Genomic DNA, 55,484 nt, shown 5'->3' with positions numbered 1-55,484 from the left:
CCGCTGTGCGCGGTTCCTGGCCGAGGGCCTGATCGTGTACGGCGCGTCGAGCGCCGGGATGAACCCGCACGAGGCGCTGGCGGCGCTCGACCCGGGCCGGTACCACCGGTCCGGGCCACCGGTGGGCCACCCGGAACGGCTGATGGCCGACGTGCCGCTCACCTCGGTCGAGTACGAACTCTGGTCCCGCCTGCCCTGGTGACGGCTCACCTCGTCGCCGGGCCGCGACGGCGTCCGTCGCGGCCCGGGCGTGGACGGTCTACCGCGAGCGGCCCGGGCTTCCGGCGGCGCCGAACGCGGTCAGGAAGCGGTCGCGGAAGGCGTCCATCTTCCACAGCGGGGCATCGGCGCCCGGTGTCAGGCCCTCGTCCCAGTTCCAGTCGGCGATCTTGTCGAACACGGCCGGGTCCTTGGCCACGATGGTGATCGGCACGTCGTGGCCGGCGCCCTCGCCGCTGACCTTCGCGTTGGGCTGGTGGTCGCCGAACAGGACGAGGACCAGGTCGTCGTCGCCGTAGGTCCGGGCCCAGGAGAGCAGGCTGCCGATGGAATAGGTGATCGTCTTCGCGTACCGCTCCTGGATCGGTACGGCGGCGTTCGCCGGCTGCTTGCCCGCCTTCGCCATGGGGCCGTAGAGCTTGCCGTCGCCGAGGGTGTCCCAGCCGACGAGCTGAGGTGCCGTGGGCCAGGGCGTGTGGCTCGAGGTGAGGGTGATCTCCGCCATCATGGGGCCCTGCCGGTCCGCGTACGCGAGTTTCTGGAAGGCGCCGAGGGCGAACTGGTCCGGGACCCGCGACCAGCCGAAGCGGGGGCCGCGGTACCCGAGGGTGCGTGCGTCCCAGACCCGGTCGTACCCGTAGAAGTCCGCTTCCGGCCACGGCTTGGTGTTGCCCGGTTCGATGCCGACGGTGTCCCAGCCCGCCTTCTGGAAGGCCTTGGCGATGGTCAGCCGGTCACCCGAGACGAGCTGACGGTACCGGTCCGGGTTGTCGATCCAGAGTCCCGACTGGAACGTGGCGTGGGCCAGCCAGCTGCTGCCGCCGTACGTGGACGAGGTGAGGAACGCGCTGCGCGCGGCGAACCCGTCCGCGGTGAGCTGTCGTTCGTCGGCGTCCAGGGCCGGTCCGACGATCGAGGCCATCGGCGGATCCTCCAGCGCCGTGCGCCCGTAACTCTCCACCACCCCGATCACCACGTCGTGGCCCCGCAGTCCGCTGAGGAGCTGGTCGTCCGGGACGTTGCGGAACGCGTCGGACCGGGTCAGCTCCCCGAACCTCGCCCGGTCGGCGAGCGCCGCGGGCACCCCCAGCACGGTGTTGCGGGCGAGGACGGCGACGTTGTCCGACGAGCGCGGGACGCCGGGGAAGGCATGCCCGCCGACCAGGGCGAGGACAGCCCAGACCGGTACGAGTGCGGCCACCGCCCGGCGGGCCGGCCGGCGATGCTGTGCGGTGACCTCGGCCAGGTGCCGGACCGACGCGGCGATCGCGGTCACGACGGCGACGCTCAGCGCGACGACCCCGATCACGGCCCCGATGGCGGCCGCCCGCCCGGACGTCTCGACCAGGTAGTTGTAGCCGTCGCCGAGCAGGGACCAGTCCAGCACCGGGTTGAAGGGCCGGCCGAGGACCTCACGGAAGCCCATGTTGGCCCCCTTGAGGATGCTGAGCACACCCAGGGCCGAACCGAGCAGGGTCGCGACCCCCCGCCGGGCCCGGTCCGGCGTGGCCAGCAGGATGGCTGCCCCCAGGATGCCCTCCAGCGGGAGACGGAGCAGCGAACCGGCCGCGTGGTGGAACGAGGTGAGCGCGTCCGGTTTGTCCGGCACGGCCAGCACGGCGAAGACCAGCAGGCCCGCGACAGCGGTACGGGTCCGGAGCAGGATCCTGTGCCGGCCTCGCACCGGCGCCGGGTCCGGCACGGGCGAGCGACGACGGCGCACATTGAGCGACAAACCGGCGATCCTTCGAACGGGCGGGCAGGGCTGGCGGCCCGCGTACGACCTCCGTCCCTCCTTACGGATCATCCGGCCGGTTCGTTCACCTCCGCTGCTGGTGCGCTGCGGTTTTGAACTTTCCGCGGCCGGCGCCCGTGTTGGTGATCGTGACGCCCCGGCACGGGGTGCGGAGCGGGCTTCAGGAGGAATGGTGACGGTTCTCGCGCGGCGAGAGGCATCTGGGCGTTTTCACCCGCTTCACCCGCCGATGGCGGGGGCCCTGGTGCAGATGGCTGTGCTGGTGCTGGTGGCGATGCTGGTCGGCCTCGGCCCGGTCGGCTCGCTCGTCGGCCTGGGATTCACCGCGGTCACCTGGGTTCTGCTCTCCCGGTCCCTCGGTCGCTCCGGCGGTCACCGCTGGGGGCCGGCGGACACCATCACGTACGGCCGGTTGATCCTGACCGGTGGGGTCGCCGCCCTGGTCGCGGACGCCGCCACCGGGTCCGTACACCATGTGGTCCTGACCGGCCTGGCCGCGGTGTCGCTGATGTTCGATGCCGCCGACGGCCAGGTCGCCCGGCGCACCGGCGCCACCTCGCGGTTCGGGGCGCGCTTCGACATGGAGGCCGACTCCGTGCTGGCCCTGGTGCTCAGCGTGTACATCGCCATCCACCTCGGCTGGTGGGCTGTCCTGATGGGCCTGTTCCGGTACGCCTTCATCGTGGCCGGCTGGGCGTTGCCCTGGCTGAACGCCCCGCTGCCGCCCCGGATGTCGCGCAAGGTCGTGGCCGCTTCCCAGGGCGTCGTCCTGGTGGTCGTCAGCGCGGGCCTGCTGCCCACCGCCGTGGCACAGATCTGCGTCGCGGTCTCGCTGATCTCGCTCTGCTGGTCGTTCGCCGTCGACATCCGCTGGCTGTGGCTTCAGGAATCGTCGCGGCGCCGGTTGCCGGCGCCGAGCCGGGCGTTCGCCGGAGCGGGTCACAGCGAGCCGGTCCTCGCCGATCCGGTGAGCGACCTGCTGGTGGTCAAGCCCGCCACCACGTGATTCACCGGGTACGGGAGGCGGGTCGCCCACCTCCCGTACCGGTCACGGTCATGGCCGGCAGTAGATGTCGCCGGCGTTGGCCTCATGCGGCAGCCCCTGGATGTGGGCCGCCATCTCCTCGCGCGGCAACCACTCGCCGAATGCCATCGTCATCGACTCGCCCATGGAGACGTTGAAGGTGGTGAACCCCAGTGCCGCCACCTGGTCGAGGCAGCGCAGCGCCACCGCCCGCTCGATCGTCGTGAACTCGAACGACAGGGCCGGCAGGCCCCGGCTCAGGCCGGCCAGCACCGAGGACTCGAAACCCTCGACGTCGATCTTGGTGAACGCGGGGGTGCCGTACCGCCGGATGAGGTCGTCGAGGCTCAGGGAAGCGACCTCGATCTGCTCGTCCCACACCTGGTCCGTCCAGCCCTGCGCCCCGTCGGCGGCCTTGACGAACGCGGCGGACGCGGTGGAAACGGTCGGGTTCTCCGAGTTGACGTAGAACTGCGCGGTCCCCTCGGAAGCGCCGCAGACCGCCTCCACGAGAATTACCTCGTCGTCGCCGGCATAGATTTCCCGGATGGCTCGAATGCAGAGCGGCTGCGGTTCCACCGCGACGACCCGGGCGCCGAGCCGGCGAAAGCTGCCGATCCGGTCACCGACGTGAGCGCCGATGTCGAAGACCAGGTCACCCGGCTTGACGAACGGCGCGTAAAGAGCGTCCATCGCCGCGTCCTGAGACGCATTTCCATAGTAGAAGCCGAGTGACCGGTGAATCGCGGCGGCGGCAGGATCGGCCTTGAGTAATGCGACGGCATCCTGGTTGATTCCCATGCCGAATGGTACATCGACAATGGCAAGAATGGTCCGGCCGGCCGACCGGGGGGCCGGGACGCTTCGCCGGCCGTCCGCGGTGGACCGGCTGACATGTGTCAGGGCTGCGGTGCGGGCAGCGGGCGCTTACGGTGGGGACATGTCGACGATCCTGAACCGCCGCGACCTCGATTTCCTGCTGTACGAATGGCTCGACGTCGAGTCGCTGACCGCCGACCCGCGGTTCGCCGACCACAGCCGGGAGATCTTCGACGCGGTGCTCGACCTGTCGCAGCGGATCGCCGAGCGGGAGTTCGCCCCGCACAACCGGCGCAGCGACCTGGAGGAACCGACGTTCGACGGTACCTCGGTCACCGTCATTCCCGAGGTGGGCAAGGCGCTGCGGTCCTTCGCCGAGGCCGGGTTGCTGTCGGCGACGTTCCCCGCGTCGGTCGGGGGCATGGAGCTGCCGCAGGTGGTGGGGCGGGCCTGTTTCGCGTGGTTCCAGGCGGCGAACGTGGCCACGTCGGCCTATTCGCTGCTGACGATGGGCAATGCCGCACTGCTGCTGGAGTACGGATCCCCGGCGCAGATCGACACCTATGTGCGCCCGATGCTCGAGGGCCGCTACACCGGGACGATGTGCCTCTCCGAGCCCCAGGCCGGTTCGTCGCTCAGCGACGTGACGACGCGGGCCGAGCGGCAGGACGACGGCACGTACGCGGTCACCGGGTCGAAGATGTGGATCTCGGCCGGGGACCACGAGCTCAGCGAGACGATCGTGCACCTGGTGCTGGCCCGCGTGGTGGGTGCCCCGGCGGGCGCCAAGGGGCTGTCGCTGTTCATCGTGCCGAAGCATCTCGCCTCCGGCGCCCGGAACGCCGTGACGCTGGCCGGGCTCAACCACAAGATGGGCTTCCGGGGTACGACCAACGCGGTGCTCGCCTTCGACGGTGCGACCGGTGAACTGGTGGGCGACGAGGGCCAGGGCCTGGCACAGATGTTCCACATGATGAACGAGGCGCGGATCGGGGTCGGGGCGGGCGCGGTCGCGCTCGGCTACACCGGGTATCTGCACGCGCTCGCGTACGCCCGGGAACGGCAGCAGGGCCGGCCGCCCGCCGGCAAGGACCCCGCGGCACCGCCCGTACCCATCGTGCGCCACCCCGACGTGCGGCGGATGCTGCTGGCGTCGAAGAGTTACGCCGAGGGTGGCATGGCACTGATCCTGTACGCCGCCAAGCTGGTCGACGTCGGTGAGACGGTGCTGCTCGACGTGCTCACCCCGATCGTCAAGGCGTGGCCGTCGCAGTGGTGCCTGCGCGCCAACGACCTCGCCATCCAGGTGCACGGTGGCTACGGATACACCCGGGAATACCCGGTCGAGCAGTTCTACCGCGACAACCGTCTCAACCCCATCCACGAGGGTACGGACGGTATCCAGGCCCTGGACCTCCTCGGGCGCAAGGTCCTGCTGAACGACGGGCTGCGCGTGCTCGTGTCGGCCATCTCCGCCACGGCGACGTCCTCGTCCTCGCCGTACGCGCCGCGCCTGCTCGCCGCCGCGGAACGCCTGGCCGCGGTCACCGCGAGACTGTGGGCGTCCGGTGACGCGGACAAGGCGCTGGCGAACGCGTCGACCTACCTGGACGCGGCCGGGCACATCGTGATCGCCTGGATGTGGCTGTCCCAGCTCGACGCGGCCGGGGACGAACAAGGCGCGTTCTACGACGGCAAGCGCCTGGCCGCCCGGTACTTCTTCGACCACGAGCTGCCCCGCGTCGGGCCGTGGCTGGACCTGCTGGAATCCGGCGACACCCTCCTGCTGGACCTGGACGACTCTGTCCTCTGAGCCCGGCCGGCACCCCGTCGGTGCGGACGCTGACGTCGGCGGGGTGCGTGACGGGCGCGGTGAGTAGTACAGGATGCCGTAACCGACGGTCTGGGTGATCGCGAAGGCGGCGAGTATCTGCCGGCCGCGGGTCAGCTGCAGCAGCCGTCGGTCTGGCTGTCCTGAGGGCGGCCACCGATGGAGACCAGGGCGAGCGGTGCCGTCGCCGGGCCCCGGTCGGCCGGCGCGCCACAGCACCCGCCACCCGTCGCGATGGTGTCGTCGTCGACCGGATTGCTGGTGCACACACCGGTCTCGGGCAGATCGAGCTGGACGGCACGGGCGGCGACCCAGTCACCGGCCAGGGCCGCGACCACGGAGCGGGCCTGTTCGTAGCCGGTGGCGAGCAGGAACGTCGGCGCCCGGCCGTAGGACTTGACCCCGATGGCGTAGAAGCCGGGCTCCGGGTGGGTGAGCTCGTCGACACCATGGGGCGGGACCGTTCCGCAGGAGTGCTCGTTCGGGTCGATGACCGGAGCCAGCAGCCGGGTCGAACCGAGGACCGGGTCGAGGTCCAGGCGTAGTTCGCTGCCGATCGAGTGGTCCGGCCGGAACCCGGTCGCGGACACGATCCGGTCCACGACGATGCTCCGGACCCCGTCGGAGACCTCGACGCCGTCCGGGCCGGCGGTGAGGCTGTGGACGCCGAAGCCGGTGAGCAGGTGGATGGCGCCGTTGTCGACGTGGGCGCGCAGCCGGGAACCGAGCGCGCCGCGTGCGGGCAGGGCGTCGGCGGCTTCGCCGCCGTAGGCGCGGGCCGGGCCGGCAGCGCGGATCGCCCAGGTCACGGTGGTGCCGGGTGCCTGCTCGGCGAGTTCGGCCAGACTCAGCAGGGTGTTCGCGGCGGAGTGCCCGGCTCCGACGACCAGGGTGCGGCGGCCGGCGAACCGGTTCCGGTCGCGGCCCAGGACGTCAGGCAGAGCCGATTGCACGTACGCGGAGGCGTCGTTCTCGCCGTGGGCGGGGATGCCCGAGGCGCCGAGCGCGTTGGGGGTGCCCCACGTGCCGGAGGCGTCGATGACCGCGGCGGCGAGGATGTCCTCGCCGTTCGCGAGGCGCACGAGGAACGGGGTGGTGTCGCGGCCCACGGTCCGGACCCGGTCCAGGCCGAGGCGGGTGATCGCCACGACCCGGGCGCGGTGACGCACGTGCGGCTTGATCGCGGGAAGGTCGGCCAGGGGTTGCAGGTAGTCCTCGGCGAGCTGGGCGCCGGTGGGCAGCTCGCCGTCGTCGGGGCGCACCCAGCCGGCGTCGATGAGCAGCCGGGCCGCGGCGGCGTCGACGGTGAACCGCCACGGGGAGAACAGCCGGACGTGACCCCACTGCCGGACGGCGGCCGCGGGCTGGTCCCCGGCCTCGAGGACGACGAAGGTGAGGCGGCGTTCGGTCAGATGCGCGGCGGCGGCGAGACCGACCGGGCCGGCACCGACGACCACGACGGGCAGTGACGGGCCGGTGCAGCAGCCGGCGTCCGGGTTCGCACTCATCGATCGGATCTCCTCGAATGGTCGGATACCTAGACTTCAGTCGAACCGCTGCGGTCAGCTTGTAATGGGTTTAGACAACTGTCAAGCTACACGCATGTCTGTTCTTCCGGTCGTGGCTCCTGCGGGTTCGTCGTGCTGCCCGCCACTACAGGTGGAGGCCCTGGCCACGCAGGCCGCGGGCCAGTTGGCGCCGATGTTCAAAGCGCTCGGTGACCCGGTCCGGTTACGGCTGCTGTCGCTGATCGCTTCGGCCGCCGAGGTGTGTGTCTGTGATCTGACCGATGCTTTCGAGGTCACCGGGGCCACGATCTCGCACCACCTGCGGGTCCTGCGTGAGGCGGGCCTGGTCGAGGTCGAGCGTCGCGGCACCTGGGCCTACTACCGGGCCAGGCGAGCAGCGCTCGACCTGCTCGGTGGGTTGCTGACCGGGCAGGCCCAGCCGCCGGACGGGCCTGCCCCGGTCACCGCCGTTAATCAGGGTGAACTGATATCAGCTCAACCTGATGTGATGCGGCTGCTCGGTGACCCGCTCCGGGCGCAGATCGTCCGCATCCTCGCCGACGGTCCGGCGACCACCTCGCATCTGGTCGCCGACACCGGCGCGAAGCAGCCCAACGTCTCCGGGCACCTCAGACAACTGCGCGAAGCCGGCGTGGTCGTGCCCGAGCCGCGGGGACGCTTCACCTACTACCGGCTCGTACCGGAATCCCTGCATGGTGCCGCCCTGCACCTCGCCGACCTGGCCGCCGACGCGCGGGCGCACTCCGGCACCTTCCGGGACTGCTGACTCATGACCCGTGCTGCCACGACCGGCGACACCTCGCCGGCGGTTGTCGGGCGTCTGTCGCGCCTCGACCGGTTCCTGCCCGTGTGGATCGGCCTGGCGATGGTCGCCGGTCTCCTGCTCGGCAGGCTCATCCCCGGCCTCGACAGTGCCCTCGAGGCCGTGAAGATCACCGGAATCTCCCTGCCGATCGCGCTGGGCCTGCTCATCATGATGTACCCGGTCCTCGCGAAGGTCCGCTACGACCGCCTGGACACCGTCACCGGCGACAAGCGGCTGTTGATCTCGTCGCTGGTCGTCAACTGGATCATCGGCCCAGCCATCATGTTCGCCCTGGCCTGGATCTTCCTCGCCGGCCACGCCGAGTACCGCACCGGCCTGATCATCATCGGGCTGGCCCGCTGCATCGCCATGGTCATCATCTGGAACGACCTGGCCTGCGGTGACCGCGAAGCCGCCGCCGTCCTGGTGGCCCTCAACTCCGTCTTTCAGGTCATCGCGTTCGGCGTGCTCGGCTGGTTCTACCTGACGGTCCTGCCCGGATGGCTCGACCTGTCCGGCGCCGAACTGCGGGTGTCCGGCTGGGACATCGCCCGCAATGTGCTGATCTTCCTCGGCGTCCCGCTGCTCGCCGGCTTCCTCACCCGCCGCTTCGGAGAGAAGGCCAAGGGCCGCACCTGGTACGAGGAGCGCTTCCTGCCGAGGATCGGCCCGATTGCTCTGTACGGGCTGCTCTTCACCATCGTGATCCTGTTCGCGCTGCAGGGCGACGCCATCACGAACAAGCCGTGGGACGTCGCGCTGATCGCGGTGCCGCTGCTGGTCTACTTCGCGATCATGTGGGGTGGCTCCTACGTCCTGGGCAGGGCCATCGGGCTCAGCTACGAGCGCACCACCACCCTCGCGTTCACCGCCGCGGGCAACAACTTCGAGCTCGCCATCGCCGTGGCCATCGGCACGTTCGGTGTCACCAGCGGCCAGGCGCTCGCCGGGGTCGTCGGCCCGCTCATCGAGGTCCCGGTCCTGGTCGCCCTGGTGTATGTCAGCCTGGCGCTGCGCCGCAGGTTCTTCGCCGGCCCGGTATCCCATCACCTGAACCACCGGTAGGAGAGACCTCATGTCTGACAAACCCAGCGTCCTGTTCGTATGCGTCCACAACGCCGGCCGCTCCCAGATGGCCGCTGGCTGGCTGCGCCACCTCGCCGGTGACGCCGTCGAGGTCCGTTCCGCGGGCTCCGAACCCGCCGACCGGATCAACCCCGCGGCGGTCGAGGCCATGCGGGAGGTCGGTATCGACATCACCGGCCAGACCCCGAGGATCCTCGAGTACGACACCGTGCAGTCCTGCGACGTCATCGTCACCATGGGCTGTGGCGACGCCTGCCCCTATTTCCCCGGCAAACGCTACGAGGACTGGAAGCTCGAGGACCCGGCCGGTAAGGGCGTCGAGTCGGTGCGCCCCATCCGTGACGAGATCAAGACCCGGATCGAAGCGCTGCTCGGCGGCCTCATGGTCTGATCAGAGGGCGAGCAGGACCCGGCGGCGGTTGTCGCGGTCGACCTGCTCGTGTGCTGCCGCGGCCCGATCGAGGGGGAGCGGTGGCGCGACGGGGATGACGATGGCGCCCGCCCGGGCGGCGGCGGTGAGATCGGTGGCCGCCTGCCGTTTCGCCTCGACCGGGAAGTCGTCGCTGCCGAACAGGCGCAGTGTGACGTTGTCGAACAACAGCGGCCAGAACGGGAACTCGGGACGGTCGCGCCCGGTCGCGTACGCGGCGATGACGCTGTTGTTGTGCACCACGGCGGCGTCCAGGTCGGCGTTGCCGGCGAAGTCGACCTCGATGACGCGGTCGACGCCGCCGGGGGCGAGGTCGCGGATCGCGCCGGCCGGGTCCTCGCCGTCGAGCGCGACCACGTCGCCGTGCGCCGACGAGAGGTCTGTCGTGCGCCGTACCGTGCCGATGACCCGTGCGCCCGCCCGGTCGGCGAGCTGCGCGGCGATCGATCCCACTGCACCGAGGACCCCGTGCACGAGCACGGTGGTGCCGGTGACCGGGCCGTCGGCGAAGACCGTGCGGTGCGCGGTGATACCGGGGATGCCCAGGGCCGCGCCCACCTCGTCGTCGACCTCGTCGGGCAGGTCGACCGCCAGTTCGCCGGGCACGGTCGTGAACCCGGCGGCGGTGCCGGACGGCCGGTAGGACTGGGCGCCGTACACCCAGACCCGGCGGCCCACGCGAGTCCTGCTGACGCCGTCGCCGACCCGGTCGACGACACCCGCGCCGTCGCTGTGCGGGATCACCCGCGGGTAGGGCATCGTCGATCCCAGCCAGCCGCGGCGCTTCTTGGTGTCGCCGGGGCTGATGCCGGAGAAGCGCAGTCGTACCCGCACCTCACCGGGACCCGGCTCCGGGTCGGGCAGCTCACCCACCCGGAGCACGTCCGCGGCGGGGCCTTGCCGGTCGTACCACACAGCACGCATGGTCAGTCCTCGAGGATCTCGCGCAGCCACGCGCGTTCGGCCCGGCTGTGAGCCCTGGCGATGGTGAACAGCCCCTGCCGGTACGGGTCGGTCATGTCCTTCTCACGTAACGGCTGGTCGCCGTCGTAGAAGAAGCTGCCCGGCTGCTCCAGGAAGTCGAGCCGCCGGCGGAGAACGGCGTCGCGGCTCGTCCGGTCGGGCAGCAGGCGCAGGAAGGCGAGCAGCACGGTGAAGTTCGTGAAGTCGGCGATCTCCGGGTCGGTGGGCTCGCGCAGCCGCCGCAGCAGCTCGGCCCGGCCGGTCCCGGTCAGGCTCAGCACGTTGCGATGGGCTGCTGCCCGTCCCGGCTCGGCGCGGCGGTCCAGGTGGCCGGCCCGGACGAGCCGATTGATCGCGGGGTACAGGCTTCCGTCGCTGACGGGGCGGGCGTAGCCGGCCAGGTGGGTGAGCCTGCGGCGTAGCTCGTAGCCGTGCGCCGTCCCATCGGCCACGAACCCGAGGATCGCCAGTTCCAACATGGCCGAGATATTAGCTCTGAACGAGGTATTCGACAGCGGTCTTGGTGTCGGCGACGGTGGCGATGTTGGTCAGTGCGTAGTTCAGGGCGGCGTGCTGCCACTCCTCGCTCAGGCTGGAGGTGGCGTCGGAGACGACGGTGACCTCGTAGCCGTGGTCGGCGGCCTCGCGCACGCTGTGCTCGACGGCCATGTTCGTCCAGGCACCGGCCACGACGAGCTTCGTGACGCCGAGGTTATGCAGCATGATGTCGAGGCTGGTCCCGCCGAACGCGTTCATCCGGATCCGGTCCAGCACGATCTCACCGTCGCGGGGCGTGAGCTCGTCGACGATCGCGGCACCCCAGCTACCGATCTTGAAGGTGTCCGGCGCGAGCATCCGGAAGATCGGGGCGTTGGCGCCGCCCAGGCCCGCGACCGGATGCACGACGATCCGGGTGTGGAACACCGGCGTACCGGCGGAGCGTGCGGCCCCGAGCAGGGTGCCGACGTTCGCGATCACGTGCTGTGAGGCGGCGTGCTCGGCCGCGCCGAGCGACGCGTACGCCCCTTCGGGGTGCACGGTGTCGTTCTGCATGTCGATGATCAGCAGGGCGGTGGTCACGTGAATCTCCTGTCCTTGTACATCGATTCGAGGTATTCACGCTAACTCCGGCTCAGCGGAGCTATGTCGCCTTTGCGCCTGTACGGGCGTTGTGCGGCAAGCAACGTGGGAGACGTCATGTGTTGAAGCTTCAATGGGGAGCCCGGTGGCCAAGCACCGGCCGCCGTGACCCCGGCGGTGAAGGGCGTAGGCTCCCGGGTCACCGGTTCTTCCATGGGAGCCCTCGTCGGGGGAGTCATGGCCGCCGGGCGGCTCAAGGAGTTCACGGACTGGGCGGTCGGCCTCAAGCAGCGTGACGTTCCCGACCTCGACGTTCGACAACGTGATCGGTAACGCGCTCAGGTACACCCGGCCCGGGCCGGTCCCGTACGTCGAGATCTCCGACCGGGGAGTCGTCGCCGCGTTCACCCGGGCCGGCGGCAGCGCGGGCTACCCGGGCACCGGCCTGGGCCTCGCGATCGCGCAGCGCATCATCGAACGTCACGGCGGAAGCGTCTTCCGGAGCGCGGCATCCGCGGCCCCATGAAGACCCGATCCAGCCCTTCTCCGGCAGAAGGAGGGCTACGTTCGGATGGTGTCTGTCATGGGATCGGTCCTGCCGCCGCCGGACATCGAGGAGTTGCGGGTCTGGGAGCTGGCGGACGCGTCCAACCTGCGGATCATGCGGGCGTCGCTGTTCGAGGCGGTCACCGGCCAGGTCATGGCCGCCCAGTTCACCCTCGGCGGGGTCGCCGACCGGATGGTGCTGGTCGCCACGGAGCTCGCCACCAACGCGCTCGTCACCGGTGTTCCGCCGGTCACGGTCCGGCTGTGCCGCTGCGGCCCGGACTTCGTGCTGGATGTCGCCGACCGGCACCACCGGGCCCCGCCCGGGTTCGACGACACCGGGGAACCGGGTTCCGGTCGTCTGTGGCTGCGGCTGGCGCAGCGGTTCTCCGCCGAGGTCGGGTGGTATGTCCGCGGTTCCGGCCGGCACGTGTGGGCCCGGTTCCACGCCGATGACGATCACCGGGAGGTGGCGTGACCACGCTGCTCATCGCGGAGGATGTCGATGACCTCGCCATGATCATGAAGCGGATCTTCACCAGGGCGGGCCTGCGGGTCCTGCACGCCGGTGACGGTGTCGCGGCCCTGGAACTCGCGCTCGCACATCGTCCCGACGTCGTGCTCACGGATCTCGGCATGCCGCGCCTGGACGGCTGGGGCCTGATCGCGGCGATCCGGGCGGACCCCGGGATCGGGGAGGTGCCGATCGCCATCATCACCGGTGAGCTGCACCGCGGTGATGCCCGGGTCGCCGAGAGCGGAGCCTGTGCCGTGCTGCTCAAGCCGTGTCCCAACGACGAACTGGTGTCCGTCATCGGTCGCCTCGCCGAACAGGGGCCGCATGGGCACACGTTCACCAGCGAGGGATGTATGGCCATGACCCGGCGCTAGATGGGGAGACCTCGTTGAGTCCTGTGTCGCGTGATCCGGCGCCGGGGTGCCCGGTGGCCCCGGACGCCGTCGCCCGGATGGCCGCCCGCCTGCTGTCCGCGCCGATGGCCGTGTGGACGATGCTCGACGGCGACGGGGAACACCTGCTCGGAAGCTACGGCGTCCCGGCGGGCCGGTTCACCGCCGGGACGCCGATGAGCGCTCCCGGCCTCATAGCCCACGGGTACGGGATGAGCGTGCCGGTCCGGGACGAAGCCGGGCGGGTGCTCGGATCGCTGACCGTGCTGGACACCGTGCCGCGCGCCTGGACGGACGCGGACACCGTCGTGCTCACCGACCTGGGGCTCCTGCTGCGCCCGGCCACCGAGCCCGTACCCTCGGAACCCGCCCTGGCGGCGGGCTTTCTCGACGCACTGCTCGACAGCCTCTCCGTCGGGGTGGTCGCGTGCGACGCCGACGGTGCCATCGCGCTGATCAACCGGTCGATGCGGGCGGTGCACGGCATCCCCGACGGCACCCGGGCGGTGCACGAGTACGCGGACGGCGTGGCCGGCGTCCTGCGTGATCGGGACGGCCGGCCGCTGCGGCTGGAGGAGACGCCGCTGATGCGGGCGCGGTCCGGCGAGCACGTTGATGACACCGACCTCGTCATCGCGGTCCCCGGCCGGCGAAAGCGGACGTTCGCCGTGACGGCCCGGCCCATCACCGGCACCGACGGCCGGCAGCAGGGCGCGGTGGCCGTCACGCACGAGGTGACCGCGCTGCGACGGGTCGAGCAGTTCCGCGAATGCCACCGCCGGGTGGGGCGCGGGCTCAGGGGCGCGGAGACGACCGCCGCCGCGGCACCGGCGGTGCTGGAAGCGGTGGGTACGACGTTGGGCTGGCCCGCCGCGGAGTTGTTCCTGGTCGACGACACGACCGGGGAACTGCGCGCGGTCGGGCACTGGAGCGAGTGGCAGGAGGACCCGGCCGACTTCTTCGGTCACCTGCCGGTGCGCGGCCTCGGCGCCACGGGCCGGGTCTGGCACGAGGGCAACCCGGTCTGGATCCCTCGGCTGGCGGAGAGCGCGAAGCACGGGACGGCGTTCGAGCGGTCCCGGGCCACCGTCTGTGTCCAGCACGGGATCAACACGGTCCTGGCCGTTCCGGTGCAGGACGGCAACGAGGTGCTCGGGGTGCTGACGTGTTACGCCGGCGCCGCCGAATACGACGAGGACCTGCTGACGGTGCTGCTCGAGGGCGTCGCCGCGCAGATCGCGGCGTTCGTCACGCTGCGCCGCGCCGAGAGTCTCACCCGCGAGCTGGCCCGCATGCAGGACGACTTCCTCTCCCTCGTCGGTCACGAGCTGCGCACCCCGCTGGCCTCCATCTCGGCGCACGTGGGCATCCTCAGCGAGGACAGTGCCGGGTACGACGCCGACAGCCGCACGATGATCGACTCCATGGCCCGCAACATCGCCGAACTGCACGTGATCGTCGGGAGCCTCCTCGATCTCGCCGGTCTCGAATCGGGGCACCTGCCCCTGACGGTGCACGACCTCGATCTCACCGGCCTCGTCACCACGTCCGCCGAGGCGGCCCGGGCCGAGGCCGTCCACCGTGGTCTGCGGCTGCGGGTGAGCGCGGCCGGGGAGGTCGTCGTCGCCGGCGACGAACGGCGCCTGCGTCAGGTCGCGGACCACCTTCTCGCCAACGCCATCAAGTACAGCGAACCGGGCGCCGCCGTCAGCCTCGTCCTCACCGGCGGCGACGATGTCGCGGAACTCCAGGTCAGCGACGGTGGTATCGGTATGCCCGACGGTGAGCACGACCGTGTCTTCGACCGGTTCTTCCGGGGCAGTAACGTCCGTCATCATGGGGTGCCGGGGTCCGGCCTGGGCCTGAGCATCGTCCGGACCATCGTGCGCCTGCACGGCGGGAGCATCAACCTGCGGCCGAACCTTCCGGGCGGCACCACGGTGGTGGTCCGGATCCCGCTCCGGCCGCCCGGGGCGGTTCGCTGAGCCGCCCGGACAACACGACATCTTGGAGGACAGCGTGGCACGTGTGGTCGTCACCGGCGGGGCCGGCAAGCTCGGACGGGCCGTCGTGACCGAGCTCATCTCGTACGGATGGGAGGTCGTCGTCTTTGACCGGGTCCCGTGCGAGGCGGCGGGTGCGGTGTTCGTGCCCGTCGATCTGACCGATTACGGCCAGGTGCTCGATGCCCTGCACGGGGTCGAGGAACGCTACGACCGGGTGGACGCGGTGGTGCACCTGGCCGCCGTCCCGGCACCGGGGATCGTGCCGGACCAGGCGACGTTCGCCAACAACATGAACGCGACCCACCATGTTTTCACGGCCGCCCGGCGCGCCGGTGTCAAGAACATCGTGTGGGCGTCCAGCGAGACCGTGCTGGGGCTGCCGTTCGACACCCCGCCGCCGTACCTTCCGGTCGACGAGGAATACCCGCCCCGGCCGGAGTCCACCTATTCGCTGGTGAAGACGCTCGAGGAGCGGATGGCGGCGGAGCTCTGCCGCTGGGATCCGGCGCTCAAGATGGTCGGCCTGCGGTTCTCGAACGTGATGGAGCCGGCCGACTACGCCGCGTTCCCGTCGTTCGACGCGGACGCGCGGCTGCGGAAATGGAACCTGTGGGGGTACATCGATGCCCGGGACGGAGCCCAGGCCGTACGGCTCGGGCTGGAGAGCGACCGGACCGGCATGGAGGTCTACATCATCGCCAACGCCGACACGGTGATGTCGCGACCGAACGCCGAACTGGTGGCCGAGGTGTTCCCGGGCGTCGAGATCCGCGGTGAGCTGGGCGTCAACGACACCTTGCTGTCCATCGCCAAGGCCCGGGCCCAGCTCGGCTACGAGCCGCGGTTCAGCTGGCGCGAGCAGTGAGCCGCCGGGCGTACCGTTCGTAGGCGGCCCGGTCGCCGCAGCGAGCGGGTGTCGACGCTTCGCGCCCGGCTGCCTCGCCGCGCGGGTCCGGCTCGCCGTCGAGTTCGCCCGCCGGCGCCTCGAGCAGGCGGAACCTGTCGAGGTCGGTCAGGTCGGTGTGCCGGAGCAGGGTCACGAGCAGATCGACGATCCGGTACCGCGACCCGGTCAGCTCGTCGGCCGGGTCGAACGGCTCGGCGTGGCCGGGGTGCATTCCGCTGGTGCGGTCGGCGGTCCGGCGATCGTGAGGGTCTGGTTGAGCTCGGTGGTGGTGGCGAGGCGGGTGAAGGAAGGGCCGAGGATCACGTCCACGGCCTCGTCGGTGCGGTCCGGGTCGAATTGCATGGTGGTTTCGCCGTGCAGTACCGCTATCAGCAGGGCTGCCGCGCCGATCGACGTGGGGCCGTAGCGCAGGGTGGTCGTGGCCGAGGGTTCGCGGGCGGGCGTGCCGTCCAGCACCGAGTAGGAACGCTCGCGCAGCTGGGCCGCCGTCGTGGCCGGCAGCCCGGCGGGGGCGCCGCCGTCGAGGACCCGGATGCGGATCTCGGACGGGCTCCGGGGCAGGTCGAGGACACAGCTGAGGCCGGGTGCCGCGGCGATCGGCGCGGCGTGCTGCTGTTGCTGCGGCCACCCGATCGTGAGGCCGGCGGTGGTCAGCACCACCGCGCCCGCCGCTACCGTGACGGCCAGTTGCCGGCGGGCCCGGCTACGGCCGCGGGCCCGTACGATGGCCGCGGGTGCGACCTTGAGGTTGTGGACCTCGAGTTCCAGGTCCCGGATTCGGTCACGCATGGGTCGCGACATCGCTGATCTCCTGTTCGTGGTCGTCGAGCAGCCGGCCGAGGGCGGTCCGGGCCCGGGAGAGCCGGGCCTTGACGGTTCCCGCCGGGACGCCGGTCGTCGCGGCGATCTCGTCGACCGGCATGTCCATCAGGTAGTGCAGGGCGATGGCCTGCCGCTGCGGTCTTGGCAGCCGTTGCAGCGCGTCGATGACGGCCACCCGGTCCGGGGACGGGCCGTGGGCCACGTCGTCGGTTGGACCCAGGCGGATCCGGGTGCTGAGCGCGCGCTGCAGACCGCGCCATCGGTTGCTCATGATCCGCCAGGCGACCGTGCGCACCCAGGCCTCGGGATCTTCGTACCCGGAGACCTTCGGCCAGTGTTGCCAGGCCCGCGCGAACGCCTCCTGGGCGATGTCCTGGGCGTCGGACCGGTCGCCGCAGGCGGCATAGAGGTAGAGCACGACGCGCCGGACCGCCGTGGTGTAGAAATTGTCGAAGTCGGTGCTCACACCAGAGAACACCCCGCTCACCGCGATCCGGTTGCATGTGCCGGCCGGGATCGTGCCAGAAAGAACCCGGGCCGCGACGGTATCCGCCGCGACCCGGGTGGTGGTGAGCAGGTGACTACTCCAGGCCGAAGGCCCGGGTGATCGTCTGTTCGACCCGGTTGCCGTAGGCGTCCTTCGCGGTGGTCCGGAGCGTGACGTGCTGCGCGCTGCGCGGGGCCCGCAGGTCCGCCGTCCAGCCGGCTGCCGTCCTGTGCAGGCGCCGGCTGACCCAGGTCACACCGTCGTCGTACGACACATCGAGCGTGACCGTGGTGATCTTCCTGCTGCTCGGCGCGCCGGGCAGGTGTGACGCGACGACGGTGATCCCGGCCGAGCGGGAGGCCTTCTGCGCCAGGTCGGTGTCCACCCGGTAGTCGAGCTGGATCAGCGGCAACCGGGTGGTCCTCGCGTCGGAGACGAAGTCCCAGGCCGTCCGCGTCCGGACCGAGTACGGCGAGGACACCGCGTCCCGCTCGGTCGTGGTGACCAGGCGGTACGGCAGGCGTTCGGGGCTCAGCCCGGAGTTGCTGTCGATCCAGTTGTACGCGTTCTGCTCGACGACCGTCCGGCCCTGGGTGAGCGTCGCGGTCATCTCACCGCCGTCCGGGAACGCCACCCCGGCGTGGTTCGCGCCGGAGTCACCCCAGCCCGGGATCTCAGCCACGAGCCGGTCACCGTCGCGGTAGGGGAGCGTGACCGCGTCGTTGATCCGCGGGCGCTGGATCGCGCCCAGCCACTTCTCGCTGGTGCGGCTGCCCGCCGGGTAGGTCGTGGTGCCGCCGAGCTGGAACGAGTACAGGTCGTCCATGTCGGTCGACCACCGGACGTCGTCCTGCGCGGTCACCCAGTCGGTGCGGAAACGTTCCGAGCGCATCAGGAAGCTGGAGCCGGTCTTCACCGGCAGGTCCGGGTGGTAGTCGTAACGCCGTTCGGTGATCTCCCGGCCCGACGTGCTCTGGAAGTCGACGTCGATCCGGGCCAGTTCCCGTTCCGTGGGGCGGTAGGTCACCGACCTCGGCACCGCGCCCGGCCAGTAACGCACCAGGTCGTACAGGTAGTCGGTGGTCGGGTCCGAGGTGACCCGCAGGCTCACCGCACCCTTGCCGAGCCGGGTGATCAACTGGTCGCCGCCGTCCTTGGTCAGTGTGGCCACGGCGAGCTTCGTCCGGTGGGTCGCGTCGAAGTAGCGCCCGGGTTCGTCGTTGACGATCAGGAGCACCGCCGCACCCGCCTTCTCGGCCGCTGCCACCTGGTCGTCGAGGTCGGCACGGCGTACCACGGCGATCTTGTCCCTGACGTCGGCCGCCGCGAAGTCGGCGGCGGTGCCCTTGCCCGCGAAGACCGCCGGGATCTGCCGCGAGCCCTCGGCCGGTGCGGTCGAACCGGGCAGCAGGATCAGGTCGTCGAAGGCGTCGACCGCCAGCAGCGGCTCGATCTTGCGCCACCGCGCGGACACCGACAGCTTGCCGTCGCGGGCCTTCAGACCGGGCGTGACCCAGATGCTGTCGTACCAGCGGGCCAGGACGTAGGAGTCGGAGGCCGAGGATCCACCCAGCTCACGGTGGTAGTCGAGCCGGACCTCGGCGTCGGCGGTGGCCTTCGGCGTGATCGCCTGGATCTCCCGGGTGGTGGCGGCTTTCAGGTCCACGGCGGTGTCTTTCTCCACGGTCACGGTGGGCGCGCTGAGCAGCGCGATGCCGCGGGAGTTCGGGCCGTGGGTGCCCTCGACCTCGCCGTACATCCACACCGAGTAACGACCCTGTGGTACCAGGACGTCGATGGGGCCGCCGTCGAAGGACACGAAGTTGTAGTACTGGCCGGCCGGGTCGCCCTCGCGGATCAGGTTGATCGAACCCGGCATCGGCTCACCGCCCCGTCCGGTGGGCGTGATGAGCAGGTGCCTCGGCTGGTCCTCGGTGCTGATCCCGACGATCGTGTCGGCCACCCGGTTGCCGCCGGTGGTGGCGACGACACTGCCGGTGTAACGGCCCTTCTCCGACACCAGACCCAGGTCCGCGGAGATCGTGACCGAGGCGGTGCCGCCCGCGGGCACGGTCACCCTGGGTGAAGACAAGGAGAACAGACCATCCGGTACGCCCTGAGCGGCCAAGGCGACGTCGAGCGTCACCTCGGAAGCACCGGTGTTGGTGTACGTGATCTGCCGCTCAGCCGTGCCCGAGGGCTCGTCCTGGAGCGGGTGGATGCCGAGGTAGGCCGACGCGGTGGCGAAGACCGTCGCCGTGGTGGTCGCGGCGATGTCGAGGCGCCCGGTGCCCGCCGTGTAGGCGTCGTGGCCGGGGGTCTCCCTGGCGGTGCTGACCAGCGCGTCCTTGAGCTGCGGTCCGGTCCAGTCCGGGTGCCGCGCGGCGAGCAGGGCGGCGGCGCCGGCGACATGCGGCGTGGCCATGGAGGTGCCGCTCAGCGTCGCGTAGCTGCCCTCGCCCTCGGCCGCGTACTGCGACCGGGCGGCCAGGATGTCGACGCCGGGCGCGGTGATCTCGGGCTTGAGCGCCCCGTCCACCAGGCGCGGCCCGCGGCTGGAGAACTCGGCGATCCGGTCCTCGGCGTCCACCGCGCCCACGGTCAGGGCGGCGTCGGCGGCACCGGGTGACCCGACGGTCGTCTCGGCCGGCCCGCTGTTGCCCGCGGCGATGACGAACAGGGCGCCGGTCTCGGCGCTGAGCTCGTTGACCGCCACGCTCATCGGGTCGGTGCCGTCGGTGGGGTCGCCGCCGAGGCTCATGCTGATGACCTTGGCTTTGCGCTCCCGCGCGGCCCACTCCATGCCGGCCACGATCCAGGAGTCCTGGCCGGAGCCGCCGTTGTCGAGCACCTTGCCGATCTGCAGGTCGACGCCGGGGGCCACCCCGCGCTCCGTGCCGCCCGAGGCGGCGCCGGTGCCGGCGATGGTGGAGGCCACGTGCGTGCCGTGCCCGACCCGGTGCCTGTCGGTGACGTCCTCGCCCGGCACGAAGCTGGCGCTCGCCTCGATCCGGCCGGCCAGGTCCGGGTGCTCCGCGTCGACCCCGGTGTCCAGCACGGCGACGTCGACACCCGCGCCGGTGTTCCCGGCCGCCCAGACCTCCGGGGCGCCGATCTGCGCGACGCTGTCGGCGAGGGCGGCGTGGACCTTCCCGTCCAGCCACACCTTGGTGATGCCGCGCGTGAAGGTGGGAGCGGTGGTCGCGCCGGTCGGTGCCGTTCCGGTCAGCGAGGTCCAGAAGTCCTCGGCCCGGTCGCGATCGGTGTTCACCGCATGCCCCTGGATGCTGGGCAGGGCCCGTACCTCGGTGCTGGCGTCGGGCAGGGCGTCGGCGCCCCGCTTGGCGAAGGAGGAACCCTGGTACTCGAGGATGACCGGCAGCGAATCGGTCGCGCCGTCGGTGTAGCCCTCGCGGGTCAGCAGCGTGACGTTGAACAGCCGCTTGTCCAGCAGGCCGGTGCCGACGTACGGCATGGCACTGTCCGGATACACGTACGTGTCCGGGCCGATCGTGGTGATGTGCGCACCGACCTGCTCACCGTCGGGACCCTGCACCGTGGTGACACCGGGCCGGACGGTGACCTTGTCACCGGTGATGAGCGTGATCGTCGTGCCGGCGGCCGCATGCGCGGGGCCGGCGGTGGTGGCCGCTTCGCGTGCGCCGGCGGGTGCCGCCGGGGTCACCGCCAGCGCGGTGACGGTCGCAAGGAGGAACGGGACGGACCTGCCGGGGGAGGATAGCGTCAACGGAAACCTCAACTCGATCAGAAGCCTGAAGTGCCGCCGACGCTATCGAGGCAACAACGGCCCTGATCGATATCGCGCTTGTTGATCTTCCCCGTTAACCGCATGGATACCGAATGAGCAGCTCCCCGAAACGAATCGTCCTGGAGGTGCGTCCATGACCGTCGGCCCGGTCACCGCAGAGCACTACGCGACGTGGACACCAGAGCAGTGCGCGGGGATCGAAGTCGTGGACGGGGCCGTTCTTGTGGGTCCGAGCGCGTCCAAGCGGCACAACCGCCTGGCCCGGCTGCTGGCCAATGCCCTGGACGTCGCGGCGGGGCCGGACTGGAACGCGGACACCGACTTCGATGTCCGGCTCCAGGATGTGCCGCTGAACAACCGTCGTCCCGATGTGACCGTGTACCGGGCGGACACCATCGACGTCACCCCGACCCGGCCCGAGCATGTGCTGCTCGTGGTCGAGGTGGTCTCTCCCGGGTCGGAGACGACCGATCGGATCGTCAAGACCGAGCAGTACGCGCGGGCCGGGATCCCGTTCTACTGGCGTGTCGAGCAGGCCGTCACCGGGGCGCCGATCGTCTACACGTACGTTCTCGATCCGGCGAGCGGTCGTTACCGCGACGGTGACGTCTTTGCCGGTGTCGTGAAGGTGGCCGCGCCGTTCTCGGTCGAGGTTGATCTCGGCCGGGTGTGATCAGTCCTCGCAGGTCCAGCTCACGCTGCCGGAGACCTCGGGGCCGCCGCCCTCGGTGCCGTCGGGGTTCTTGGTCGACAGTCCGGTGAAGACCCAGGAGCCGCCGCCCTTGCCGTCGGTGGTCACCGTGCTGGTCGTGCCGCTCTGGGTGTAATAGAGGTCGCCGCCGAAGCTGACCCCGGGCGGGCTGCCGATGTCGGTCAGGGTCTTCCGGTCGTACGTGCCCGCCCCCTGGTAGTCCTCGATCATCGCGCCGATGTAAACGGTCTTGCCGCCGATCGTGCCGGACGGCATCTGCGGCACCAGGAAGTACTTGCGGCCCTCCTTGTCCGCCTCGCCACCGCCGTACTGGTCGCACGACCGGTAGTCGACGCCGTTGTTGGTCGGCATGGGTGCCGTGGCACTGCCTTTCACCGTTACGTCGCCGGTGATGTCCACGTTGACCACCGTGTGCACCTGCCCGGACCCGCCCGTGTCCGCCGTCGTGCCGGCCCCGTCCGCGCTGCCGCAGGCCGCGCTCGCCGACAGCAGACCCGCCGCGAGCACCGCCACAACCCCCCGACTGACCATGCTTTTCCGCCCCTCGACCCGCAGAGATTCGTGCTGTACGCGGTTAGCGTTGGCGCAGGCGCTGAAGAAACGGTTAAGACATGCGGTTCGAGGTACTCGGCCCGGTCCGGGCGGTTGCCGGGGACGGCGGCGCCATCCCGCTGCCGCCGCGGATGCGGGCCCTGCTCGCCGCGCTGCTGGCCGCCGCTCGCCGTCCGGTCTCCCCGGAACGGTTGATCGCCGAACTGTGGCCCGCGGACGTGCCGCCCACCGCGGCCGGCGCGTTGCAGGTGCACGTCTCCGGCCTGCGCAAGATCGTCGGTGCGGCGCTGGTCACGACGCCGGGCGGGTATCAGCTCGACGTCCGCAGCGACGCCGACGAGTTCACCGACCTGGTCGCCGACGGGGCCCTGGACGAGGCGCTGGGGCTGTGGCGCGGGCCCGCGTACGAGGGTGGTGGTGCCGGGCCGATGGTCGCGTCGCAGGCGGCCCGCCTGGAGGAGTCGCTGCTCGCCGCCCGGCAGCGGTGGACCGACCGGGAGATGGCCGCCGGCCGTCCGGTCCTGGCCCCGCTCAGTGCCTGGGTGGCCGCCGAGCCGGTCACCGAACCCCTGGTCGAGCGGCTGATGCTGGCGCTGCACCGGGACGGGCGCACCGCTGACGCGCTCGACCTGTTCGAGCGCACCACGATGGCTCTCGCCGAGTACGAGACCCAGCCCGGTGCCGCGCTGGTCGCGCTCGCCGGGGCGATCCGGCGCCGGGATCCCGCGCTCGACCAGCCCCCGCCCGGGTTGCCCGGCACCCGCAGCCGGTTCATCGGCCGGCGCGCCGAGCTCGACCGGGCGATCGGCCTGCTCGGCGTGACCCGGCTGCTCACCGTGGTGGGGCCGGGCGGGTGCGGCAAGACGCGGCTCTGCGTCGAGCTGGCCCGCGAGGTCGCCGCCGACTACGCGAGCGTGCACGTGGTCGAGCTCGCCGGGCACACCACCGGGCTGCTGCCCGAACGCGTCGCGGCGTCGGCCGGGGCCCGGGAGGAGGCGGGCGTGCCGGTGCTCGACAGCCTGGCCCGGCACCTGGCCGGCCGGACCCTGCTCGTGCTGGACAACTGCGAGCACCTGCGGGCCGACGCCGCCCGGTTCGCGCACGAGCTGCTCGCCGCCACCCCGGGCGTACGGATCATCGCCACCAGCCGGGAGGCGCTCGGCGTACCCGGGGAAACGGTCTTCGCTCTCAGCGGTCTGGCCACCCCCGGGCCCGGCGCCGACCCGGCCCGCTCCGACGCGGTCCGGCTGTTCGCCGACCGGGTCGCCGCCGCCCGGGGTGGCACCGCGTTGCGCCCGCGGGAGCTGCCGGTCGCCGCCGAGTTGTGCCGGCGCCTCGACGGGTTGCCGCTCGCGCTCGAACTCGCCGCCGCCCGGCTCGGCGCGCTCGCGCTCACCGAGCTCATGTCCCGCCTCGACCGGCGCCTCGACCTGCTGGTCGGTTCCTCCCCGGTGCCGCGGCACCAGACCATGCGGGCCGCCATCGACTGGGGGTACGACCTGCTCGACGAGCCCCAGCGGGAGCTGCTGCCCCGCCTCGGTGTCTTCGCGGGCGGTTTCGACCTGGCCGCCGCGTGCGCGGTGGCCGGCACCGACGTGCTCGACCCGCTCACCCAGCTCGCCGGACGGTCCATGGTCGAGCACACCGACGGCCGTTACCGGCTCATCGAGACCATCCGGGAGTACGCGGCCGAGCGCCTGCCCGCCGACGATCCCGCCCATACCCGGCTCGCCGCGCTGTGGGTCGCGAAGCTGGCCGCGCCGCCACCGGCCGACGGTCCCGAGCACAGTCGCTGGCTCGCCGCCATCGAGCGGGACTACGACAACATCCAGGCGGCGCTGACCTGGTCGCTGAACCGCTCAGCCACGACCGGCCTGGAGATCGCGGCCGCGATGTGGTGGTACTGGTGGGTGAGCGGGCGGATGGCCGAGGGCCGATCATGGCTGCGCCGTACGCTCGCCGCGGCCCCCGCCGATCCGACGCCGCTCCGCGGAGGTGCCCTGCGCGCCGCCGCGTCGCTGGCCCGCAACTCCGGGGACGTCGCCGGTGCCCGTGAACTGGGCGAACAGGCGCTGGCGACGTTCCGCTCGCTGGATGACCGGCCGGGCATGATCGCGGCCCTGAACAACCTGTCGATCACCGCGCAGGGGCAGCGGGACTACGAGGCGTCGCTGGCGTACGGCTACGAGGGTCTGGACCTCGCCCGGCAGGCCGGCAACGCCCGGGCGATCGCGGCCGCACTCAACAACACCGCCGGGACGCTGCGCTGCATGGACCGTCTCGACGAGGCCGAGCCGCTGTTCGGTGAGGCCCTGGAACGGTTCCGCGCGGCGGGGGAGCGGCGCGGCGAGGCGGCGGCGCTGACCAACCTCGGCATCGTCACCCGGCGCCGGGGCCTGCTCGCCGCGTCCGGCGACCACATGCGAGCCGCCCTGCGCGTGTACACCGACCTGGCGATCCCCGAGGGGCAGCTGGACGCCGTCGAGGGCCTTGCCGAGCTGGCGGTCCTCGGTGCCGCCCCGGCCCGGGGCCTCACCCTGCTGGTGATCGCCGAGCGGGAGCGTACGGCCATCGGCGCGCCGCTGTTCACCCCCGACGAGGTGGCCGACCGTGATGCCGCGGAGCGGCGCGCGCGGGAAACGCTGAGCGGCGACGAGGTGCGCAAGGCGTTCCGGATGGCTTCCGAGACGTCGCTGGCGGGCGCGGTCGCCGAGCTGCTGTGAGCCGTTAAGCGTTTCTTCAGCCGGGCCGCCCACCCTGCCGCCATGACCTCACGACGCAGCTCAGCCGCGGTTCTCCTGCTCGGTGCGTTCGCTGTCACCGCCTGCGACCCGCACGCCGTCACCCTGCCCACGCCGTCCACCTCCGCAGCCACGCCGACCACCTCCGCATCCACGCCGTCGGCCACGCCGAAGTCGTCGCGATCGACCAGCCCGCACCCGATGAAGTCCAGCCGGCATCCCAAAAAGTCCAGCCCGCACCCGAAAGGGTCCGGGCCGCGGATCGTGTCGTTCCGGGTGGTGCAGAAGCCGAAGTGCGCCGAGGGCACGGCGGTCTTCCGCGCGAAGGCTGTACCCCTCGTGATCGCCTGGGAGATCACCGGGGCGACCGGCGGCGCGCTCTCGGTCGACGACCCGACCGGCACCCCCGGCACGTACGACGAGGTCGGCCTGGTGGGCACCGAGGAGTTCGGTTTCTCGTGCGGCGGGCCGGTCGGCTCGACCGAGACCCACAAGTACGACATCTACACGGTCGGCGGCGGCACCCAGAAGTCCCGCTCCCTCACGGTCTCGGCGAAGGTCCTCGACGATGGCCAGGCCGTGACGGGACAGCAGGCCGGCCCTGAGCCTGATCCCGAGCCCAGCGAAGCGGCCCCCGATGCGTCATCGGGTTCGTAGGGCGTACACGCCGGCGGCCAGCGCCCCCACGGTCAGGGCGGCGGCGCTGAGCCCCAGTGACCAGTGGATGCCGATCGCCGCCCCGGCCAGGCCGACGGTGAAGCCGCTGCCGGTCCGCAGGCCGCCCGACGAGGTGTTGTAGAGGCCGAGGATGCGGCCGCGTTCGGCCGGTGGCGCCTGCAGCTGCACCACGGTCTGCGAGATGGACATGGCGGCCAGGTTCGCGACCCCGCCGATCACGAGGGCGGCCACGGCGAGCGGATAGCTGCCCGTGACCGCGAAGACGAGGCTGGTCATGCCGTAGACGACCGTGCAGGCGACCGCGGCCTTCACCGACGGCTTGAGCCAGCCGGTGGCCTCGAGCACCAGCCCGCCGACCACACCACCGACGCCGTTGGCGAACAGCAGCACACCGTAGGCGAGGCCCGCCGACCCCGCGCCCAGCGATTCGGCGAACTCGGGCATCGCCGACTGCAGGGAGGCGCCGACGAAGAACGAGCCGAGCCCGGCCAGCACGATCATGCTGGTCACGGCCGGGGCGAGGGAGACACCGCGGGCGGCTCGCAGCGTCGCGATGGGCCCGGAGCGGGGCCGGGTGCTGACGCCCTCGCGGACGTGGCCGGTGAACCGGGTGCGGAACAGGAAGATCGTCAACGGCAGGTAGAAAGCGATGTTGGCGAAGATCCCGGCGGTCGGACCGAGCAGCAGCAACAGCGCGGACCCGACGACCGGGCCGCACAGCACGCCGAGGCTGCGGAACGTCGCGTTCAGCCGGACGGCCCCGGGCAGCTCGTCGCGGCCGGCGAAGTCGTGCAGCATCATCTGCTCGGCCGGGCCCCACAGCGCGCCGGCGCAGCCGTGCAGGACGAGCAGCACGCAGGCGTGCCAGATCTGCAGGGTGCCGGTCCAGAAGAGCAGGCCCCAGCACAAGGAGACGGTCATGAACAGCGCCTGCGCCGACTGGATGATGCGGCGGCAGTCGTAACGGTCGGCCAGCGAGCCGGACAGCACGGAGAAGAGCAGGAACGGCAGCCAGTGGCTGATCACCTGGAATCCGGCCAGGGCCGGGGAGTGGAATTTCTGCCAGAGCACCCAGTACGTGATGACGTGCTCGATGTTGTCGGCCATCATCGCCAGCCCGGTGCCGATCAGATACGGCCGCGAGTCACGGTTGCGGAGCGCGGCGAACCTCGGCGCGGGGGGATTCTGACGCATGCTGATCCTTCACAATACGGTGCACGGTGCCTCGTATTGTGGAGGCTAGCATAACGAGACACGGTGCCTAGGTATGGTGGGCCGGTGGACCAGTCACCCGCGCCCCCGCAGGCGGGACGCCCGCGCAGCGAACAGGCCCGTCGCGCTGTCCTGCACGCGGTCGACGATCTGCTGGTCGAGATCGGATACTCCGCCATGACCATCAAAGGCATCGCGGAACGCGCCGGGGTGGGCCGGCAGACGGTCTACCGGTGGTGGTCGACGAAGGCGGAGATCCTGCTCGAGGCCTGCGTCGTCGACGCCGCCGCCGAGCTGCACACCGCGGTCCGGTCCGATCCCCGGGCCGAGCTGGTCGCCTATCTGCGGGCGTTGAACACGTTCCTCACCGCGTCACCGGCCGGTCTCGGTTACCGGGCGCTGATCGGCGAGGCCCAGCACGACCCCGCCGTCCGTGATCTCGTGCGCGCGGCGAACCTGCTCGACGCGAGTGCCCGCCCGGTGCTGCACCGCGTCCGGGCGCGTGCGCCGGAGATGCCCGACGACGCGCTGGCCGCGGCGCAGTTGACCGGCCCGGTGCTCACCCTGATCCTGACCGCACAGGATCCGGTCTCCGAGCGGGCACTGCGCGCGCACGTGGTTGCCCTGCTCCGGGGCTGGGGCGCCTGACCAGGGGCGTTGTCGGCGGCCGGTGGGCGGGATGGTCGAGGAGTGTCCGTTCGGAGTCCAAGTATTGACAAGCGTAAATGAGAAGGAGTCCTATCTGTATACCAGGTGACAGCGTTGTCACCTCCGCGTCACAGAAGGGACGGCATCCCCCATGCTCCGTACCCTCGCCGCAGTGGTCGTCCTCACCGCTGCCGTGATCTCCGTCCCGCAGGCGGCAAGCGCTGCGGATCTCGCCCTCACCCAGTACGTCAATCCCCTCATCGGTACGGACGACAGCAACTCGCCCAACCCGGTCGGCGGCGGCGCCGGTGGCAGCACGTTCCCCGGTGCGACCGTGCCGTTCGGGATGGTGCAGTTCAGCCCGGACACGCCGACCGCCTCACCCTCGGGCTATCGCGACCGGGACCGGACGATCGAGTCGTTCAGCCTCACCCACTTCAACGGCGCCGGCTGCCCGAACGACGAGGACCTGCCGATCCTGCCGGTGACCGGCGCGCTCGGTGCGTCCCCCGGCAGCTCCTGGACCAGCTACGCGTCCGCGTACACGAAAACCAACGAGTCCGCGTCGCCCGGCTACTACAAGAACCGGCTCGACAAGTACGGCGTGGACGCGGAACTGAGCGCCACCACCCGTACCGGAGCGATGCGGTTGACCTATCCGGCGAGCACCACCGCGCGGGTGTTGATCAACGCAAGCCGCTCGGCCACCGGCGACCGGGCCGGCAACGTGTCGATCAGCGGCAACCGGGTCTGGGGCGAGCACACCGCGGGCGGCTTCTGCGGTGGACGCACGTTCACGATGTACTACTCGATCCTGTTCGACCGCACGCCCACCGGGTTCGGCACGTTCACCGGCGGCACGGTCGCGGCCGGGTCGGCGAGCACGAGCGGCACCCAGGCCGGCGCGTACGTCACGTTCGACACCACGAGCAACGCCGTGGTGAACGCGACCGTGGGCATCTCGTTCGTCAGCGTCGCCAACGCGCAGAACAACGCCACCGCGGAGGCCGCTTCCTTCGCCGCCGTGCGCACCGCCGCGGACGCGAAGTGGAACACCGCGCTCAACCGGGTGCAGGTCACCGGTGGCGCCGCCACGGAGCTGCAGAAGTTCTACACGGCGCTGTACCACGTGCTGCAGAACCCGAACGTCGCCAGCGACACCAACGGCGAGTACCGCGGCTTCGACGGCGCCGTGCACACCGCGAGCCATCCCGTCTATCAGAACTACTCGGGCTGGGACATCTACCGCTCCTGGTCGGCGCTGGTCGCGCTGATCGCACCGGACGTGATGACCGACATCGTGAAGTCCATGGTGCTCGACGGCCGGCAGGGCGGCGCGCTGCCGAAATGGTCGCACCAGAGCATCGAGGACTTCGTCATGCCCGGCGACCCGGGACCGATCGTGGTGGGCAGCGCGTACGCGTTCGGGGTGCGCGGGTTCGACACCGCGGCGGCGCTGGCGCTGATGAAGAGCAGCGCGAACGGCGGCGCTTCGCAGGGCTACGTGCTGCGGGGCAACCAGTCCGCGTACGCGGCGAACGAGTTCATCCCCGGCAACCCGTCGGAGACCCTGGAGTACGCGTCCAGCGACTTCGCCATCGCCCAGTTCGCCAAGTCCGTCGGCGACACCGGCGCTTACACCACGTACAGCACCCGCTCGCAGTACTGGCGCAGCCTGTTCAACGGTGAGTCGGCGTTCATCCACACCCGCGACGGCGGCGGCGCGTGGTCCACGCCGTTCAACCCGGCGCAGGAGAGCCCGTACGTCGAGGGCAACGCCGCGCAGTACAGCTGGATGGTCCCGCACAACCTCGGCGCGGTCGTCACCCTCATGGGCGGCCCGGCCACCGCGGTGCAGCGCCTCGACCACCACTTCACCGAGCTGAACGGCGGGCTGTCCCGGCCGTACTTCTACATCGGCAACGAACCCGAGCACGGCGTCCCGTGGGCGTACAACTTCGCCCGCAAACCCGCCGGTGCGAGCGACGCGGTCCGCCGCGTGATGGCGGAATCGTTCACCACCGGCGCGGGCGGACTGCCCGGCAACGACGACCTCGGCGCCACCTCGGCCTGGTACGTCTGGTCGGCGCTCGGCTTCTACCCCGTCACCCCGGGTGCCGACACGCTCGCCGTGCATGGCGGCACGTTCCCCGGCGTGCTGATCCAGCGCCCGTCCGGCACCATCACCGTCACCGGCGGCAGCGCCACCAACCGCTACGTGCAGTCACTCTCGGTCGGTGGCACGGCGACAAGCCACAACTTCTTCCGGTACGCGGACATCGCAGCCGGTGGCACCGTCTCGTACACGATGGGCGGGTCGGCCTCGGGGTGGGGGACCGGCGTGGGTGACGTACCCCCGAGCTTCGCCGACGGCCGCACCCAGCCGCCGGCCGAACCGGACCTCGGCGCCGACCTGGCGCAGGGGCAGCCCGTCACCGGGTCGGCCGCGTGCAACAGCTCGGAGTCCCCGGCCAGGGCGGTCGACGGTGCGATCGCCGGCAACAGCAAGTTCTGCTCCGGCACCGCCCCGCAGTTCCTGCAGGTGGACCTCGGCTCCGCGCGGACCGTCAGCTCCTTCGTGGTGAAGCACGCCGGGCTCGGCGGCGAGCAGACCGGCTGGAACACCGGCGCTTTCACGCTGTCCACCAGTGCCGACGGCACCACCTGGAGCACCGCGGTCAGCGTCGCCGGCAGCCGGAACAGCCGCAGCTATCTGCCGGTGGCGGCCCGGACCGCGCGGTACGTCCGCCTGGAGACGAGTCAGCCGGCCATCGACGGCAGCGGCACGGCCCGGATCTACGAGCTCGAGGTGTACGGCAGCAGCAGCGTCCCGGCCGACCTGGCCCTGCGCCGCACCGCCACGGCCGACTCGTCGTGCGCCGCCGCGGAAGGCCCGGACCGGGCGTTCAACGGCAGCTGGCTGGGCGGCTGGTTCGACAAATGGTGTTCGCAGGGCACCTCGAAGTGGCTGCAGACCGACCTCGGCGGCACGCAGCACATCGGTTCGGTGGTGATCCGGCACGCCGGAGCCGGCGGCGAGTACACGAAGTGGAACACCCGTGACTTCGACGTGCAGACCTCACCGGACGGCAGCACCTGGACCACCCGGGCCCAGGTCCGCGGCAACACCGCCGACACGACCACGACCACGGTCAACGCGGACGCGCGCTACCTGCGCGTCACCGTGCTGACCCCCACCCAGGACGGCACGACCGCAGCCCGCGTCTACGAGGTCGACGTCCGGGCCTGACCACGTGTGCCGGGCGGGGGGAACAGCCCGCCCGGCACATACCGGCTCAGCGCACGCCTGCGCATCAGTCCCCGTCGGGCCGTGCGGGACCGTCCTGGGCGGGGGCGGAGTCGAAAGTGCCCGTCCAGGACGCTTTCGCACCGGATTCGCCGATCCGGAAGGTGTCGTAGACGGCTGCACCGGCGGCGACGACGGCGAGCACGGCGATGATCCTGGTGACGGTGACCGACAGGGGTGCGAGGCGGGCGCGCCGCCGGGCGGGGGCGGCGAGCGCGTCGGCCGGCGACGCGGTTGCCTCGCGGTGCCGCCACCAGATCACCAGTGCGAGCAGGGCCACCGGGAGGGCGACCCAGATCGCCGTGTCACCGAGTTCGGTGTGCTGACGCAGCAGAGCGGTGTCGGTGACCCGGTGTTCCAGCCATTCGCCGGCGCTCGTCGTGACGGGCACGAGAGCGACCACGAACACGGACAGGATCGCGTTCGGGCCGGCGAAGCGCCGGCGGGCCGCCGGCCGGACGGCGGTCAGCACGAGCAGGAGCGCGGCGAGCGGGAGCAGCACCACGATGGCGTGCACGAGCAGGATGTGCGCCGGTAGTCCGTTGACGGTGCCCTGCCGGCGGCAAGGGTCCTGGTGGTCGAGGACGACCGCGAGCTCGGCCCGTTGTTGCTGCGGCTGTTCCGCGGCGCCGGTTACCGGCCCGACCTCGCCCCGGACGCACCCGGTGCAGCCCGGACTGACTATCTCGTCGGTGGTGCCAGGCCATCAGGCGGCATTGCGGCGGGTGCTCACCGCCCTGGTCGACAACGCCCTGAGCCATACCCGCGGTGGCGGGCACGTGAGCGTCGAGCTCGGCCGGGACAAGACCATGATCACCGTGGTCGTCCGCGACGACGGGACCGGTTTCGACCCGGCGGACGCCGAACGGCTGTTCGCCCGGTTCGCGCGCGGCGGCCACGGCGATCACCGGCGCTTCGGACTCGGTCTCGCCCTGGCCCGGGAAGTGATCACCGGGCACGGTGGCACCATCGAGGCGTGGGGCCGGACCGGCCAGGGTGCCGTCTTCACCATCCGCCTTCCCCCGGCGGCCTGAACCGATCACGTCACGCAAGCGAGCCGCCGGTGGGATCGTCGGAGTGTGTCGTTGTTGCGGCTGGTCCCCCCGGCGCGGACTGCCGGTCCCGGGGGTGTGGTGGCTCTGACGGTGGTGTTCGCCCTCGTGTGGCTGGTGTGGGGACCCGTGGGCACCGGGTGGGGGTCGTTCCTGGGTCAGCTGGCCGGTGCCGAGGCGGTGCTGCTGATGTCGGTGGCGATCGTGCTGATCTCGGTGCTGCCCGCCGTGGAGACCTGGTTCGACGGCATCGACAAAGCCGCGGTCTGGCACCGGCGGCTGTCGATCACCGGTCTTCTGCTGCTCATCCCACATCTCATGTTCGCGCAGGGCAACCACCCGCCCGGCGCGCTGCCGCACACCGGCCCCGTTCCGGCCGGTCAGGGACCCGGCATGGGTGGTCTGCTCGCACAGATCGGGGTGTGGGGCCTGGCCGCGCTGGCGGTGTGGGCGATCCTGCCCCGATGGCGGGCCCTGCTGTCCTGGCTTCCGCGCGACGTCCTGGACCGGGTCACCCGCCTCGGAGCGACAGCGGTGGCACGGCGTGCGGCGGCGATCAGCCGGCTTGTTCTCGGCGGGTACGAGCGCTGGCGCTCCCTGCATCGCCTCACCGGCCTGTTGCTCGCGGCAGGGTTCGTCCACGGGCTGCTCGACGCCACCATGTTCGCCTCGCCGGTGCTGCGCTGGAGTTACCTGGTCGCCGGTGGGACAGGCCTGGCGTTCTACGTCTACCGGGAGACCGTCGCGCGGTATTTCCTGCCCTTGCACGACTACCAGGTCGCGACGGTCACGCCGGTGGCGCGGGGTTTGACCGAACTGACCCTCACCCCGCTTGGACGACCGATGCATTTCGTACCCGGCCAGTTCGCCATGCTCTTCCTGGAGGGACGCAACGGCTGGCGCCGGCATCCGTTCACGATCTCCGGCGCTCCGAACGGCGGAGAGCTGCGGTTCAGCATCAAGGCTCTCGGCGACGACACACAGGCGATCCAGGGTCTCGTCGAGCCGGGGATGCCCGCCGTGATCGGTGGTCCGCACGGCCGCTTCGACCAGGCCCGTGGGACCGCCCGGCAGCTCTGGATCGCCGGTGGCATAGGTGTCACCCCGTTCCTCAGCTGGCTGCGCTCGCACGACACGCACAACCTGAACGCCCGCATCGATTTCTTCTACACCACCGCCGGTCCGGCGCCCTTCGCGGACGAGATCACCGCTGTCGCCGCCGGACTGCCCCACCTGCGGGTGCACCTGCACGACAGCACCGCCGACGGATACCTGAGCGCGGACGCGGTGCTGGCCACGGTCGCCGATGACGACCCGCGTCAGGTGTCGGCTTTCCTGTGCGGGCCCGCCCCGATGGTCGACGCCCTCACCCGTCGCCTTCGCGCCGCCGGGACGTTCAGCCGCAACATCCACCGTGAGCACTTCGACTGGCGCTGAGGGGGGTGGATTCAGCGGATCGGTGCGATGATCGGACTGACCGCGGCAGTGTGACGGATTGCGGCGAAGACCTGCCGCGTCGGGACGGGGATGCCGGACATGGTGGCCGCAGACGGCTCGACGCCCCCTGACCGGGTGGGACTGGCGACGATCGCCCGCGAGTGGGGGCGGATCGGTGGTATCGGGTTCGGTGGTCCGCCCACGCATATCGCGCTGCTGCGGCAACTCTGTGTCGATCGCCGTCAGTGGATCTCCGCAGGCGAGTTCGAGGACGGGATCGCCTTCACGAACCTGTTGCCGGGGCCGGCCTCGACCCAGTTGGCGATATTGACGGCGTGGCGGTTGCGCGGCGTGGCCGGTGCGCTGGTCGGTGGCTTCTGCTTCATCGCGCCGGGACTGGTGCTCATCCTGGGCCTGGCCGCACTTTTCGTGGCCGGGCACTCTCCGCGCTGGGTGCAGGGCGCCGCTGCCGGGGCTGGTGCGGCGGTCGCCGCGGTCGCGGTACAAGCAGCGTGGTCACTGGTCCCGGCTAGCTGGAAACGTGCCGGCGTGCGGCGTGCGGCGCGGATGCGATGGTGCGGCTACTGTCTTGCCGGTGCCGTCGCGGCGGCGGTGACCGGGCCCTGGCTGGTGCTCGTGCTGGTGGCGGCGGGGATCGTGGAGGTCTCTGTCCGCGGTGGCCTCCGGCCCGGGCGGGGCCGCCCCGCGTTGTCGCTGCCGGTCCTTCTGCTCGCGCCGCCCGCGACAGCCGGGCTGGCGGCGCTGGTCTGGGTGGCGGTGAAGGTCGGGGCGCTGTCCTACGGTGGCGGTTTCGTGATCATTCCGTTGATGCAGGCCGACGCGGTCGAGCGCTACCACTGGATGACCGACGCCCAGTTCCTAAGCGCGGTCGCGCTGGGTCAGATCACCCCGGGCCCGGTGGTGCAGACCGTCGCGGTGGTCGGCTACGCCGCCGCGGGGATCGGTGGTGGTCTGCTCGCGGCGGTGGCCGCGTTCGCCCCGTCGTTCCTCTTCGTGATCGCCGGTGCGCCCCGTTTCGATCGGATCCGTACGAACCGGTCGGTGCAGGCGTTCCTCAACGGCGCCGGCCCCGCGGTCGTCGGTGCCATCGCCGGCTCGGCGGTCCCCCTCGCCCTGGCCCTGCAGCACCTATGGCAGGCGGGCATTCTCGCCGCTGCCGCGCTGTGGCTTCCTGCGGCGCACCGCAGCGTCGTCTCCGCGCTGCTGTCCGCCGGCGCACTCGGAGTCCTGGCGGCGTCGGTGGGTTGGCCCGTCACCTGACGGCCACATGCCCCCGCATCACCGCGGTCCGGTGGTCTCTCGTAGCGAACAGAGCCGGAGCGTCCGGCGGTGGCCGCGACGATCGCGGCGACCAGCCCGTCGCCGGTCGGTTCGTCTTGTCCTGTCGCTGGGTCACGCGATCCTCAGGGCAGTGTGGGTTTCACGGTGAGCTCATTGTCCAGTACCGCCGGCGCGCGCATACCTGAGAAAACGCTGAACGGGCCGGAAAGCCTGGCGCTCACATCCTGGCCGGGAATGTCGTTGGGTGGGTTGACCGCGTCACAACGGTGCCGCCCACCACCTCAGGAGCAGCAGATGTCCGCGCACAGAGTCGATCCACAGGCCGCAGCCATCGCCCCGGGACCGTTTGCCGGGCCCGCGCGGAAAGTGATGAAGAAGCTACCGGAGATCACGCTGATCTTCTGGATCATGAAGATCGCGGCGACCACGCTGGGCGAGACGGCCGGGGACATGATCTCGCAGACGCTGAAGCTGGGCTATTTCCTGAGTACCGTGGCGCTGTTCGCGATCTTCGTGGTCACTCTGGTGGTGCAGCTGCGTTCCCAGCGCTACAACCCCGTCTACTACTGGACGGTGATCCTGTCGACCAGCATGGCGGGCACCACTCTGTCGGACTTCATGAACCGCGACACCCACTTCCTGTCCGCCGGCACCACGTCGCTGGGCTGGGGGCCGCAGGGACTCGGGCTGGGCTACCCGGCCGGGGCGGCGATCCTGTCCTCGTTGCTGATCATCACGTTCCTGATCTGGCGTGCCACCGGCCTGCCGTTCGACATCAACAAGATCAACACATTCCGGGGCGAGGTGCTGTTCTGGACCGCGATCCTGATCTCGAACACCCTGGGCACGTCGATGGGTGACTTCCTGTCGGACAGTTCCGGCCTCGGCTACCTCGGTGGCGCCGTCCTCATCAGCAGTGTCCTGGCGGTCCTCGCGATCTGCACCAGGATCCGCTGGGTGCCGAACGTCCTGGTGTTCTGGCTCGCGTTCGTCCTGACCCGCCCCCTGGGTGCGACCGTCGGTGACTTCTTCACCAAGCCGGTCGTCAAGGGCGGTCTGGGACTGGGCACCTACGGAGCGTCAGCGGTCCTGCTCGCCGTCCTCGCCGGTCTGATGATCTTCTCGGTGCGGCGCGAGCGCACCAAACGGGCGGACGTGACGGCACCGGCGTTCTGAACGCTCAGGATGCTCACCGATGGCTGCTCAAGCACTGAGAGGGGAAACCATGGGGTACTACTCCGATCCGGTGCCGCGTTCGGGTGTCTGGCTGACGAAGGTTCCGGCGATCACCGCGACGTTCTGGGTCATCAAGGTGCTGTCGACCACGATCGGCGAGACACTCGCCGACTACCTGTCGGTGAATGTGGGGCTCGAGCCGATTGTGCGGGCAAGCTCGAGGCGCTCAAGGCCACGCTCGACCGGTTCGACGGGGTCTGAACGGGGTGCCGTTCGGTCGCCGGACCGATCTGGGGCTCAGCCGGACGGCTTCGGCACCGATCGGGAAATGCGCACGCCCACGACGAGGTATCGGAGGTACGCGGTGCGCGGTCGGCGAAGCAGCACGGCGATGGCACTGGCCGGCGTGGTTCTCAGCGGTGCGACGGGCTGTTCGGCCCTGGCCGGTACGGTGGCCGCCCCGAGCCTCGCGGTCACGCCCGTGCCGTCGGTCGCCGTCTCGTGGGCACCGCCGGCAAAGCTCATCACGGCGGCGACGCCGAAGCCGCGTATGGCTGCTCCGGCGTTGAAGCTCACCGGTACGGCCTGGCCGGCGATCCTCGCGTCACTGACCGGCTACGGCCAATGGCTACTGGCGAATCCGGACCCGGCGCTGGCCGGGAACATCGCCGTGCCGGGGTGCGCGATGTACAACACGGTCTACGAACAGGCGGACAGTCTGCTGCGCGACAAGGCGTACCTCAAGCCGGGTCCCGTGACGTTCGGTGCCGTCACCGGGCCGAGCCCGGCGCCGGGCACAGGTGTCGCGGCACGTTCCGGCAGGGTCGTGCTCGACGTGACCGTGCAACGGCCGGCGGAGCCGGTCGTGAGTCGTTCCGGCGGGGCGGTGATCAGCTCGTACGACGCGCTGACCACCGGCACTGCCCTGCAGATCACCCTGCTGCGAGGCGGGGATGCGAAGTGGCGGTTCTGCACCGTCGACGCGCTGGACGACTCCGGGGCCCCGGACGACCCGTCGGTGCCGTTGTTCTGAGGGGTGGATCAGCCGTCGGCGGCCAGGCGGTACCCGGCGCCACGGACCGTCTGGATCGCCGCCCGGCCGTACGGGTGGTCGATCTTCTTGCGGAGGTAACCGATGTAGACCTCGACGATGTTCGGGTCGCCGGTGAAGTGCGCGTCCCAGACGTTCTCGATGATGGCGGACTTGGTGACGGCCTGACCGCGGTTGCGCATGAGGAACTCCAGCAGGGCGAACTCGCGAGGCGTCACGGCGACCGTCTCGCCGCCGCGGGCGACCCGGCGCTCGGCGGGGTCGAGGGTCAGGTCTCCGGCGCTGAGGACGGCCGGGCGTTCCGGGGCACCGCGGCGGATCAGGGCACGCAGGTGGGCGATCAGCACCACGAACGAGAACGGTTTGACCAGGTAGTCGTCGGCGCCCAGGTCGAGCGCGTCCGCCTCGTCGTACTCGCCGTCCTTGGCCGTCAGCATCAGGATCGGTGTCCAGATCCCCCTGGCCCGGAGCCTGCGGCAGACCTCGTAGCCGCTGAGCCGGGGAAGCATGAGGTCGAGCATGATCGCGTCGTAGGCGCCGTGCGGGGTCTCGCCGGCGGTCCACAACCCCTCGGCGCCGTCGTGGGCCAGGTCGACGGTGAACCCTTCCTGCTGGAGCCCGTCGCGGATCGTCTCCGCGAGGCTGACTTCGTCCTCCACCACCAGTACGCGCATACCCCCCAGCGTGCCCCGGGTGCGCCCAAAATCCGCGGAGCTGCGGCTTTCAGCGCGTCCTCAGCACGGCCCGGTTAGCGTGACGGCCATGCGACCACCTGCGGTTCTGCGAGGTCTGCGGCGATGGGTCCGCTGCCGGCTCGGCATTCGGCTGCGCTCGGCACTCGCCGCCGGCCTGGTCGTCGCCGTGGCCGCGGTGCTGGCCGGGGCAGTGCTGCTGATCGTTTCCCGCGGGATCCTGATGGACAACGTGACCGCGGCCGCCGTCGCCCGCGCCGATCAGGTCGTCTCGGCACTGAACGGCGGGACCCCGCCGGCGCTGGCTGTGACACCGGGACGGACCGTCGTGCAGGTGCTCGACCCGGCGGGCCGGGTCGTCGCGGCCTCGGCGGCGATCAGCGGGACGCCCCCGCTGTCCCCGCTGCGCCCGGGATCCGGGCGCAGCGAATGGGAGACCCGGCAGGTGGCGTTCAATGAGGAGGCGTCGTTCCGGGTGCTGGCGACGGGCGTCGCCACTGTCTCGGGGGTGCGGACTGTGCTGGTCGCGGAATCCCTGGACACGGTCGACGACGCCACCGAGGCGATCCTGGCCGCGCTGCTGGCCGGGATGCCGCTGCTCGCCCTCGTGGTGGGTGCCGCCACGTTCGTGTTCGTCGGCCGCACGCTGCGCCCCGTCGAGGCGATGACCCGGCGGGCGGCCACGATCACCGCGACGAACCTGCACGCGCGGCTGCCCGTACCCGTCGCTGAGGACGAGATCGCCGCGCTCGCGGCGACCATGAACACCATGTTGAACCGCATCGAGACGGCGTCCGCCGCGCAGCGCCGGTTCGTGGCGGACGCCAGCCACGAGTTGCGCAGCCCGCTGGCGACGATCCATGCGAACGCCGACCTGCTGGCGGCCGCCGGCCTGGCCGAGGCCCCGGCCCGGTCGGTGGCGCGGATCCATCGCGAGAGTGCCCGGATGGCGACGCTGGTCGAGGATCTGTTGCTGCTCGCCCGGGTCGACGACGGCGCGTTGCGGCTGCGCCGTGACGAGGTCGACCTCGACGATCTGGTGTACGCCGAGCGCGAGCGGGTAGCCGTGGAGCGCCCCGGCCTCCGGATCGAGGGTGAGGTTCACCCGGTGCGGGTGCTCGGCGACCCGGACCAGCTGCATCGGGTGCTGCGCAACCTGGTCGACAACGCGGTCCGGCACGCCCGGCACGGCGTGATCATCAGTCTGGGGGCGGTCGGCGCGCAGGCCGAGCTGGTGGTCGGTAACGACGGTCCCGCCATTGCCGCCGGCGACCGGGAGCGGATCTTCGACCGGTTCGTCCGGCTCGACGACAGCCGTTCCCGCCAGGAAGGCGGCGCCGGGCTGGGCCTGCCGATCGCCCGCGACATCGCCTCGGCCCACGGCGGCACCCTCGCGGCCGACGCTCTGGCCGACGGTGCCTCGCTGCGCCTGCGGCTGCCGGTCGCGGACCCGCACTCCCGCAGCAGGTAGACCTGCTGCTCGCTCGTTGTCGAGAGGACATTCATGCCATCGTTCCTGGATCCGGAATGGCTCATCTCCACCTTCGGCCTGGCCGGCATCCTCGTGCTCGTCTTCGCGGAGTCCGGCCTGCTGATCGGCTTCTTCCTGCCCGGTGACTCCCTGCTGTTCACCACCGGCCTGCTCGTGGCCGACGGCACCTACCTGCGCCAACCGCTCTGGCTGATGTGCCTGCTCGTGTCGGTCGCGGCGGTCGCCGGCGACCAGTTCGGTTACCTGTTCGGGCGCCGCTTCGGCCCCGCGCTGTTCCGGCGGCCCGACTCACGGCTGTTCAAACAGGAAAACCTGATCAAGGCCCGGACCTTCTTCCAGAGGTACGGGGCCCGCTCGATCGTCCTCGCCCGGTTCGTGCCCATCGTGCGTACGTTCACGCCGATCGTCGCCGGTGCCGGCCACATGCACTACCGCACGTTCCTCGTCTACAACATCCTCGGCGGCGCGCTGTGGGGCTGGGGCGTGACGATGCTCGGCTACTTCCTCGGCCAGATCGCCTACGTCAGGAACAACATCGAGCTCATCCTGATCGGCATCGTCGTGGTCTCGGTGGTGCCGGTGGCCGTCGAGGTGCTGCGCGGCCGTCACCGCACCGCCAGGTGACACGGCGCCGGAGCTCTTCAGCGAATTCTTAGGATCGCAAGAGCAGATTGTCGCGGTGAACTATCGACTGTTCGAACTTGTCAACGATCATGCCGGGCGGTTCGACGCCGTGGACGACGTGATGGAGTTCGTCGCCACCTGGGTGATCTACCTGATTTTCGCCGTCGTCGCGGTGCTCGTCGCGGTCGCCCTGTATCACCGCCGGGCCCGGCAGGTGATCGAACTGGGCGTCGCCTTGTTCTTCGCGTTCGCCGCCGCGACCGTCGTGTCGCACGTCAGCGGCGAGCAGCGGCCGTTCCAGAACCACCCGGCGCACCAGCTCGTCGCGCACGAACCCGGGGTCGCACTGCCCAGCGATCATGCGACCGCGGCGTTCGCCCTGGCCTTCGGGGTGTACGCGTTCCTGAGTCGCGCCTGGGGCATCACCCTCGGCGTCGCGGCCGTGGCGGTCGGCTTCTCCCGGATCTGGGTCGGCGTGCACTACCCCGGTGACATCGCCGCCGCCGTGATCATCGCCGGGGTGGCCGTGTCCGGGGTGGTGGTGTGGAACCGGCGGCGCACCACCCGGCTCCGCGAGGGAGTCGCATGATCCGGCTGCTTCCGGCAGATCGCCGCGAGTGGCCGGCAGTGGCGCGACTATGCCGAATCGGCGCCGGGGCCCACCGACCGGATCGGCAGGGGCGACCGCTGGATGAGGAGTTGGCTGCCGTCGATCCTCGGTGGCGCCGACTACCGGGCGGGGCACCTGCTCATCGTGATCACCTGGGACGAGGGCACCGGCACGCGGCCGCCGGGAGTCCGCGCTAGCAAATACTTGCCGGGCTGGAAAGTGAAGTGCTACTTTCCTTGAGAGCAAGTACTTTCCTAGCCGTACGGAGGTGCGTCATGACGACACCCGAGGAAGCGCAGCAGGCCCTGCTCGACATCGAGGAACGCCAGCAGCAGTCCACCGCCGCGGCGAGGTCGTCGCGCTGGTGGTGGATCCTCGGCGGCCTGGGCGTCATTGCCTTCGGCGTGGCCACCGAGCTGGCACCCGGCTTCATCGACGACTGGGGCACGGTGATCGTGTGGGCGATGGTGTTCCTCGCGATCGCCCGCAGCAGCCGCTGGGGCGCCCGGTTCTTCGGCCGGCAGGTGCGTCCGCGGCTCGCCGGCAGCACCGCGCAGCGGCTCGGCATGGGTGCGATCGGTGCCGTCGGGGCGCTGGTGCTGCTGGGCGCGCTCTGGCTGGACGTGCCGCACGTCGCGCTGGGCTTCAGCATCGTCGGCGGGCTGCTGCTCATGGTCGCCGGTCCCTGGTGGGAGGACCGCGTGCTGGCGCGGGGCAGTCGCACGTGACCGACGGCGTGCCCGAACCGCGGCTGGACCCCTTGCTACTGGACCCGACCCGGCTGGCGATCGTGGCCCTGCTCGCGGGCACGGAATGGGCCGAGTTCGCCTTCGTGCGCGACTCCGTGCACCTGTCGGACTCGGCCCTGTCCAAACGGATCTCGAACCTCAGCGACACCGGCTACGTCGAGGTCCGCAAGGGCTATGTCGGCAAACGCCCCCGGACCTGGGTGAACCTCTCGGCGGCGGGGCGCTCGGCGCTCGGCGCGCACATCGCCGAACTCCAGCGGATCGCGACCCGGGTCCGCCCGGGCGAACGCCCTCTGTGAACCGGGTCCGGCAGAATCAGCGGTGCAGGAGCAGGAAGCCGTTGTCCCGCGCCACGGTCCGGAAGCCGCGCGCCGACGCCTCGCCGATCAGGCGGCGCCGGGCGTCCGGCTCCAGCGGGAAGTCGCGGCCCTGGGTGTCGACCACGATGAACTCGGGATCGGGCCCGTCGTACCGTCCGCCGAACAAGGTGACCTCGGCCCGGCCGGTCAGCTGGGGTACGAGCCGGTTGGAGGCGGCGACGGTCGCGTCGTCGGGGATCCGGCTGAGGACGCGGTGCGCGGCCTCGGCCCGGGGGTCGGTGCGCCAGGTGCCGGGCGCCGCGAGGCCGGCCAGCGGGAAGGCGGGGACGAGCGCGGCGGTGACGGTGAGGCTGATCAGCAGCGGCGGGGCCGGCGACCGGCCGGCGTCCCGCCACCGGCGCAGGGCGTCGGCGAACGCGACGAACAGCACCGGCATCAGTACCGCGCTGTAGTGGTACCCGGTTCCCCAGTACGCGGGATTGTCCGAGGTGAACCGCCAGGCGAGGGTCGGCATCGCGACCCAGAGCAGCGGCGAGCGCACCGCGAGCAGGGCGGTCGGTGCCAGCAGGGCGAGCACGGTGAGCGTCTTGACCGGCAGGCCGGCGAATCCGGCGAGGGCACCCCGCAGGGTGTCGAACAAGCCGCCGCCGTACGCGTACGTGGTGCCGGGATTGAGGGCCGGGACGACGACCAGCACGGCGAGCAGGGTTCCGGTCACGCCGGCGGCGGCCAGCGACCATCCCGTACGCCGGGAGCCGCGCACCGCGATCAGCACGCCGACGACCGCGACGGTCAGTCCCAGGTCCTCCTTGACCAGCACCAGCGGCAGAGCCCACAGGGCGGCCACCCGGTGCCGGTGTCCGGCGAGTGCGGCCAGGCTCGCGGCCAGCAGCGGCACCGCGAAGCAGATCTCGTGGAAGTCGAAGCCGACGGCCTGGGCGATCCCCCAGGACAGGCCGTAACCGGTGCCGATCACGACGGCCGCGCGCGGGCCCAGCGTGCGGTGCGCGAGCCCGGCGATGGGGACGACCGCGACGGCGAGCAGCACCGCCTGGGCGACGAGCAGGGTCAGCGGTGAGGGGAACACCCGGTAGAACGGGGCGAGCACCACGAGGATCGGGGAGAAGTGGTCACCGAGCTGGGGGAAGTTCGTACCCTTGAGCGGGGTGAGCCCGGGTTGTCCCGCCGCGTACGAGCGGACGACCTGTTCGAAGATGCCCAGGTCGAAGCCGGTGGTACCGAGGTGCTGGTGGGCGCGGACCGCGAGCGCGGTGTAGCCCGCGGCGAGCACGGCGGCCATGGACCAGGCGAGCGGGCGGCCGGTGCCGCGACGGACGGCCGGCACGGATGCCGGGCGGACCGGTGTTTCGATCATCGGGCGACGATGGCCACCGGCCGCTGACCGCACCCTGACCGTCGCTGACAATTCGGTCAGGATGCCGGTGATCCGATGTGTGATGCTGCATCACATGAGGGTGCTGACGGCCGAGGACGATCGTGACAGCCGTGCCTGAGCCGCGCCGCCCGAGCCGGGTCTCGCCGCTGCGTTCCGTGCGCGCCCGGGCCGTGTTCGCCGCCGCCGTGGTCACGGCGGTGCTGGGCGTCACCGGTGGGCTCTGGGCCCGCCACCTCGTCTACAAGGAAAGCCTCCGGGACGCCGTGACGTTCCAGAGCCCCATCACGTACGGACCGTCCGCCGGACCGGACCCGGTCGAGGTGCACCTGGCCGCACCCGAGCAGGACGCGTCCCTCGCCGTCGCCGCGCTCGACCGGGTGCTGATCCCCGCTGTTCCGGCCGTGGTCGTCCTGTCCGCGCTGGTCGCCTGGTATGCGACGCGGCGGGCCCTGCGGCCGGTCGAGGTGATCCGGGCCCGCACCGCCCAGGTCACGGCGAGCAATCCGGGTGACCGGGTGACCGTGCCCCGCGCCCACGACGAGATCGCCGCCCTCGCGGTGACGATCAACGACACGCTGGCCCGGTTGCAGCAGGCCGGCGAGGCCCAGCGCCGGCTGGTCGGCGACGCGGCCCACGAACTGCGCAGCCCGCTCGCGGTGCTGCAGGCCGGACTGGACGTCGCGCTGACCTATCCGGACGACGCCGACTGGCCGGCCACCGTCGCGACCGCCGCTCGGCAGGCGCGCCGGCTCACCGCCCTGGCCGACGACCTGCTGGTGATGGCCCGCCTCGACGCGGGGGCGGCACCCGGCGCCGCGGCCTCGGCCGTCGACGTGCCCGCCACCGTCGCCCGGGTGGCCGGCGAGTCGGCCGTCTTGCGGGACGACGTGCGCGTCGAGCACCCGGACGGCAGACCGCTGCTCGTGCTGCTGGCCTCCGCGTCGTTCGAGCGGGTATTGCGCAATCTGCTCGACAACGCCGTACGCCACGCCGCCGAGCGGGTCGTGATCCGCGTCGACAGCCCTGCGGCGCGGCTGCGGATCAGCGTCAGCGACGACGGCCCCGGCATCCCCGCCGCCGACCGGGACCGGGTCTTCGAGCGCTTCACCCGCCTGGACCACGCCCGCGGCCGTGACGACGGCGGCACCGGCCTGGGCCTCGCGATCGCCCGCGAACTGGCCCGCCGGCTGGGCGGCGACCTGGTGCTCACGGATCACCCCGGCCCGGGCGCCACCTTCGTCCTCGACATCCCCGCCGAGGACCTGGACGAAGATGTCAGCCCGCGACGGGGGTGAGCCGGACCGGCAGGGCGGTGGCCGGGTGGAGGCTCAGCGCCGCCTCGAGCTTGATGGTGTCCACGGTGGTGCTGAGGTCGAAAGCGGACAGGATCGTGGCGACGGCCAGGACCGCTTCCTGCATGGCCAGTTGCATGCCGACGCAGGTGTGCGGGCCCGCGCCGAACGGGAGCCAGGCGTTGCGGTGCCCGCCGGGGTGCCGGTCCGGTGGCAGGTCGAAGCGGCCCGGGTCGAAGGTGTCCGGCTCGGGCCACAGGTCCGGCGAGCGGTGTACGGCCCACGGCGTCACCAGCACCGTGCTGCCGGCGGGCACCCGGTAGCCGCCGAGCACCTCGTCGGCCGCCGCGACCCGCGCGATGGTGTGGGCCGGCGGGTACAGCCGTAGCGCCTCGCACACCGCCCGGTATGTCCACGGGAGCCGGCTCACGTCGGCCGCGGTGGCCGGCCGGCCCGCGAGCACCTCGCCGATCTCGGTGCGCAGGACGCTCTGCCAGTGCGGGGAGCGGGCCAGCTCGACCAGGAGGCAGGCCAGCGCGGTGGCGGTGGTGTCGTGGCCCGCGAGCAGGAAGATGAGGACCTGGTCGGCGACCTCGGTGTCGCTCAGGCGCCGGTCGGGGTCCTCCGAGCGCTGGGCGTCCAGCAGCAGGGTGAGCATGTCCTCACCGCAACCGTCGTCGCCGGACGGCCGGGACCGCCGCGCGGTGATCACGTCGTCGACCACCGAGCGCAGCGTGCGCACGCCCGCGACCAGCCGCCGGTTGGCCGGGGTGGGGACCCGGACCGGCATCGGGTGGGGCACCACCCCGCGGCGCAGCAGGGTGTCGCCGACGTGCCGGGCCGAGACCATCCGCGGGATCGCGCCGGCCATGTCCGCGCCGAACAGCACGCGCCCGATGATCCGCGAGGTCAACGTCACCATGGCGTCGTGGGCGTCGATCCCGGTGCCGGCCGCGCCGTGCTCCCGCCAGCCGGCGACCAGTTTCTGGGATTCCTCGACCATCACCGCCGCGTACGATCCGCTGATCCGGCGTGGGGTGAAGACCGGGGCGAGCAGCCGGCGCTGCCGCAGCCAGACGTCGCCCTGGCTGGTCGGCATCCCGTTGCCGAACGCCCAGCGCATCTCGGCGTACCCGGCGGTGTCCCGGGTGTAGCGCTGCGGCTGACCGAGGATCTCGAGGACGAGCCCGGGCGCGGTGACACTGACGAAACTGGCGCGCCACCCCGGCGGCCCGGCGCTGATCCGGGTGACCGGGCCGACCTCGCGGGCGGCCCGCAACACCGTGCCGAGATAGTCCCGTCGCAGGTCGAGGGCGGCGCCGACGATCGGAGCGCCCGGCAGAACGGGAAGCGGCCTGCTATTGGTCGGCATCAGCTCATCGTGCCAAACGAACGAGGTCCCGGACGAGTTCCAGCAACGGCCGGAGCTCGCCCGATCCGGGCAGCACCCGGTCGAGGGCGGGCAGTTCGGCGGCGGTGACGGAGCCGAGCGGGCGGCTGAGCCAAGCCGCGGGCTGGTGCAGGTCGTGCAGGTACGTCCGGAACGGCGGCGGGCGCAGGGAACGTGACCGCGGGGGATGGCCGTCGTGCACGGCGTACCGGCCGTCGGGTGACGCGGTGAACGCCCGGTTGAACCCGAGGGCCGGTGGCTGGGGCATGCGCAGCAGCGTGCGGTTGTCCAGGAAGTACGCGTCGCCCGTGGCGTCTTCCGAGCCACCGGCCGCCCGCCAGGCGGGCACGGAGAACAAGTCGGTCAGCCGCGGCGTGCCGACCATGCTGATCGGACGCAACCCACCGGGGTCCAGCACGCACAGCAGGACGCCCCCGAGGGCGCCGGCGACCAGGAGCTCGTCGGCGGAGACGAAGACCATGCCCGCCACGTCGCCGAGCGCGGCGGGGACCTCCATCGCGCCGTGGCCCTGCCGCAGGCCGGCATCGGTGATCGCGACGACCGTGCCGTCACTGATCGCGACGCGGGTACCGGCCGGGTCGGCGGCGAGCAGCCCGGCCCGCCACAGGCCCAGCGACGACAGGTCGACCTGGTGCAGCCGGTCCGGCGTCCCCGCGTACGCCACCGGAGCCGTCCCCAGCCCGGCGACGATGCCGTCCGCGGTGGCGACCGTCGCGGCCCCGTCGGCCGGGACGCCGGGGAGCAGGTCATCGGCGCGTCCGTGGTGATACCACATGAGGGCGCCACGGGGACCGGAGCGGACGGCGACGACCGAGCCGGGACCGGTGCAGGCGATCGAGTGGTGGTCGGCCCGTCCCCGGAACACCTGCGTCTCGCCGCCGGCGCCGAGGTCGTACACGGTGATGCTGGTGTTCGCGGGGTCCGGGTGCAGGAAGGCGTGCCGGGCGACCGCACTGCCGTCCGGTGCGAAGGAAAGCTGACCGGCGAAGCTCAGGGAGAACGGCGCGACCCGGGCGGGGCGCCGGGCCGCGGCGGCGAGGCGGGTGACGCGGCCCGGGTCCGTGCCGGCCAGGCGCCGGGCGAGGGCGTACGCGGGTGGGCCGCCCGGTGGTTTCCACCGGTCCAGGGGCAGCAGGCGGGCCAGGCCGCAGGCGTCCGCCGGCGGCACCGCACGGGTCAGCGTCCACAACTGCGGCCACCGGGCGGACCGCGCGAGGTCCCGCCCGGTCCGGGCGATGTCGCGGGCGGAACGCCACGGCAGCGGATCCTCGGTGAGGTCCTCCGGTGGCGGTAGCCGCTCGGTGACCTCGGCCCGGTTCACCGCGCGCTCGACGACCTCCGGCGGTGCCATGTGGTGCGTCAGCCCCACCCGGCGTACCCAGTCCTGCCAGGTCTTCTCCTCGGCCTGCGCCTCCCGGTCGGCGGCGGCTGCCTCGCCCGGCCGACCCGCGGCGGCGGCGATGCGCCCGAGCGTCCGCAACGCCTCGGCGAGCCGGATGATCGCGCCGGCGGTGGGTTCGTCCCGGGCCATCTCGCGGCGCACGGCCGCCGCCTCCCGGGCGGTTTCCAGGGCGCGCGGCCGTTGCCCGGGCCGCTCCAGCGCGCCGGTGAGCAGGCCGAGCGCCACCGCGTACCCCTCCCGGTAGGCGGTCGGGTTCGCGCCGGCCAGCCGGCGCTGGATCGCCACCACCTCCTCGATCACCGGCAGCCGGTCCGCGTCGCCGTCCGTGTCACGCAGCAGCGAGGTGAGATTCGACAGCGACAACGCCAGGAAGGACTCGTGGGCGTCCGGGTCCGCCTCGGCCAGCCGCCGCCATATCCGTACGGCCTGCCGAGCCGGATCAAGGGCCTCGGCCGGCCGCCCGGCGCGGGACAGCGTGCTCCCGAGGTTCGTCAGCGTGATCGCCAGCCCGTACTCGTGACCGGGATCGGTGCGGACCAGCGTCCGGTACAGCGGCAACGACTCGGCCAGCGCGTCGGTGGCATGCGCGTACTGACCCGTGGCGGTGTACAACGAGCCCAGGTTGGACAGGGACAGCGCCAGGTCGTGCCGGTTGTCGTCGTGCCGGGCGCGGTTGATCGCCACGGCCTCCAGCAGCGCGGCGAGGGCGTCGGCGGGCCGTCGTACCCGCTGGAGGAGGGAGCTCAGGTTGGTCAGGGCTTGCGCGAGATACTGCTCGTACGGTGCGCGTCCGGTGCCGGTCGCACCGTCGAGCAGCTCCCGCCAGGTGGCCACGGCCTGGCGTGCGGCGTCCAGTGCCTCCTCCGGCCGGGCGAGCCGGTCCAGGTCGTTGGCGAGGTTCACCCGGGTCCGGGCCTGGGCGGCCGGGTCTCCGGGCCGGGCCAGGATCTCCCGCGACCGGCGCACCCCCAGGGCGGCGGCACCCAGCTCCAGGTCCGCGGGCGGCGTCGCGGGCAGCACCGCCGTGAGGTCGTCGATCAGGTCCTCGTCCAGGTCGGGCAGGTGCGCCAGCGCGGTGAGCACCGGGCTGCCGGCCTCGACGGCCAGCCGCGGATCGTCGCGCAGCAGGGGATACAGGTGCCCGGCGCCGACGTGCGGCCAGCGTTCGGCGGCGGCGGTGAGCAGGGCGAGCGCGCGGCGGCCGCGCACCTGGGCGAGCAGTGGGCGCAGGGCCGCGCCGGCCCACGGCTGAGCGGGATAGTCGTGGCGGTGCCCGGGCAGGGTGAGCGCGACGAAATCCTCGGCGAGACGGTCGGGGTACAACGGCTCGAGGACGGTGTCCCGGTCCGGGTCGGCCGCCGGATAGCACGCGGCGTGCTCGGTCAGGACCTCGCCGGACGCGACCGGGAGCCGCAACGTGTCCAGCGCGGCCGCCGCCTCGGCACGGGCCAGCGGCCCGGTGATCGCCGCCGTGAACACGCTGCGATGGAGCAGGTCCCGCCGGTGGTCACCGTGCCGGCGGATCCAGTGGGCCTGCTCCCGGTCGAGCAGGTACACGGTCAGCCCGATCGGGTCGGCGGGCGCGCGCACGCCACGCCGGTGCGCGTCGACGGCCACCAGCGCGGCCATGTGCACCGCCAGGGTCAGCCCGAGCCCGGGATCGTCCAGCGACTCCGGCGGTTCGATCACCCCGGGGTCCACAACGGAGTACCGCGCGGCGAAACTGTCCCGGGCGGCCGTGAACATCCGGGCACGGGCACCGCTCACCCCGGAGAGCTCCGCGAGCCGCTGGGTGGAGGTGCCGATCTGCTCGTTGGCCAGCACCCCGCGCAACGCCGGCCAGGTGTCGGCGCTGCGGGCGATGAGCAGCACGCGTACGGGCAGCGCGTCCCGATGCAGCAGGGCGTTGCTGAACAGCCAGGTCAGATGGCTCAGCGGCCACCGGTCGGCATAGTCCACGAGCAGCAGCAGACCCGTGGCGCCGTCGGTGCCCAGATCCTGGCTGCCCGGCGGCGGTAGCACCGAGCCCGGGCCCAGCGTGGCGGTGGCGACCTTCCAGCCGGCGTCGCGGCACTGCCGGGCGAGACGCTCGGCGAGCCGGGTCTTGCCCTGCCCGCCCGGGCCGTGCAGCAGGCGGGTGGCCCGCCGCGGGCCCTGCGTGCACCACTCGTGCAGCTCGGCGGTCTCCCGCTCGCGGCCGGTGAACCCCACGACGGCGAATCGGGCGTTCAGCATCCGGCTGGGCAGCTCCCGCAGGAACTCCGGATCGGCGGGCGGTGCCGGCTGCCACGTCTCCAGCAGATACAACGGGACCCCGTCGCCGAAGACGTGGATGTCGGCGCCGACCGTCCCGTACGCGAAGCCGCCCTCCGCCCGGACGACCTGCGTCGCGGTCACGCCGGCCCACCGGCCCGGCTGTCGAACAGCGGTGCCCGCACCCGGCCGGAACTCACGACACGGGCCGGACGCGCGGCGCCATGGTGTCAGCTGCGGCTCTCAACGCTGTGGGCGGTCCGGCCACCGCGACTCCTCCCCGAGGCTCCCTCCATCATGGGCCGCCGGTCCGCGCCCGGCTACCCCGCGCGCCCGGCCGTCGTCCTGCCGGTGCACGGTGCCTGCCACGGCCCGGAGTCCTGGGACCTGCTGAGATCCCGCTGAGGCGCGCAGCAGCCGCAGCGCTGCCTCGTGACCGGAACCGGCCACCGGGGTGTACGTGAGCAGCCGCTGCCCGTCGTCGTCGGCCAGGTGCAGCGCCTCGTAGTCGAGTTCGAGGTCGCCGACCACCGGGTGGTGCAGATACTTGGTGCCGGAGCCGCAGACCTGCACCGGGTGCCGCGCCCAGCAGCCGGCGAACTCGGGGCTCTTGACGATCAGCTCGCCGACGAGCGCGGTCAGCTCGCTGTCGTCGGAGAACCGGCCGGCCGCCACCCGCAGCGACGCCACCGAGCGGCTCGCCTCCTCGTCCCACCGGCGGTACAACTCGCGGGTGTGCGGATCCAGGAACAGCATCCGGGTCAGGTTCGGCCGGTCGGCGGGCCGCTGCGGCGCCGTACGGTCGTAGTGGCCGGCGAACAGCAGATGACCGAGCTCGTTCCAGGCCAGGACCTGGCTGTGCCGTCCGAGCAGCAGCGCGGGCACGTCGTGCATCGCGGCGATCAGCCGTTCGACGCCGGGGCGGGCGGTATCGGGCGGTCGCGGCTGCCGCCGTTTCGACGCCCGCGGGCGGGCCAGCGCGTACAGGTGGGCCCGTTCGGCGTCGCTGAGCTCGAGTGCCCCGGCGAGCGCGTCGATCACCGAATCCGAGGCGTTGAGGCTCTGGCCCTGCTCGAGCCGGGTGTAGTAGATCGGGCTGACCCCCGCGAGCCGGGCCAGCTCCTCGCGGCGTAGCCCGGGGACCCGCCGGGCCCCGTACGACACCAGACCGACGTCATCGGGTCGCAACCGCGCACGCCGGCTCCGGAGGAAGTCGGCCAGCTCGCCCCGGCCCCGGCGGTCATTGTGCATGTCACCCATCATGCCCATCGGCACCGGCGGCTGCCTGTCCCTGCCGGTACCAGTCAGGTGGTGCCTGGCCTGACCGGTGGCCTGGCTGCCCCGGCGGGACCGGCCCAGAGTGCTCCCCATGACCCGTACCGACCCTGTGACCGGCCGTGACCGGCTCGTCCTCGCCGTCCTGCTGACCGCGAGCTTCACGCTCGCGGTCGACTTCTCGATCCTCACCGTGGCGTTGCCGGGCATCGGCGCCGACCTCGGCCTCTCGCTGTCCGGCCTGCAGTGGGTCGCCACCTCGTTCGCGCTGTGCGCGGCCGGTTTCACGCTGCTGTCCGGCCGGGTCGCCGACATCGCCGGGCGGCGCCGGATCTTCCTGGCCGGCATCGCGCTGCTGGGCGCCTCCTCGCTCGCCGGTGGCCTGGCCACCCACCCGGCCGTGCTGCTGACCGCCCGCGCCGCCCAGGGCCTGGCCACCGCCATGGTCACCCCGGCCGCGGTGGCGCTGCTGACCACCGCGTTCCCGGAAGGCCCGCGCCGCGAGCGGGCCCTCGGCCTCAACGGCTCGCTGATGGCGGCCGGGTTCACCACCGGCGCCGTCCTCGGCGGTGTGCTCACCGATCTGCTCAGCTGGCGCTGGGCGTTCTTCGTCAACGTCGCCGTCGCCGTGGTGGTGCTGATCGTCGCGCCGGTCGTGCTGTCCGAGAGCCGCCCCGCCGGCCGGCCGCGGCTCGATCTGCCCGGCGCGGTCACCGTCACCGCCGGGCTGCTCGCCGTCGTCCTCGGTCTCGCCGGCGCGGGCGAGCACGGCTGGGGCAGCCCGCGTGCGTGGGGTGCCCTGCTCGCCGGCCTCCTGCTGCTGCTCGCCTTCCGGGCCATCGAGCGCCGGGTCGCGGAGCCGCTGGTCCCGGCCGGGATCCTGGGCCGGCGCACGGTCGCCTGGGGCAACGCCGCGGGCGTCCTCGCTTTCGCCACCGAGACCTCGCTGGTCTTTCTGCTGACGCTCTATCTGCAGGAGGTGCTCGGGTTCGCACCGCTGGCCGCGGGCCTGTCGTTCGCGGTCCTGGGCCTGGGCACGGTGCTCGGCGGGATCCTCGGACCCCGGGTGATCGCCCGGGTCGCCCACCCGCCCCGGGCCATCGCGCTGGGGATGACCGGGCAGGGCGCGGCCACCCTCATGCTGGTCCTGCTCGGTGACACTCGGGGCTGGCTGCCGCTGCTGCTGGCCGCCACGTTCCTCGGCGGCGTCGCCAACCTGGTCGCCATCGTCGGGTTCATGGTCACGGCCACCTCCGGGCTGCCCGACCGGGAACAGGGCCTGGCCGCCGGACTGGCCACGCTGAGCCAACAGGCCGGCATCACCCTCGGTATCCCGCTCATGTCCGCGGTCGTCGGCGCGGTCCTGGCCGGCCACCGGGTCCAGGACGCGACCGCGGTCCTCGCCGCCGTGCGCACCGCGATCGGCGTGAACGCCGCGTTGTGCGCCCTCACCGCCGTGGTCGTCGTCGCCCTGCTCCGGCCCCGGATGACCGACCCCGGTGTTTCGAATTCGAACCGGTAGCATGGCGGGATGGCCGCTCTCGAACCCGCCCAGCTGAACGCCTACTTCGCGCTCATGGAAGCGGTCAGCCTGCTGCAGCACCGCGTCGAGCAGCAGCTGCGCGCCGAGGGTGACCTCAGCTGGGTCCAGTTCCAGCTGCTGGCCCGGCTGGCCGACGCCGACGGCGAGCTGAGCATGACCGACCTCGCCGACGGTGTCGTCTACAGCCGCAGCGGCCTGACCTACCAGGCCGCGCTGCTCGACAAGGCCGGCCTGGTCCGGCGCGGTCCCAGCCCCGACGACGAGCGCAGCACCCTGGTGACCATCACCGACCAGGGACGTGAGCTGCTCGCCCGGGTGCTTCCCGGGCACATCGAGGTCGCCCGGGACATGCTGTTCGCCCCGCTGTCCGGCGACGACCTGCCCCAGCTCGGCGACATCATGACCCGGGTACGCGACCACATGCGCGCGCAGCCGCCCCGGTCAGCGGCTCCGCGCAGACGCCGGTCCCGCGACGGCGGTCAGGACCAGCCCCCAAGGTAGCCGGCGAGGCCGGGATCGGCGCCGAGCGGGGTGAGCCCGTCGACGGCGTGCACCCGGGTTTCGAACAGTTCCGTTCCCCACCTCTGCCGCCGGGCGCGGGCACGGGCGGAGTCGATCCGGAGCACGGGCGCCTCAGGCGGTCCGAGCAGCACCGTCCCGAGACCACCGGCGCCGACCGTGGAGACCGCCTCGCGGAGCAGGTCCGCTACCCGGTCGACGCGGACCGCGTCCGGCACCTCGACGACGACCCGGGCGAGCGGGCCGGTGTCGGCCTTCGTCACCCGCTGATCCGCGGCGAACAGACCGATGAGGTCGCCGGGCACGGACACCACCGCCGCGGGCAGCGCGGCGAGCAGTGAATCGACGCAGACGAATGCCGCGGCCGGCGACGGTGCCGCGCCGAGCCGGATGACGACGTCCGGATGCGCGCTGCGCAGCCCGTGGCCCCGGGACCCGGCGACCGGGACGACGTCGGCGAGCAGCAGCGTCTCGGCGTCCTTGCGCGCCCGGCGGGCCGGGTCGTCGGCGTCCCGGCCGGCCCAGTCGGGTCCGTCGTGCCAGGCCACCGCGTCCGCGGCGTGCGCGAGGACGGCGCCGTGCAGCCAGGCGCGGTGCGCCCACTCCCAGTCCTCGCCGCCGTACGCACGGAAGCTCTCGTCGAAGCCGCCGACCTGCTCGAAGAACCAGCGGGAGCAGGCGAGCGCGGCGCTGATCACGTACCGGTAGGACCGGTCGTCGGCGTCGAGCAGGTCGCGGGTGTACCGGTAGCCGTCGCGCAGCCATTGCGGTTCGGGCAGCTCGGCCGCCGGGCCGGCGCGTTCCACCGGGGCGTCGGCCGGTAGCCCGGCGAGTGCGGCGTGCCTCCGGCGGCCCACGACGACCGCCTCGGGTGCCAGGGCCGGCAGCCGTGCCATCCGGGCAAGGTATCCGGGCTCCGGGACCGTGTCGGCGTCGAGGAAGCAGAGCACGTCCCCGGTCGCGACCGACGCGCCGAGGTTGCGCGCCGCCGCCGCGCGGAATCCCTCGTCGGCCTGGCGCAGGAGGCGGACCCCGGCCGGCACCCGTGGCGGTTGCGGTGAGCCGTCGTCCACGACGATCACCTCGGTCCGGTCCGCGGGATGCGTCTGGCGGCGCAGCGCGGCGAGCGTACGGTCCAACTCCGCCTGTTGCCGGTAGTGCACGACGACGACCGACACGGCGGGCGGCCGGTCGGGCTCGACGCCGTCGAGCAGGTCCCATCGGTTGCCGGGCAGGCAACGGCCTTTCACCATGCGATGTCCTTCGTCCACCAGCGCAGGTAGGCGGCGGCGGTGTCGTCGAGATGCGGGCGGGTGACCGCGTCCGCCGGGAGCCAGGTCGATCCCGGGTCGGCGAGCGCGCCGGCGATCGCCTCCCCGAGCAGGCCGGGCGCGACAGGGCGCACCGTCGCGGGTCGCAGCAGCGCCATCTCCCGGGTGTAGCGCCCGTCGGCGACGAGCGGGCGGCGGCCCGCGGCGATCCAGGTCGCGAGCGAACCGGAGGCGGAGAAGTGCCGGTGCGCGACGACCGGCACGGTGACCTGCCGGCAGCGGGCGATGAGGTCCCGCTCGGGCACGAAACCGGTCACGTCGACGGGCACCCCCCGCGCCGCGGCCTGTTCGGTGAACGTCCGCAGGTCGTTCTCGTGGCCGGCGGACGGGCCACCGAGGACGGTCACGCGTGGCCGGGAGGCGAGCGCGGCGACCGCGTCCACGACGTCCGCGTGGCCCTTGCCGGGATAGAAGAATCCGAGCAGGGCGACGTCGGGCGGGCCGGGTCGCGGCCGCGGCCCGGGTGGTGCGGGCGTGACGGGCAACGGTACGACGCCGAGCGCCCGGGGCACGATGCCGGCCTCGGCGAGGTGGGCCGCCTCGTGCCGGCTGTTGACCACGACACCACGGGCGGCCCGCACGACGCGGGCATAGCAGTCGGTCCGGCGCGGCAGGTTGCGCGGGCCGTCGGAGGGCTGCGGGACGTCGTGCAGCGTGACGGTGAGCGCGGTCCGCGCGGCGATCCGTTCCACGAGCGTGGCCGCCTCCGCCGGGGAGCCGGCCCAGAGCCGGTCGGTGAAATGCAGGTGAGCGCGATCCGGCGGGTGGTCGCCGAGGAGTGCCTGTGCGGTCACCCGCAGCGGGGCGCCGATCGACGCCTCCACGGCCTCGGCCAGGTCCCGGGCGGCGACGGTGACCCCGTGGCGCTCGTCGGCGGTGACGACGAGCGCGGGCAGCCCGTTCATCCGAGGCCGAGCAGGCGCAGGGCGTCCGCGTGCCGCACGAGGCCGGCCCGCACCACGTCGGCGTGCGCCGCGTACCAGGACAGGTGGGCCTCGCGGACGGCTCCGGTCTCGACCACCCGGCCGCCGACGATCCAGTGCGGGCGTTCCGGCTCGTCTAGTCCCCACGCCTCGGCGACCGCCGCCTCACGGGGCGCGTGGATGGCGTCCAGCAACGGGCGGCCCGGATCGACCGGGTGCCCGGGCACGCCGGCCGCGGCCCGGACACGGGCGGCGAGCGCCGTGAAGATCGTGTTGCCGGGATGGTTCAGGGTGCGCATCTGCGCGAACGACGGTGCCGCGAACAGGTCGGAGACGACCACGGTGCGGTGCGCCGCTTCGCGCATCCGCAGCTGGTCGAGGGAGTGCGCGGCGATCGCGCGTACGGTCGCCGGGTCGAGCCGTGGGCGGCGGGGGAGTCCCGCGGCCTCGGCGAGGAGGCGGAGGTCGTGGTACTCGACGACCGGTGGGACCAGACCCGGGTCGGCGGGCGGCCGGATGATGGCGTGTGCCGGGTACAGGCCCGCGAACCGGATCACCGGCACCCGTACGGTCCGGGCGCCGGGGCCGAGCCGGGCTGCGAGCTGTGCCGTGCCGAGCGGGAGCCCGCGGTAGTTGTCCCGGATCGGCTGGGTGACCAGCAGCGCCGTCCGGGCCAGCCAGCGGTCGAGGTGCGGCAGGTCGGTGGCGGTGAGCTCGTGGACAGCGGGTGACCGGACCGTCCGTAACCCCGCGCCGTCGAGCATGATGCGCAGCGACTCCGCCTGGCAGTTCCCGG

General features: G+C 72.1%; 50 protein-coding genes and 2 pseudogenes (2 of these 52 running past the window's edge). 31 read left to right on the top strand and 21 right to left on the bottom strand.

What is annotated here, in order from left to right:
* Positions 1-202, top strand: the 3' portion of a protein-coding gene (locus ACIA6A_RS19005) for a DUF6059 family protein (protein ID WP_396098982.1). Its footprint begins 17 nt before the window's first position; 202 of the gene's 219 nt are visible here — the last part of the coding sequence; its start codon lies beyond the left edge, outside the window; it ends in the stop codon at positions 200-202.
* Positions 203-259: 57 nt separating this feature from the next.
* Here the strand turns inward: ACIA6A_RS19005 and ACIA6A_RS19000 are convergent, their stop codons facing one another.
* A complete protein-coding gene (locus ACIA6A_RS19000; RefSeq protein ID WP_396098981.1) occupies positions 260-1,954 on the bottom strand; it encodes a sulfatase-like hydrolase/transferase in 1,695 nt (564 codons plus the stop codon).
* A gap of 271 nt (positions 1,955-2,225) precedes the next feature.
* Between ACIA6A_RS19000 and ACIA6A_RS18995 the strand changes: the two genes are divergently transcribed.
* Positions 2,226-2,981 (top strand): CDP-alcohol phosphatidyltransferase family protein, encoded by a 756-nt coding sequence (locus ACIA6A_RS18995; RefSeq protein WP_396098980.1) that lies wholly within the window; start codon positions 2,226-2,228, stop codon positions 2,979-2,981.
* Between the two features lie 48 nt (positions 2,982-3,029).
* Here ACIA6A_RS18995 and ACIA6A_RS18990 read toward each other — a convergent pair whose 3' ends face one another.
* Positions 3,030-3,800 (bottom strand): FkbM family methyltransferase, encoded by a 771-nt coding sequence (locus ACIA6A_RS18990; RefSeq protein ID WP_396098979.1) that lies wholly within the window; start codon positions 3,798-3,800, stop codon positions 3,030-3,032.
* A gap of 139 nt (positions 3,801-3,939) precedes the next feature.
* Between ACIA6A_RS18990 and ACIA6A_RS18985 the strand changes: the two genes are divergently transcribed.
* Positions 3,940-5,631, top strand: a complete 1,692-nt coding sequence (locus ACIA6A_RS18985; protein ID WP_396098978.1) for an acyl-CoA dehydrogenase — start codon at positions 3,940-3,942, stop codon at positions 5,629-5,631.
* Between the two features lie 131 nt (positions 5,632-5,762).
* On the opposite strand, the gene ACIA6A_RS18980 is transcribed toward ACIA6A_RS18985, so the two are convergent.
* Entirely contained in the window at positions 5,763-7,157 is a 1,395-nt protein-coding gene (locus ACIA6A_RS18980; RefSeq protein ID WP_396098977.1) for an NAD(P)-binding domain-containing protein, read from the bottom strand.
* A 94-nt stretch (positions 7,158-7,251) separates the two neighbouring features.
* Here ACIA6A_RS18980 and ACIA6A_RS18975 point away from each other — a divergent pair.
* The 4 genes and pseudogenes from ACIA6A_RS18975 to ACIA6A_RS18960 form a co-directional block, all read left to right on the top strand.
* Positions 7,252-7,590, top strand: a pseudogene (locus tag ACIA6A_RS18975) (ArsR/SmtB family transcription factor); the annotation flags it as partial.
* Positions 7,591-7,665: 75 nt separating this feature from the next.
* Positions 7,666-7,944 carry an ArsR/SmtB family transcription factor gene (locus ACIA6A_RS18970; protein WP_396099012.1) on the top strand — a complete coding sequence of 93 codons (279 nt, stop codon included), beginning with the start codon at positions 7,666-7,668 and terminating at the stop codon, positions 7,942-7,944.
* Between the two features lie 3 nt (positions 7,945-7,947).
* Positions 7,948-9,048, top strand: a complete 1,101-nt coding sequence (gene arsB / locus ACIA6A_RS18965) for an ACR3 family arsenite efflux transporter (RefSeq protein ID WP_396098976.1) — start codon at positions 7,948-7,950, stop codon at positions 9,046-9,048.
* A gap of 10 nt (positions 9,049-9,058) precedes the next feature.
* A complete protein-coding gene (locus tag ACIA6A_RS18960) occupies positions 9,059-9,460 on the top strand; it encodes an arsenate reductase ArsC (protein ID WP_396098975.1) in 402 nt (133 codons plus the stop codon).
* On the opposite strand, the gene ACIA6A_RS18955 is transcribed toward ACIA6A_RS18960, so the two are convergent.
* From ACIA6A_RS18955 to ACIA6A_RS18945, 3 genes are read right to left on the bottom strand one after another with little or no spacing between them, the layout of a single operon-like run.
* Positions 9,461-10,423 carry an NADPH:quinone reductase gene (locus ACIA6A_RS18955; RefSeq protein ID WP_396098974.1) on the bottom strand — a complete coding sequence of 321 codons (963 nt, stop codon included), beginning with the start codon at positions 10,421-10,423 and terminating at the stop codon, positions 9,461-9,463. It lies immediately after the preceding gene.
* Between the two features lie 2 nt (positions 10,424-10,425).
* Positions 10,426-10,941, bottom strand: a complete 516-nt coding sequence (locus tag ACIA6A_RS18950; RefSeq protein ID WP_396098973.1) for a PadR family transcriptional regulator — start codon at positions 10,939-10,941, stop codon at positions 10,426-10,428.
* Between the two features lie 10 nt (positions 10,942-10,951).
* A complete protein-coding gene (locus ACIA6A_RS18945; protein ID WP_396098972.1) occupies positions 10,952-11,542 on the bottom strand; it encodes a cysteine hydrolase family protein in 591 nt (196 codons plus the stop codon).
* A 292-nt stretch (positions 11,543-11,834) separates the two neighbouring features.
* Here ACIA6A_RS18945 and ACIA6A_RS18940 point away from each other — a divergent pair, with 292 nt between their 5' ends.
* Genes ACIA6A_RS18940 through ACIA6A_RS18920 form a run of 5 tightly spaced genes read left to right on the top strand, consistent with a single transcriptional unit; the run spans position 11,835 to position 15,868 of the window.
* On the top strand, positions 11,835-12,068 hold the full coding sequence (locus ACIA6A_RS18940) for a hypothetical protein (RefSeq protein WP_396098971.1): 234 nt from the start codon (positions 11,835-11,837) through the stop codon (positions 12,066-12,068).
* 57 nt (positions 12,069-12,125) lie between these two features.
* Positions 12,126-12,566, top strand: a complete 441-nt coding sequence (locus ACIA6A_RS18935; RefSeq protein WP_396098970.1) for an ATP-binding protein — start codon at positions 12,126-12,128, stop codon at positions 12,564-12,566.
* Positions 12,563-12,979, top strand: a complete 417-nt coding sequence (locus tag ACIA6A_RS18930; RefSeq protein ID WP_396098969.1) for a response regulator — start codon at positions 12,563-12,565, stop codon at positions 12,977-12,979. The genes ACIA6A_RS18935 and ACIA6A_RS18930 overlap by 4 nt, the downstream gene beginning before the upstream one ends.
* A 23-nt stretch (positions 12,980-13,002) precedes the next feature.
* The gene (locus ACIA6A_RS18925) at positions 13,003-14,982 is read left to right on the top strand and encodes an ATP-binding protein (RefSeq protein ID WP_396099011.1); all 1,980 of its coding nucleotides are present in this window, start codon (positions 13,003-13,005) and stop codon (positions 14,980-14,982) included.
* Positions 14,983-15,016: 34 nt separating this feature from the next.
* Positions 15,017-15,868 (top strand): NAD-dependent epimerase/dehydratase family protein, encoded by an 852-nt coding sequence (locus ACIA6A_RS18920; RefSeq protein WP_396098968.1) that lies wholly within the window; start codon positions 15,017-15,019, stop codon positions 15,866-15,868.
* On the opposite strand, the gene ACIA6A_RS18915 is transcribed toward ACIA6A_RS18920, so the two are convergent.
* From ACIA6A_RS18915 to ACIA6A_RS18900, 4 genes are all read right to left on the bottom strand, one after another.
* Positions 15,849-16,121, bottom strand: a complete 273-nt coding sequence (locus ACIA6A_RS18915; protein ID WP_396098967.1) for a hypothetical protein — start codon at positions 16,119-16,121, stop codon at positions 15,849-15,851. The genes ACIA6A_RS18920 and ACIA6A_RS18915 overlap by 20 nt on opposite strands.
* A complete protein-coding gene (locus ACIA6A_RS18910) occupies positions 16,076-16,699 on the bottom strand; it encodes a LytR C-terminal domain-containing protein (RefSeq protein WP_396098966.1) in 624 nt (207 codons plus the stop codon). The genes ACIA6A_RS18915 and ACIA6A_RS18910 overlap by 46 nt, the downstream gene beginning before the upstream one ends.
* Positions 16,692-17,198 (bottom strand): RNA polymerase sigma factor, encoded by a 507-nt coding sequence (locus tag ACIA6A_RS18905; RefSeq protein ID WP_396098965.1) that lies wholly within the window; start codon positions 17,196-17,198, stop codon positions 16,692-16,694. The genes ACIA6A_RS18910 and ACIA6A_RS18905 overlap by 8 nt, the downstream gene beginning before the upstream one ends.
* A 115-nt stretch (positions 17,199-17,313) precedes the next feature.
* Positions 17,314-20,967, bottom strand: a complete 3,654-nt coding sequence (locus ACIA6A_RS18900) for a S8 family serine peptidase (RefSeq protein ID WP_396098964.1) — start codon at positions 20,965-20,967, stop codon at positions 17,314-17,316.
* Between the two features lie 154 nt (positions 20,968-21,121).
* Here ACIA6A_RS18900 and ACIA6A_RS18895 point away from each other — a divergent pair, with 154 nt between their 5' ends.
* Positions 21,122-21,661 carry a Uma2 family endonuclease gene (locus ACIA6A_RS18895; RefSeq protein WP_396098963.1) on the top strand — a complete coding sequence of 180 codons (540 nt, stop codon included), beginning with the start codon at positions 21,122-21,124 and terminating at the stop codon, positions 21,659-21,661.
* Here the strand turns inward: ACIA6A_RS18895 and ACIA6A_RS18890 are convergent, their stop codons facing one another.
* Positions 21,662-22,231, bottom strand: a complete 570-nt coding sequence (locus tag ACIA6A_RS18890) for a hypothetical protein (protein ID WP_396098962.1) — start codon at positions 22,229-22,231, stop codon at positions 21,662-21,664.
* An 80-nt stretch (positions 22,232-22,311) separates the two neighbouring features.
* Here ACIA6A_RS18890 and ACIA6A_RS18885 point away from each other — a divergent pair, with 80 nt between their 5' ends.
* Both ACIA6A_RS18885 and ACIA6A_RS18880 read left to right on the top strand, forming a co-directional pair.
* On the top strand, positions 22,312-24,975 hold the full coding sequence (locus ACIA6A_RS18885; RefSeq protein WP_396098961.1) for a BTAD domain-containing putative transcriptional regulator: 2,664 nt from the start codon (positions 22,312-22,314) through the stop codon (positions 24,973-24,975).
* A gap of 42 nt (positions 24,976-25,017) precedes the next feature.
* Positions 25,018-25,650 carry a hypothetical protein gene (locus tag ACIA6A_RS18880; protein ID WP_396098960.1) on the top strand — a complete coding sequence of 211 codons (633 nt, stop codon included), beginning with the start codon at positions 25,018-25,020 and terminating at the stop codon, positions 25,648-25,650.
* On the opposite strand, the gene ACIA6A_RS18875 is transcribed toward ACIA6A_RS18880, so the two are convergent.
* Complete coding sequence (locus tag ACIA6A_RS18875) at positions 25,636-26,865, bottom strand: MFS transporter (RefSeq protein WP_396098959.1); 1,230 nt, start codon at positions 26,863-26,865, stop codon at positions 25,636-25,638. The two genes, ACIA6A_RS18880 and ACIA6A_RS18875, sit on opposite strands and share 15 nt — an antisense overlap.
* Before the next feature lie 84 nt (positions 26,866-26,949).
* Here ACIA6A_RS18875 and ACIA6A_RS18870 point away from each other — a divergent pair, with 84 nt between their 5' ends.
* Both ACIA6A_RS18870 and ACIA6A_RS18865 read left to right on the top strand, forming a co-directional pair.
* The gene (locus ACIA6A_RS18870; RefSeq protein ID WP_396098958.1) at positions 26,950-27,531 is read left to right on the top strand and encodes a TetR/AcrR family transcriptional regulator; all 582 of its coding nucleotides are present in this window, start codon (positions 26,950-26,952) and stop codon (positions 27,529-27,531) included.
* Positions 27,532-27,682: 151 nt separating this feature from the next.
* The gene (locus ACIA6A_RS18865; protein WP_396098957.1) at positions 27,683-30,781 is read left to right on the top strand and encodes a GH92 family glycosyl hydrolase; all 3,099 of its coding nucleotides are present in this window, start codon (positions 27,683-27,685) and stop codon (positions 30,779-30,781) included.
* Between the two features lie 64 nt (positions 30,782-30,845).
* Here ACIA6A_RS18865 and ACIA6A_RS18860 read toward each other — a convergent pair whose 3' ends face one another.
* Positions 30,846-31,523 (bottom strand): DUF2231 domain-containing protein, encoded by a 678-nt coding sequence (locus tag ACIA6A_RS18860; protein ID WP_396099010.1) that lies wholly within the window; start codon positions 31,521-31,523, stop codon positions 30,846-30,848.
* Between the two features lie 7 nt (positions 31,524-31,530).
* Between ACIA6A_RS18860 and ACIA6A_RS18855 the strand changes: the two genes are divergently transcribed.
* The 6 genes and pseudogenes from ACIA6A_RS18855 (at position 31,531) to ACIA6A_RS18830 (ending at position 36,838) form a co-directional block, all read left to right on the top strand.
* On the top strand, positions 31,531-31,872 hold the full coding sequence (locus ACIA6A_RS18855; protein ID WP_396098956.1) for a sensor histidine kinase: 342 nt from the start codon (positions 31,531-31,533) through the stop codon (positions 31,870-31,872).
* A 96-nt stretch (positions 31,873-31,968) separates the two neighbouring features.
* Positions 31,969-33,327: a hypothetical protein gene (locus ACIA6A_RS18850; protein ID WP_396098955.1), complete on the top strand. Its 1,359-nt coding sequence runs from the start codon at positions 31,969-31,971 to the stop codon at positions 33,325-33,327.
* 99 nt (positions 33,328-33,426) lie between these two features.
* The gene (gene chrA, locus ACIA6A_RS18845) at positions 33,427-34,608 is read left to right on the top strand and encodes a chromate efflux transporter (RefSeq protein WP_396098954.1); all 1,182 of its coding nucleotides are present in this window, start codon (positions 33,427-33,429) and stop codon (positions 34,606-34,608) included.
* Positions 34,609-34,998: 390 nt separating this feature from the next.
* Positions 34,999-35,805 (top strand): hypothetical protein, encoded by an 807-nt coding sequence (locus tag ACIA6A_RS18840; RefSeq protein WP_396098953.1) that lies wholly within the window; start codon positions 34,999-35,001, stop codon positions 35,803-35,805.
* A gap of 19 nt (positions 35,806-35,824) precedes the next feature.
* A pseudogene (locus ACIA6A_RS18835) lies at positions 35,825-35,995 on the top strand (hypothetical protein); the annotation flags it as partial.
* Between the two features lie 201 nt (positions 35,996-36,196).
* Positions 36,197-36,838 (top strand): hypothetical protein, encoded by a 642-nt coding sequence (locus ACIA6A_RS18830; RefSeq protein ID WP_396099016.1) that lies wholly within the window; start codon positions 36,197-36,199, stop codon positions 36,836-36,838.
* Positions 36,839-36,846: 8 nt separating this feature from the next.
* On the opposite strand, the gene ACIA6A_RS18825 is transcribed toward ACIA6A_RS18830, so the two are convergent.
* Complete coding sequence (locus ACIA6A_RS18825) at positions 36,847-37,530, bottom strand: response regulator transcription factor (protein ID WP_396098952.1); 684 nt, start codon at positions 37,528-37,530, stop codon at positions 36,847-36,849.
* 88 nt (positions 37,531-37,618) lie between these two features.
* Here ACIA6A_RS18825 and ACIA6A_RS18820 point away from each other — a divergent pair, with 88 nt between their 5' ends.
* The 5 genes from ACIA6A_RS18820 to ACIA6A_RS18800 all read left to right on the top strand — a co-directional run bounded on the left by ACIA6A_RS18820 (position 37,619) and on the right by ACIA6A_RS18800 (position 41,322).
* Entirely contained in the window at positions 37,619-39,019 is a 1,401-nt protein-coding gene (locus tag ACIA6A_RS18820; protein ID WP_396098951.1) for a sensor histidine kinase, read from the top strand.
* Between the two features lie 33 nt (positions 39,020-39,052).
* On the top strand, positions 39,053-39,664 hold the full coding sequence (locus ACIA6A_RS18815) for a DedA family protein (protein WP_396098950.1): 612 nt from the start codon (positions 39,053-39,055) through the stop codon (positions 39,662-39,664).
* Between the two features lie 55 nt (positions 39,665-39,719).
* On the top strand, positions 39,720-40,253 hold the full coding sequence (locus tag ACIA6A_RS18810; protein ID WP_396098949.1) for a phosphatase PAP2 family protein: 534 nt from the start codon (positions 39,720-39,722) through the stop codon (positions 40,251-40,253).
* A 296-nt stretch (positions 40,254-40,549) separates the two neighbouring features.
* Positions 40,550-41,002, top strand: coding sequence for a hypothetical protein (locus ACIA6A_RS18805; RefSeq protein WP_396098948.1), 453 nt, complete (start codon positions 40,550-40,552; stop codon positions 41,000-41,002).
* Positions 40,999-41,322: a winged helix-turn-helix domain-containing protein gene (locus ACIA6A_RS18800; protein WP_396098947.1), complete on the top strand. Its 324-nt coding sequence runs from the start codon at positions 40,999-41,001 to the stop codon at positions 41,320-41,322. The genes ACIA6A_RS18805 and ACIA6A_RS18800 overlap by 4 nt, the downstream gene beginning before the upstream one ends.
* 16 nt (positions 41,323-41,338) lie before the next feature.
* Here ACIA6A_RS18800 and ACIA6A_RS18795 read toward each other — a convergent pair whose 3' ends face one another.
* The gene (locus ACIA6A_RS18795; RefSeq protein ID WP_396098946.1) at positions 41,339-42,718 is read right to left on the bottom strand and encodes a DUF2079 domain-containing protein; all 1,380 of its coding nucleotides are present in this window, start codon (positions 42,716-42,718) and stop codon (positions 41,339-41,341) included.
* A gap of 131 nt (positions 42,719-42,849) precedes the next feature.
* Between ACIA6A_RS18795 and ACIA6A_RS18790 the strand changes: the two genes are divergently transcribed.
* Positions 42,850-44,034 carry a sensor histidine kinase gene (locus ACIA6A_RS18790; RefSeq protein ID WP_396098945.1) on the top strand — a complete coding sequence of 395 codons (1,185 nt, stop codon included), beginning with the start codon at positions 42,850-42,852 and terminating at the stop codon, positions 44,032-44,034.
* Here the strand turns inward: ACIA6A_RS18790 and ACIA6A_RS18785 are convergent.
* From ACIA6A_RS18785 to ACIA6A_RS18775, 3 genes are all read right to left on the bottom strand, one after another.
* Positions 44,015-45,403: a cytochrome P450 gene (locus ACIA6A_RS18785; protein WP_396098944.1), complete on the bottom strand. Its 1,389-nt coding sequence runs from the start codon at positions 45,401-45,403 to the stop codon at positions 44,015-44,017. The genes ACIA6A_RS18790 and ACIA6A_RS18785 overlap by 20 nt on opposite strands.
* 4 nt (positions 45,404-45,407) lie before the next feature.
* Entirely contained in the window at positions 45,408-49,241 is a 3,834-nt protein-coding gene (locus ACIA6A_RS18780; RefSeq protein WP_396098943.1) for a tetratricopeptide repeat protein, read from the bottom strand.
* Between the two features lie 99 nt (positions 49,242-49,340).
* Complete coding sequence (locus tag ACIA6A_RS18775) at positions 49,341-50,348, bottom strand: helix-turn-helix domain-containing protein (protein WP_396098942.1); 1,008 nt, start codon at positions 50,346-50,348, stop codon at positions 49,341-49,343.
* A 118-nt stretch (positions 50,349-50,466) separates the two neighbouring features.
* Between ACIA6A_RS18775 and ACIA6A_RS18770 the strand changes: the two genes are divergently transcribed.
* Together ACIA6A_RS18770 and ACIA6A_RS18765 are read left to right on the top strand one after the other, a co-directional pair.
* Positions 50,467-51,894, top strand: coding sequence for an MFS transporter (locus ACIA6A_RS18770; protein ID WP_396098941.1), 1,428 nt, complete (start codon positions 50,467-50,469; stop codon positions 51,892-51,894).
* Positions 51,895-51,903: 9 nt separating this feature from the next.
* Complete coding sequence (locus tag ACIA6A_RS18765; protein WP_396098940.1) at positions 51,904-52,416, top strand: MarR family winged helix-turn-helix transcriptional regulator; 513 nt, start codon at positions 51,904-51,906, stop codon at positions 52,414-52,416.
* Here ACIA6A_RS18765 and ACIA6A_RS18760 read toward each other — a convergent pair.
* The 3 genes in view from ACIA6A_RS18760 to ACIA6A_RS18750 are tightly spaced (each overlapping or abutting the next) and all read right to left on the bottom strand, a layout consistent with a single transcriptional unit that may run on beyond the window.
* Complete coding sequence (locus ACIA6A_RS18760; RefSeq protein WP_396098939.1) at positions 52,395-53,687, bottom strand: glycosyltransferase family 2 protein; 1,293 nt, start codon at positions 53,685-53,687, stop codon at positions 52,395-52,397. The two genes, ACIA6A_RS18765 and ACIA6A_RS18760, sit on opposite strands and share 22 nt — an antisense overlap.
* Positions 53,681-54,670 (bottom strand): hypothetical protein, encoded by a 990-nt coding sequence (locus tag ACIA6A_RS18755; RefSeq protein WP_396098938.1) that lies wholly within the window; start codon positions 54,668-54,670, stop codon positions 53,681-53,683. Before ACIA6A_RS18755 ends, ACIA6A_RS18760 begins: the two co-directional genes overlap by 7 nt.
* Positions 54,667-55,484, bottom strand: the 3' portion of a protein-coding gene (locus ACIA6A_RS18750; protein ID WP_396098937.1) for a WcbI family polysaccharide biosynthesis putative acetyltransferase. It continues 97 nt past the right edge of the window; only the last 818 of its 915 coding nucleotides appear in the window; its start codon lies beyond the right edge, outside the window — the gene reads right to left on this strand; its stop codon occupies positions 54,667-54,669. The genes ACIA6A_RS18755 and ACIA6A_RS18750 overlap by 4 nt, the downstream gene beginning before the upstream one ends.

The sequence above is a fragment of the Actinoplanes sp. NPDC051494 genome, from assembly GCF_044454705.1.
In the GTDB taxonomy this organism is placed as follows: domain Bacteria; phylum Actinomycetota; class Actinomycetes; order Mycobacteriales; family Micromonosporaceae; genus Actinoplanes.
The sequence above is the reverse complement of the archived record's forward strand: the minus strand, read 5'-3'. Positions and strand labels throughout refer to the sequence as shown.

Bases quoted from the DNA above. Each gene is read 5' to 3' on its own strand.
- ACIA6A_RS18915 (WP_396098967.1), bottom strand. From the start codon at position 16,121: ATGCACCCCGGCCACGCCGAGCCGTTCGACCCGGCCGACGAGCTGACC.
- chrA (WP_396098954.1), top strand. From the start codon at position 33,427: ATGGTGGCCGCAGACGGCTCGACGCCCCCTGACCGGGTGGGACTGGCG.
- ACIA6A_RS18795 (WP_396098946.1), bottom strand. From the start codon at position 42,718: ATGATCGAAACACCGGTCCGCCCGGCATCCGTGCCGGCCGTCCGTCGC.
- ACIA6A_RS18840 (WP_396098953.1), top strand. From the start codon at position 34,999: ATGAAGAAGCTACCGGAGATCACGCTGATCTTCTGGATCATGAAGATC.
- ACIA6A_RS18830 (WP_396099016.1), top strand. From the start codon at position 36,197: ATGGCACTGGCCGGCGTGGTTCTCAGCGGTGCGACGGGCTGTTCGGCC.
- ACIA6A_RS18765 (WP_396098940.1), top strand. From the start codon at position 51,904: ATGGCCGCTCTCGAACCCGCCCAGCTGAACGCCTACTTCGCGCTCATG.
- ACIA6A_RS18760 (WP_396098939.1), bottom strand. From the start codon at position 53,687: ATGGTGAAAGGCCGTTGCCTGCCCGGCAACCGATGGGACCTGCTCGAC.
- ACIA6A_RS18895 (WP_396098963.1), top strand. From the start codon at position 21,122: ATGACCGTCGGCCCGGTCACCGCAGAGCACTACGCGACGTGGACACCA.
- ACIA6A_RS18825 (WP_396098952.1), bottom strand. From the start codon at position 37,530: ATGCGCGTACTGGTGGTGGAGGACGAAGTCAGCCTCGCGGAGACGATC.
- ACIA6A_RS18910 (WP_396098966.1), bottom strand. From the start codon at position 16,699: ATGCGTGACCGAATCCGGGACCTGGAACTCGAGGTCCACAACCTCAAG.
- ACIA6A_RS18880 (WP_396098960.1), top strand. From the start codon at position 25,018: ATGACCTCACGACGCAGCTCAGCCGCGGTTCTCCTGCTCGGTGCGTTC.
- ACIA6A_RS18770 (WP_396098941.1), top strand. From the start codon at position 50,467: ATGACCCGTACCGACCCTGTGACCGGCCGTGACCGGCTCGTCCTCGCC.
- ACIA6A_RS18885 (WP_396098961.1), top strand. From the start codon at position 22,312: ATGCGGTTCGAGGTACTCGGCCCGGTCCGGGCGGTTGCCGGGGACGGC.
- ACIA6A_RS18785 (WP_396098944.1), bottom strand. From the start codon at position 45,403: ATGCCGACCAATAGCAGGCCGCTTCCCGTTCTGCCGGGCGCTCCGATC.
- ACIA6A_RS18755 (WP_396098938.1), bottom strand. From the start codon at position 54,670: ATGAACGGGCTGCCCGCGCTCGTCGTCACCGCCGACGAGCGCCACGGG.
- ACIA6A_RS18805 (WP_396098948.1), top strand. From the start codon at position 40,550: ATGACGACACCCGAGGAAGCGCAGCAGGCCCTGCTCGACATCGAGGAA.
- ACIA6A_RS18950 (WP_396098973.1), bottom strand. From the start codon at position 10,941: ATGTTGGAACTGGCGATCCTCGGGTTCGTGGCCGATGGGACGGCGCAC.
- ACIA6A_RS18990 (WP_396098979.1), bottom strand. From the start codon at position 3,800: ATGGGAATCAACCAGGATGCCGTCGCATTACTCAAGGCCGATCCTGCC.
- ACIA6A_RS18980 (WP_396098977.1), bottom strand. From the start codon at position 7,157: ATGAGTGCGAACCCGGACGCCGGCTGCTGCACCGGCCCGTCACTGCCC.
- ACIA6A_RS18995 (WP_396098980.1), top strand. From the start codon at position 2,226: ATGGCTGTGCTGGTGCTGGTGGCGATGCTGGTCGGCCTCGGCCCGGTC.
- ACIA6A_RS18775 (WP_396098942.1), bottom strand. From the start codon at position 50,348: ATGCACAATGACCGCCGGGGCCGGGGCGAGCTGGCCGACTTCCTCCGG.
- ACIA6A_RS18865 (WP_396098957.1), top strand. From the start codon at position 27,683: ATGCTCCGTACCCTCGCCGCAGTGGTCGTCCTCACCGCTGCCGTGATC.
- arsB (WP_396098976.1), top strand. From the start codon at position 7,948: ATGACCCGTGCTGCCACGACCGGCGACACCTCGCCGGCGGTTGTCGGG.
- ACIA6A_RS18820 (WP_396098951.1), top strand. From the start codon at position 37,619: ATGCGACCACCTGCGGTTCTGCGAGGTCTGCGGCGATGGGTCCGCTGC.
- ACIA6A_RS18985 (WP_396098978.1), top strand. From the start codon at position 3,940: ATGTCGACGATCCTGAACCGCCGCGACCTCGATTTCCTGCTGTACGAA.
- ACIA6A_RS18890 (WP_396098962.1), bottom strand. From the start codon at position 22,231: ATGGTCAGTCGGGGGGTTGTGGCGGTGCTCGCGGCGGGTCTGCTGTCG.
- ACIA6A_RS18875 (WP_396098959.1), bottom strand. From the start codon at position 26,865: ATGCGTCAGAATCCCCCCGCGCCGAGGTTCGCCGCGCTCCGCAACCGT.
- ACIA6A_RS18955 (WP_396098974.1), bottom strand. From the start codon at position 10,423: ATGCGTGCTGTGTGGTACGACCGGCAAGGCCCCGCCGCGGACGTGCTC.
- ACIA6A_RS18960 (WP_396098975.1), top strand. From the start codon at position 9,059: ATGTCTGACAAACCCAGCGTCCTGTTCGTATGCGTCCACAACGCCGGC.
- ACIA6A_RS18815 (WP_396098950.1), top strand. From the start codon at position 39,053: ATGCCATCGTTCCTGGATCCGGAATGGCTCATCTCCACCTTCGGCCTG.
- ACIA6A_RS18935 (WP_396098970.1), top strand. From the start codon at position 12,126: ATGGGATCGGTCCTGCCGCCGCCGGACATCGAGGAGTTGCGGGTCTGG.
- ACIA6A_RS18970 (WP_396099012.1), top strand. From the start codon at position 7,666: ATGCGGCTGCTCGGTGACCCGCTCCGGGCGCAGATCGTCCGCATCCTC.